Raw genomic sequence first — 57,671 nt, 5'->3', positions numbered from 1 at the left:
CTTCGAGCAATACGGGCCGATGGTCTACGGACTCGACTTCGAGAAGAGCATCCGTGACCCGATCGAGGCAGTCTTCAACGGTTATGCGCACATGGTGATGATGTACATCGTCGCCATTACGCGTGGCGCGATCTCGGTTGGTTGGTGGTTGTTCTCCTTCACTGACGTCAAGCCGCTGACAGAGGCGACATCAACCACCATTGGGGCATCAAGCACTCAATTGGTCGGTTGGCTGCTGCCATCAGCACTCGCGTTCGGAGCCGTCGCCGCCTACACCCAGCGGAAGACGAGCGGTAGCGCGATGGGTCAGCTGGTCTGGGTGTTCGTCGCAGGCGTGCTCAGCATCAGCTTCGCGCTGGCACCCGGAACCTGGCTGCGCGGTGTCGACGGCGCACGCCAACTGGGAGCCGACACCATCATGTCGACCTCCGCTGATGCCATGGGCCCGACCATGCAGAGTCCGCTGCCCTGGCCCGAACCTGGCTTTACGGGCAGCTCTCGGGACACGTTGCTGAGGAAGTCGGCAGATGCCAGTTGGCGTGGGTTCGCCGTTACTCCTTGGTGCATAGCTGAGTTCGGATCCCTTGAAGCGTGCGGACGGTACGGCAAGGGAATGCTGGACGCCGGAACAGATGCTGATGCGCGGTCGAAATATATTGACTCCGTTATCGCTCCCGCCGAGGGCGGTGACGATGCGCCGACGGTCAAGTGGGTCAAGGGCGACAATGCGTTCGGACGAATCGCAGTCGTCATGCTCGCGGCAATCGCGGCCACTCTGTTCGCGTTCCTGAACATCTCTTTGGCCTTCACGGCACTGATGGCGTTTGTTGGTTGTCTGCTGCTATTGGTCGTAGGGGTCTTCTTCGCGTGCCTCTGGATCATTCCGGGGAGGCCGCGACAGTGGGGGCTCAACTGGTTCGAGGCCTTGGTAGGCCTCGTCATCCAATCTTTTCTTGCGATGCTGGTGTTCGGAACCGCGCTTACTCTGGTCACAGCGGTCTTCAGCCTTACTGGCGTGCTGGGATGGCTTCCCGTATCGGGGCTGGCTATCGCAGTTCTGATCGCAGGCTTCAGGTTGCGTCGCTTGCTGGACAACCTCACCTCGATGATGCGTCCAGGTTCAGGAAGCATTCTGCTGGGTGGCCTTGCGCGGCGCGGTGCGATTGGCGCCTTCAAACGGATCGTCGGCTCGATGGCGAGTCGGAGTGCGGCGCCGGCCATGACGGACCGGAAGCGCGACCTTCTCCGCGCAGGAGACTCCGGAGCGCAGCGGGTCTCGTCGGTGCGTGTGTATCGACAGGCCCCTGTGGTTGGTTCTCTGGCGAGGGGTTCTGCGGGTAGCTCGCCGCATGAGCTCACCTCGGGCGCCGGCGGGCGTCGCATGGATGGTGCGGGAGGAAGTCCGAACGGGCAAGGTCCCGGCGGTCAGCATGCGGCAGCTGCTGGTGCTGCCGGGGGAGCAGCTGGTCGGCTCGCGGCTGCGGCCAGCCCGACGCGCTCGACCTCGGGTCTCAACCTCGCTCGCGCGCGTTCGCAATCGAGGGACGCCGACAAGCGCCCGACGATCACGGTCACAAGTGCGGGAGTCGCGTCGTCGAACAACTCCTCGTCGGGTGGAGCACGGCGCGCTAGTGGTGACGCGCAGAAGGCGCGGCATTCTCGGCGGCCCATTCCTGCGCCCTCCAACGACGTCCGTTACGAGCCGCGTGCCCACACGCACTCCGCGAGCCTGCGCGAGGGTCCGCCGAAGGGACAGCGGGTACGGCGGAAGGCCGCGAGCTCGCAGCCGCGGAGGTTCCGCGAGTACTCGACTGTCACCAAGGACGGCGTGACGGTGCACGTGCCGACGCGTAGGTGATGTCGGATGGCCCGGAAACCACGATCGCCCCACGACCGCCGGGAAGGCGCCAGTCAGTCCCGGCATCGTGCACCTGACCCCGACAGTTCGGATTCGGACCGTCGGGACGGTCGGCCGCGCCCGGATGCCCCTGAGGGCTGGCGCTCGCTGATGAGCAACGACTACGACTACCCGGAAGAGTTGGACGAGCTCAACGGCCGCGAGCGACGCCGCGCGAAGAAGAACTGGCGCCGTGACGATCATGCGCAGCGCATGGCCTGGCTGCGCAATCAACGCCAAGCCGAGCCGACGAGTCCCGCGGCAATTGTGGTCCTGGTCGTCATCCTCGCCGTGGTTATCCTCGGTGTCGGCGGTGGACTGCCGAGACTGCTCGGCGGTAAGGACAAGGACAAAGAGACACCGATCAGCTTGCTGACACCTGGCCGCTCGGTGGTCCTCCCGACCGCGCCGTCGACCGAGTCGAACCAACCCGTCGCCCCCACGAGCTCTGCACTCACGACTCCACCGCCCCAGACCCAGCGACCGGCAGCCGAGGCGACGGCAATGGCGAACGATGTCGTTGGTGCGTGGGCGCGAGCCTTCTACACGCGTGACCCGGCAACGGAGACGTATGCCGCCCTGGTGGCGAAATGCGCGAAGTACATGACCTCTGAGGTGGCATCGAGCTTCACCGCAGCAGGCGATCCGACGTACGAGGCGCTCAAGACCGATGGCGGTAAGTCGACGGTCCTTTCAGCTCCGGTCACCGCTCCACCCGCGAATGCGCAAGCCCCGGTCGACACTCCCAGCCGCATCACCCGGTTCGTCAAGGTCACCATCGACGTCACCGGCAAGCACGCCCAGCGATTCGACGTACCTCTGCTCATCACGCTGGCCAACGAGAACGGCCAGTGGGTCATCAGCGACGTGTCCGGCGGGACTGGACCGTGACGGCGGAGGACTGCGATGTTCGACGAGCGTGATCTCAGTCGCGGGCTCCTCTCGGTCGTCGGGCGCGGATGGTTCGCCAAAGGTGCGGCCGCGCTGGCGGTGATCGGAGTCGCAAGCCTGCTGATGCTCGCTCCGTTCGGTGGCGGTACGACGACCCAGGCCGCTTGCCCCGCTGGGATTCCCGGTCAGCCCGGTGACCCGAAAGCTAGCGGGCCGCTTCGCGGCACACAGGTCGCGTTCGCCAAACTGATCGACAGCGTTGCAGTGCAGCGAGGCCTACCGGGCAAGGCGACGCTGATCGCTTTGATGACTGCGTTGGTGGAGTCGGATCTCCAGAACCTCACCTACGGTGATGCCGACTCGGTCGGTCTGTTCCAGCAGCGACCCGCGGCCGGCTGGGGCTCGCGAAACCAGATCATGAATCCGCGGTACGCCGCCAACGCGTTCTTCGGCGGCTCCCAGGCACCAGATCCGCCCGGACTCGTGGACATCAACGGCTGGCCCTCGATGGCGCTCGGTGATGCTGCTCAGGCGGTCCAGGTATCCGCGTTTCCCGACAGGTACGCCGTACGTGAGCAAGAGGCCCGCGACATCGCCTCCGCGGCCGGCATCGATCTGACCAGAGCCGGGAACCCGTACGCCGGTCGCACCGGCGCTCCGGCCGGAGGGTCGGTCGTCGACGGATTGCAGGACGACGACAACTGCGGGCAATCGGGCGGATTGACCGCGGGCAAGCCTGTCAATGGCGTCTGGCCAGAGCAGAAGGCGACCGTCGCAGACCCGACCGGCACCGGAGGTCTGGTGACGCCGCGTACGGCGGCCTGGGTCGCGGCGGCACGCAAGAATCTCGGCAACCTGAGCATGAGCTGCTGGGACGCACACGCATGGAACCCGACCAGCGACCATCCACGCGGCCTGGCCTGTGACGTCATGGTCGGCACCGACTCCAGAAAGTCCGCGCCCGCTCGCGCCCGCGGCGACCAGATCGCAAACTGGGCCGTGACTACCGCCGGCCAGACCGGAGTCCACTACGTGATCTGGTACGGCAAGATCTGGTCCGCCCGCCGCGGCACCTGGATCCCCTACAACGGCGGCGGCGTCTACAACCCAACCGACGCCACCGGCGGCCACTTCGACCACGTCCACGTCTCCCTGTACTGATAATGGACGGACCGAACCGCCCGAACCCTGATGAGGAGAACCCCCGGATGGCAGGCCCTGGCGATCCCAACGACCCCAACAGTGCTTGGGGCCACGATGCGGGGCAGCCCCAGCCGCCTGCTGGTTATGGGAGCGCTGCACCATTACCGCCACCACAATCTTGGGCGGAGCTACCGGCGGGACCGTCGGGTTCCGGCGGTGCGCATCAGCCACGCCGGGTCGAGGTGTCGACTGCGTCGCTCTTGTTGTCAGCCGTGCCCTGGTTCTTCTGGAGTTTTGCCGTTGTTTCGTGGATCGTCGGCATCATCGGGTTTGGCTGGGGCTGGTTGCTTGTCCTGATCTGGTTCGCGTCGGGCGCAGTCGTCTTCATTCGACCAGTAGAGGACGCGCTCGCGCGGTATCTCTTCCGCTTGCGACAGCCGACACTGATCGAGGACCAGCGATTGCGCCCGATCTGGCATCAGCTAGCGGTCCGAGCTGGAATCCCGGAGAACCGATACGCGATCTGGATCCAGGAGTCGGACGATCCAAACGCGACCCCGACTCCGGGGCACATTATCGCCACTACTCGGTGGGCCTTGTACACATTGCCGCCTTCGCACCTTGAAGCGACACTGGCTCACGAACTCGGCCACCATCTGGGCGGCCGAGACTGGCTCAGTCTCTTGAGCTTCTGGTACTCGATACCTGCGCGCTGCGCCCTGATCGCTGTTCGTGCGCTGGGCCGCTTGATGCGTGCTGTGCCGGCGGTCGGCTGCGTTGTCATCGGATTCGTGCTGCTGGGATATCTGGGTGTGCTACTGGCGGTGCTGACGTTCGATGACAGCCTTACGCTCCCGCTGCTCTTCCTGACCCCACTCGTAGCACCACCGATCCTTGCTTGGCTGAGCCGGCGCGAGGTTCTCCAGGCCGATCGTCGGGCCGCAACGATGGGCTACGGGGCCACGCTGATCCAGGTTCTCTATGGGTGGCAGTTCCAACACCAGCAAGCTCTCGGGCGCGATGCGACCCGCCGCTCGCACTTTATGGCCAGTGCCCCCTCGCTCCCTGAGAGAGTCCGTGGCCTTGAGCAATTGCAGCAGCGCTCGTAACAAGCGAGACCAGCGCTGAGCGCCTGCTCTACTCCTCGATCCGCGTGATTTCGTGGGTGGCGTCTGGGTTGGTGAAGGTTAGGAGGTTGTGGGCTTCTGACTCGATTTCTTGCCAGGCGTTGTGGGGGAGGGTGGTGAAGGGGGCTATTTCGAGGGTTGCTTGGGATTTGCTGTTTTTGGTTAGTTTCCAGAGGGCTTTGGCTTGGCCGTTGTGGAGGATTGAGCCTTTGGTGAGGACCTCTTGGAGGGTTAGGCGTTGGCGGGTGGGGGTGTCGATCCAGCGGGTGCGGTCGGCGTGGGAGAGGAGGAGGTTGTCGTATTCGGGGAGGAAGCGGGTGGGGGGTTCGGTGTCTTCGGGTGGGAGGGGGATGTGGGGGAGGTCGTAGAGGGGGCGGTTGGAGTCGGGGGTGGTGTAGGTGCGGAGGTCCAGGCCGTCGAAGATTTCGGTGAGGTGGGTGAGGCCGGACCAGGTTTGGGCGTCGGCTACCGTCGCGGGGCCGTAGGCGGCCAGGTAGCGGAGGACGAGGGCCTCGGCGGACGGCGTGGTGGTGACGGGGGAGTTGAGCCAGAGGTCGGCGGTGGTCATGGTGGGGTTGCCGCCTTTGTTCCAGATGCCTCGGGGTGGGATCTGGATGGTGGGGAGGAGGCAGCGGACGGCGTGGGCCAGGGCGGCGGGGTCGCGGTCGGGCCACAGCGGGCCGAGGTACTCGCGGAGTTGGACGGCGGTGGCGGGGCTCTGGGTCATGCGGTCGATGCCGGCCTGGAGTACGGCGTCCATGTCGAGGCCCTCGAGGCGGTGCCGTCCGTAGGTGATGTTCTGATAGATCTCGCGGTCCAGCCGGGGCTGGATGAGCGGGCGGAACGCAAGGAAGTCGCGGCTCGAGACCAGGTGGATGGTTGCCCGCATCAACGAACCGCGGACGGCCTGGCGGTCCTCCAGGAGCTTGACGAGTTCGGCCGGCTGGAAGTTCTTCAGCCGTGTCCACAGGCCGACGTACGGCGCCAGCGGGGCCTGGGCCTGCATGCCGGCCAGGTGTTCGATCGCTTCCAGGGCGGTGGCGTCGTGGCGTTCGAGCAGCCATTGGCGGTCGAGCGTGGCACGGTTCAGTGCCTGCAGGCTCAGCTTCGTCATGACGGGATCCTCTCCTGAGTGTTGCTCCAACGCTAGGAGAGGTAGCGGTCAGAACTTGTCCGCTAATCCGAGTCCGGCGACGAATGCACGCAGGAGATGGCGGCCCTGGGTCCAGGAGCCGATATTGCTGTCGCTGTTGATGTGGCCGAGTTCGTCGAGCGCGATGAGTGGGGTCGCCCAGCCGTCGGCGAGGCGGGCAGCGGCGTTGATGCTGCAGTACGGGTCGTCGGTGCTGGCGACCAGCAGCGACGGGACGGAAAGTGCGACGGCGGGAAGCGAGGCCAAGGTCGGCAGCCGGTCGACGGGAAAGGTCGGCGCGAGCGGGTCCGGGGGCGCGACCAGGAACGCGCCACGCAAGCGGGCGTCGGCCCTCCCGATCAACCAATGCGCGAGCGCGTGGCAGCCGAGGCTGTGCGTGACGAAGACGATGTCGTCAGCCGTGCTCTCGACGGCCCGCGTGATCGCGAGGGACCAATCGTCCAGGTCGGGGGCGGACCAGGAGGACGGCTGGATCCGGCGTACGTCCGGCAGCCATTCGTCCGACCAGCGGGACTGCCAGTGGTGTTCGTCGGAGCCGTCGAGGCCGGGCATGATGACGAAGGTCATGAACTCTCCTTTGCGGGTCAACGCCTGCCATCATGGAGGAGTCATCGCCGTACGGCGCCGTGAACTGATGAAATGAAGGTCGATGAGCGAGGCAACGACTGGTTCATTGGACGCGATCGACCGGGAGATCCTGGCGATCCTGCAGACCGACGGCAGGCTGAGCGGGGCCGATATCGGCCGGAAGGTGAACCTGTCGCAACCCGCGGTGTCGGCGCGGATCCAGCGGCTGGAGCGGTCCGGCGTCATCACCGGGTACCGCGCGGTCGTCGATCCGGCCAAGGTCGGGCTCAACATCCACGCCGTCGTACGTGTCCGGACGACGCATGCCCGGATCCCCGAGTCGCTCGAGTTGTTCGCGACGTTGCGGGAGGTCGTCGCGACGTACCGGCTGACCGGTGAGGACTGCTTCCTGCTCGACGTTCACACCCCTGATGCGGCCCGGCTCGAGCAGGTGGTCGACGCGATCGGCCGGCTAGGACCGGTGAGCACCTCGCTGGTACTGCGTGAGTATCCGGCGAAGCCGCTCGCCCTCGGATAACAGGATTTCCCTTGCCGCCGTGAATTCCGCAGAATCGCGCGGAGTTCCGCTTCCCAGCGGGCGGTACGCCGAACTAGGGTTCGACGGATCGTAGTGGTTGCGTTACGCAACAGGAACGTGGGAGGGAAGCGTATGTCGAAAAGCCGCAAGGCACTTGTGGCCGCCACCGCAGGACTGGCTACTGTCGCGCTGGGATTGTCGTTCACCAGCGCCGCGGGGGCCGCGCCGGAGGCAGCGGCAGCCAATCCGAACGGGCTCAAGCTGATCAAGACGAAGACGTCACTGCTCGGCAAGCACTACTGGTACCAGCAGACCTTCAAGGGCCTGCCGGTCGTCAGCGGGTACTACGCCAAGCACGTCGACAAGAGCGGGTCCGTGCAGATCGCCGACGGGCGGGACGCCGTACCGGCGAACCTCGACGTCAGCGCGAAGGTCGCGCCCGCGTCCGCGACGCAGGCCGCGAACGCCACCGTCACCGCGCAGGCGAACCGCGCGCGGGTGGCCGGGCCGAACAAGAGCTTCGCCAAGCAGCCCGAGGCGACCAGCGGCGCCGCGCAGCTCGCCGTGGTCGGCGGGCCGGACGCCCGCCTGGTCTGGAACGTCACCAGCCGGTCGACCGAAGGCGTCAGCCAGTCGCTCGTCGACGCGAAGACCGGCAGTGTGGTCGCGTCGAAGGTGATCAGCGACAACGTCGACGGCCGTGGCTCGGTCTTCGATCCGAACCCGGTGGTCAGCCTGAAGAACGAGAAGCTGACCGACATGAACGACAAGAACCAGGACATCCTGTTCACCGCGCAGAAGAACGTGATCCTGCGCAACCTGGACGGTTCTGGCAAGCTCAACGGCGCCTTCGTCAACATCAAGGAAGGCAACGGCGGGGTCGCGCAGAACAAGAACAACACGTTCGTCTACCAGCGCGCGAACAACAAGTTCGAACAGGTGATGGTGTACTACCACATCAACCAGGCGCAGGAGTACATCCAGTCGCTCGGGTTCAAGGACGCCAACAACGAGTCCCAGGACTTCTCGGTCGACACGATCCGCGACGACAACTCGTTCTACGACCCGTCGACGGACATGATCACCACCGGCGACGGTGGCGTCGACGACGCCGAGGACGCCGAGGTGATCTGGCACGAGTACGGTCACGCGATCCAGGACGACATCGTCCCGGGGTTCGGCGAGTCCGAGCAGGGCGGCGCCATCGGTGAGGGCTTCGGCGACTACTGGGCCGTCACCATGTCGGTCCCGGTCAGCAAGGGCTTCAACCTGCCGTGCGTGATGGACTGGGACGCCACGTCGTACACGACCGACGAGCCGCACTGCCTGCGTCGTACCGACACCGGCAAGACCACCGACGACATCGACGGTGAGGTGCACGACGACGGTGAGATCTGGTCGAACGCGCTCTGGGACATCCACCAGGCGCTCGGCCGGACCAAGGCGAACAAGCTGATCCTCGAGGCGACGTACTTCTACGACCCCGACACCTCGTTCGCCGCCGCGGCCCAGGACACCGTCCAGGCTGCCCGGCTGCTGTACGGCAAGGCCGCCGCGCAAACGGTGACCGACGCCTTCAAGGCCCGCAAGATCCTGTAGTGACAATTCCAGCTCGTGCGCCCACGACTACTGTGGGCGCATGAGCTGGAGTACTGCGGACATCCCTGACCTGACCGGGAAACTGGCGCTCGTGACGGGCGCGACGAGTGGACTCGGGTACGAGACCGCGCTGGAGCTGCTGAGACACGGCGCGGACGTGCTGGTCGCGGCGCGCAATCCGGAGAAGGCGGCGCAGGCCGCGGAGACGTTGACGCAGCAGGCCGGGAGAGCTCCGACCGTGCTCGAGCTGGATCTCGCTGATCTTGCGAGTGTCGAGAAGGCGGCGGGCGAGGTCATCAGGTCGTACGACCGGCTGGATCTGTTGATCAACAACGCCGGTGTGATGGCGCCGCCGCATCGGGAGACCATCGACGGCTTCGAGCTCCAGATCGGGACCAATCATCTCGGTCATTTCGCGCTGACCGGTCGGCTGATGCCGGTGCTGGTCGGTGGCAGTCGCGTGGTGACGGTGAGCTCGTTCATGCACAAGACCGTGCGCGGCATCAGCGAGGCCGATCTTCGGCGGCCGGCGGGCAGCTACCGAAAGTGGGAGGCGTACGGGAAGTCGAAGCTCGCCAACCTGCTCTTCATGCTCGAGCTCGATCGCCGGGCGCGCGCGGCCGGGGCCGATCTGCTGAGTGTGGGCGCGCATCCCGGGTACGCGTCGACTCATCTGCAGGCCGCTGGGCCGGAGCTCGCGGGCAATCACCGCCAGGCGCGGCTCTGGGCCGCTGCGACCCGTCTCATCGCACAGTCGGCGGCTGCCGGTGCGTGGCCGAGCCTGTACGCCGCGACGTACCCCGGCCTGCGGCCTGGCTCGTTCGTCGGGCCGGGCTTCTTCGAGTACCGCGGTACTCCGAAGGTCGTGCTGCCGACCCGGACCGCACAGGATGCCGAACTGGCGCGCGAGCTGTGGGACTGGTCGGTCGAGGCGACCGGGGTCGATCCGGCACTCACCGTGCTGAGATAGTGACACAGCGGCAACTTTCTGGTTACCCTCCGGTAATTCCTACTGCCGGAGGTCACCAGTGCGCAGACTTGCAGCCGCCCTAGCTGTCGCTCTGACTCTGATCACAATCGGTCCGCGTGCTGCTGACGCCGGCCAGGCCGCGCCGGGTTTCAGTACGGCGTACCAGCGCATCCCCGGCGCCGGTGGGACCGAGATCGGCGCGGTCGTGCTTACGCCGACGGGGCAGGGCGACGGCCCGTTCCCGCTCGTGGTGATGCCGTCGAGTTGGGGTGTGCCGAACGTGGAGTACGTCGGCCAGGGGACGAAGCTGGCCACGGCCGGGTTCCAGGTCATTTCGTACTCGAGCCGCGGCTTCTGGGACTCTGGCGGCGGTATCGACATTGCCGGGCCGCCGACGGTCGCCGATGTCAGCAAGGTGATCGACTGGGCCGGTCAGCACACGCCGGCGGATACCAGCCGGGTGGCCGCGGTGGGGATCTCGTACGGCGCGGGTACGTCGCTGCTCGCGGCCGCGAAGGACTCGCGGATCAAGGCGGTCGGAGCGCTCAGCGGATGGGCCGATCTGATCCGGTCGCTGGATCCGAACGACACTGTCGCGCTGCAGTCCGTTGCGGGTCTGCTTGCCCTGGGCAACATCACGGGGCGGCCGGGGCCGGAGATGGCGTCGCTGCAGACGAAGTTCGTCACCGGCGACTTTGACGGCGCGATTGCGGAGGCGAGTCAGTTGTCGCCGGAGCGGTCTGCGGCGACGATGGTAGACCAAATCAATGCGAAGAAGCCGGCTGTGTTCCTGGCGAACGCGTTCGAGGATTCGATCTTTCCGCCGTCGCAGTACACGGACTTCTTCACGAGTCTGACCGGGCCGAAGCGGTTGTTGCTTGCGCATGGCGATCATGCGACGCCTGAGGTGACCGGGGCGGTTGGTCTACCAAACGAGACGTGGGATGAGCTCGTCGGCTGGTTGCGGCATTACCTGACGGGTGCGGACAACGGTGCGGATGCCGAGGCGCCGGTGCAGTTGAAGTCGCAGCGTGGGGTGTGGCGTGGGTATGCCGATTGGGCGGCGGTTGGGTCGTCGCGTACGTCGTACTTGACCAAGGGTGGGGCGCTTCAGGGTGGTGCGTCGACTGGGTGGAGTCGGTCGATCGGGGCTGGTATACCAACGGTCGCGGATAGCGGGGTGGCGCTGGTGTCCGGGGCGTTGCAGGGGTTGTTGTCGATTCCGGTCGGGGTGGCGACGTCTCTGGTGGACCGGTCGTTCGCTGGGGTTTGGTCGGGGCCGAGGTTGAGTTCTGCGACGGTCGTGAATGGTATGCCGAAGTTGCATCTGACCGTGAAGCCGTCGGCGGCTGATACGTCGCTGTTCGCTTATCTGTATGACGTTGATGCGTTGGGGGTTGGGTCGTTGATGTCGCACAAGCCGTACACGTTGCGCGGTGCTACGCCGGGGAAGGCGGTGTCGCTTGATGTGCGGTTGGAGGCGACGAGCTGGGAGGTGCCGGCCGGGCATCATCTCGTGCTGGTCGTGGACACCGTTGATCCGCGGTATCTCGGGCGGAGCGTGATCGGGTCGACGGTCACGTTCAGTTCGCCGGCTGGTGATCCGTCGTGGGTGAGCGTTCCGGTGGCGGCGTGACTGTCAGCCGCCGAGGATTCCTCGGCTTCACCGCCGCCGCGCTAGCTCCCATCCATCAAGCCGCAACCCGCGAAGCACCCGAACCCGGAGCACCCGAGCCTGGATCGCAGGCCGGCGCAACCCAGGCCGGCGCAACCCAGCCCGGCGAGGTACAGCCCGGCGAGGTGCAGCCGGGCGTGGGCGATCGCACGCTGTATCTCGGGACGTACGGGGACGGCATCGGCATCGCGACGTACGACGATGCCGGGAAGATCACCTCGACCGGCACGATCGCTGGTATACCAAACGCGTCCTTCGTGATCCGGTCCGGGAACTTCCTGTACGCCGTGAACGAGCAGGACGCCGGCGCCGTCACTGCGATCGACATCTCCGGCACCCCGCGAGTGCTGAATCGTCAACCCAACAAGGGATCCGGCCCCTGCCACCTCGCCAAGGTCGGCGACGATCTGCTCAGCGCGAACTACGGATCCGGCGACATCGCCGTCCACCCGATCGCCGCAGATGGGAGCCTCGGGCAACAAACAGATCTGGTCAAGCACGACGGCTCAGCGCCGCACGCCCACCAGGTCGTGCAGGCCGGCGAATACGTGCTCGCAGTCGATCTCGGCACCGACACGATCTACACCTACACACTCACGGACGGCAAGCTCGCGCAGCAGCACCAGGCAAAGGTCAAGACCGGCGCAGGCCCGCGACATTTGGTATTCCATCCGTCCGGCAACTACGCGTACGTCGCCGACGAACTCGACAGCACCGTCACGGTCTGCGGGTACGACGACGGCGTACTGACGGTGCTCGAGTCGATCCCGGTCGCCGACGGGGAAAACTACCCGGGCGAGGTGGTGATCTCCGCGGACGGACGCTTCGTCTACGTCACCAACCGCGGGCACAACAGCGTCGCGATCTTCAGCACCGACGGTCCGCACCTCGAGCTCGTTGGTATACCAAACTGCGGCGGCGACTGGCCGCGGCACTGCGCGTTCGACCCGACCGGCCGGCTGCTCTTCGTCGCCAACCAGAAGTCGAACAACATCACCACGTTCTTGGTAGACCAAGCGACCGGCGGCCTGACGCTGACGAGCGACTTCAGCACGCCGACCCCGGTCTGCGTGAATGTTTGATTGTGCGCGAGCTCTTGCGTTCGTGTGATGACAGCGCTGTCATGGGACTGCCTTTCTCCGCCCCGAAAGGAACGTTCCCATGTTCAAGCCGCTCGCGGCCGCCCTCGTCCTGCTGTCGACAACCCTCGTCCCAACAGCCCAAGCCACAGCCCCGGCCCAGCCCACAGCCCAACCGGCATGGCACCTGGGCACCCCGCCGCTCACCACCCCGTGGACCAACGACGTCTCGCCGACGAACGCGCTCCCGGAGTACCCGCGCCCCCAACTGACCCGCCCCGACTGGCGCAACCTCAACGGCCTCTGGGAATGGGCGCCGGCAGCCGTAGGTGAGCAGCCACCGATCGGCCGCACGCTCAACGAGCAGGTGCTCGTCCCCTACCCGATCGAGTCCGCGCTCTCCGGCCTCCAGAAGCACGAGGACCGGATGTGGTACCGCCGCACCTTCACCGTCCCGGACAACTGGAAGGGCAAGCGCCTCCTACTGCATTTCGGCGCGGTCGACTACGACGCCAAGGTCTGGGTCAACGGCCGCCAGGTAGCCACCCACCGCGGCGGGTACGACGGCTTCGACGTCGACGTCACCACTGCGCTGCACGCCAAAGGCCCGCAGGAGCTGATCGTCTGGGCCGAGGACCTGACCGACGAGACGTACCAGCCGATCGGCAAGCAGCGCGAGATCGGCGACCACGGCATCTTCTACCAGGGCAGCTCCGGCATCTGGCGGACCGTCTGGATGGAGCCGGTGAACGTCGCATCGATCGACCGTCTCCAACTCACACCCGACCTGCCGAACCAGACTCTCAAGGTCACTACCCAGACCTCCGGCCCCGCCGGCCTCGACGTCGAGGTCACCGCGTACGACGGCCGCAAAGCCGTCGGGCACGTGCGAGGCAAGGCCGACACCGAACTCCGGCTGCCGATCCGGAATCCCAAAACCTGGTCGCCGGACCACCCGTTCCTGTACGACCTCAAGGTCCGCCTGATCGACCGCGGCAAAATGGTAGACCAAGTCGGCTCGTACGCCGGGATGCGATCGGTCGGCCTGCAGAAAGGTGCCGACGGCAAGCTCCGGATGGCGCTGAACGGGAAGATCCTGTTCAACCTGTCGACCCTCGACCAGGGCTTCTGGCCGGACGGCCTCAACACCGCGCCGACCGATGCGGCGCTCCGGTTCGATCTCGAGCAGCACAAGCGGCTCGGGTTCAACACCGTCCGCAAGCACATCAAGGTCGAGCCCGATCGCTGGTACTACTGGGCCGACAAGCTCGGCCTGATGGTCTGGCAGGACATGCCCGCGACGAAGACCGACGCGATGCCCGACCCCTGGCGCGCGCAGTTCGAGTCCGAGCTGCACCAGCTGGTCGACCAGCACAAGAGTTTCACCTCGATCACCGTCTGGGTCCCGTTCAACGAAGGCTGGGGTGAATGGGACCAGGCGGCGACCGGCCGGATCGCGGACGACGTCAAGGCGCAGGACCCGTCCCGACTCGTCAACGCGCACAGCGGCGTGAACTGCTGCAACTCGCACGGCGACTCCGGTCGCGGCGATCTGATCGACAACCACGCGTACCTCGGCCCGGCGACAACAGCGCCGACGGAAACCCGAGCGGCCGTGGACGGCGAGCACGGCGGGTTCGGCCTGAAGGTGCCGGACCACATGTGGTTCGGCGACGGATCGGCGTACGAGATGGAGCCCGACTCGGCGACCCTCACCCGGCGGTACATCGAGAACCAGGCCGACGTGCTGAAATCCGCCAAGCAGTGCGGAATCAGCGGATCGGTCTACACCCAGATGACCGATGTCGAAGGCGAGCTGAACGGGTTCTACACCTACGACCGGCGGGTCCCGAAGATGGACTTCGCCCAGGTGCGCACGATCAACCAGCAGATCATCGCCGGCGCCGATGGGACGGGCGCTGGTATACCAAACCCCGGACCCGGCACACCCGGTGCCGACGGCATCCACTTCTACCCGCTCGACGGCACCGCAGAAGATGCCGTGGGCAACAACGACGCGACCCTCCAGGGCGGCGCAACCTTTGCCCCCGGCAAGAACGGCCAGGCGGTCGCGCTCAACGGCGACGGGCAGTACGTCGACACCGGCGCGGCCCTGCTCGACACCGCCAAGAACTACACCGCCAGCGCCTGGGTGAAGCTGAACAAGGCGGACGGCGCGTTCCAGACCTTCGTCAGCCAGGACGGCGATCGCGACAGCGCGTTCTTCCTGCAGTACTCCGGCCAGGACCAGCGCTTCGCGATGAGCTTCCCCGGCATCCGGGCGCTGTCGCCGACGAAGCCGAACCCGGGGCAGTGGTACCACGTCACCGGCGTACGCGATGTCGTGAAGGGTGAGCTCAAGCTCTATGTCGACGGCGAGCTCGTCGCCACGAAGAGCGCGTGCGCCCTGGACTCCAGCTCGACCGGCAACACGGTCATCGGCCGGGCGAAGTTCGGCGGCAACCAGGTCGACTTCCTCGACGGCACGATCGACCAGGTCCACCTGTACGACCGCGCTCTCACCGATGCGGAGGTGCGCACCCTCTACGAATCCGGCCGGTAGGCGTTCGGGATGCGAAGTCATCGCATACCCCCGATCCTGGTAGATACCGACCAGGGGAGGTGAGTGCGATGGCCGCACCCAGCCAGGTGCTCGCACCCCAATCGACGATCCGGTTCCGGCCTCCGCGGTTCGGGCTCGGCGGTTCGCATCTCGGCGAGCCGCCGGGCCCGGACGGCGACGCGACCGCGGTCGCCACCGTCGACGCGGCCTACCAGGCCGGCATCCGGTTCTTCGACACCTCACCCGCGTACGGCGACTCGGAACGACGACTCGGTACGGCGCTGCAGAAGCGCCCGCGTGGTGAGTTCCTGGTCTCGACGAAGGTGGTCGGCGACGATCCGAAGGCCTCGATCGACACGAGCCGCGAGCAACTAGGACTCGCGATCGACCTCGTCCTGGCCAAGGACGAATCGGTCTACCCGACGCTCGACCGGCTGCGGCGCGACGGAACGATCAAGGCCGTCGGAGCAGTGTCGGACCACTGGCAGGAGCTCGACCGCCTCGTGCGGGACGTCGAGCTCGACTGCGTGCTGCTGACAGCGCAGTACAGCCTGCTCGACCGCGACGCCGTACCGCTGCTGGATCGTTGCCTTGCGCGCGGAGTCTCCGTGATCGTGTCCGGCGTACTCACCCCGCAGGTCCTGCAGGCAGACACTGTCCAGGCGCGACGCATCTCAGCCGTCTGCGAGCGGTACGGCGTCTCGCTGCCGCAGGCCGCGCTCGCCTTTCCCAGCAGGCATTCCGCGGTCACGTCCGTCCTGATCGCGGCGTCGTCACCGGCCGAGATCCGCGCCGACGCCGCGCTGGTGCGCCAGCCCGTACCGGAGAAGCTCTGGCGGGATCCGGAATTGCTGCGCTTGCTATCCTGACAACAGGAGTTCGACGCAAGCGGGCTCCCCGGACGAGCGGCGCCGTACCCGGTCTGTCAAGACGACGCCTCACCCTTTGACGGAGGGGGTCGTCCTCATGCATGTACTCGACGTTCTCGAGATCGTTGGCGCGATCACCATTCTGATCGCGTTCGCCGCCGCGCAGGCTGGTCGCCTACGCCAGCGCACCATCACCTACCAGCTCCTGAACCTGCTCGGCTCCGGAGTCCTGGCCACGATCGCCGCGATCCAGCTCTCCTGGGGCTTCCTGCTCCTGGAGGGCACCTGGGCGGTCATCAGCCTGATCGGCCTGCTGGCCCTGAAACGACGGCAACAGACCGACTAGAACTTGTCGCCCGGATTCGTCGCCGTCGGGATGGACCCCGTCGGGAGAGTGGTGGGCAGACCGGTCGGAACCGGGCTCGGGCTCACCGTGATGGACGGCGAGGTCGAGCCGGTCCCCGGCGGGGGTGTCGTCGGGGTGATCGTCACCGTGGCGGTGTTGGTCGGCGTCGGGATCACAGGTTCAGGCTCGAGCGGCTGCGCGTGGCGGAATAGGAGCCACGCCAGGAACACAGCCAGTGCCATGATCAGCGCCATCGTCAGCAACGCGAACGCCAGCGCCCACCGCGACGCCGGGCGCAAAGCGTTCGGCCATGGCAGCGGCCAGATCCGGAACAGACCAGGACGCCGGCGGCTCTCCCAGTAGTGGCGGAACTCGGGCCCGCGCAGCTTGCCGATCTGCGGGATCCGGTCCATCAGTACTGCGGACAGGATCTCCTCGCCGCGACGCTCCGCGATCAACCGCTCATCGGAGGCCGCGCTCGACCCGTCGTCCTCCCGGATCGGCCCGACCGCGACCCAGAGCGCGAGGTCGTCGTCATCGGAGTCGTTGTGGCCTAGTACGGCATCCTCGGGCAGCTCGTCGACGGCGTACACGAACCGGTCGCGGGCGGCCGCGTCGTCGGCGGATCCCTCGGTCATCATCGCGACGACCACGTTCCGGCCGGCCTCGTCGCTGGCCGTGTAGAGGTAGCCGGCCGCGTTCGCGCCGAGTCGCCCGCGGAGCCAGAACTCGCCGACCCGCGGCGGGTCCTCCGGCTGCAACGGGAGCGCCTCCGGAATCTCCAGCGCAGGGCGCTCCTCCGGCGCGTCCGCCGGTTGCACCTCGGTCTGGGATTCGGTCGCAGTCATCACCCCAATCCCACCACATCCCTGGTAGCACTGTCGCCACGGCCGCTCGCCGCGTGCTGCCGGGCCAGGAGCCAGGCCCAAAGCTCGGCGCGCAGGATTTGGCCGGGAGGGGCAGGATGGTGGAGGACCCGGTGGGCCCTGCGCCCGCTGGCCCCGGCGATCTGATGGAATGGCCGGTGTTGCGAAGTGGGGAATGACGGTGTTTGACACGGTCCGCTCGCGGGCCCCGGAAGGACATGCATGACCGAGACGACGGTGCCCACGGGTTCGGTGGCCCAGCAGTCCAGGCTGATCGGCGAGGCCCTCGGTGAGGTCAAGCGGGTGATCGTCGGCCAGGAGCACATGGTCGAGACCCTGATGGTGTCACTGCTCGCGAAAGGTCACTGTCTGCTCGAGGGCGTGCCGGGTGTCGCGAAGACGCTGGCCGTCCGCACCTTCGCCAGCGTCGTCGGCGGCACGTTCGCCCGGATCCAGTTCACTCCGGACCTGGTCCCGTCCGACATCGTCGGCACCCGGATCTACCGCCAGACCCGCGAGACCTTCGACATCGAGCTCGGCCCGACGTTCGTGAACTTCGTGCTGGCCGACGAGGTCAACCGTGCACCGGCCAAGGTGCAGTCCGCGATGCTCGAGCTGATGGCCGAGCGGCAGGTGTCGATCGGCGGCCAGACCTTCCCGATGCCGAAGCCGTTCATCGTCATCGCCACCCAGAACCCGATCGAGTCCGAGGGCGTCTACCCGCTGCCCGAGGCGCAGCGCGACCGGTTCCTGGTCAAGATCGACGTACCGCACCCGCGTGGGCACGAGGAGTTCGAGATCCTCCGCCGGATGAGCGTCGACCCGCCGGAGCCTCGGCAGGTGCTGAAGCCGGAGACGATCCTCGAGCTGCAGCGCTCGGCGGAGCAGGTGTTCGTCCACAACCTGGTCGCGGAGTACGCCGTACGCCTGGTGATGGCGACCCGTACGCCGACCGACTTCCACCTGCCCGACCTGGAGCCGATCATCGAGCTCGGTGTCAGCCCGCGCGCGACGCTCGGCCTGATCGCGGCCGGCCGGGGCCTGGCGCTGATCCACGGCCGGGACTACCTGCTGCCGAGCGACATCCAGACCGTCGCGCTCGACGTGATGGGCCACCGTCTCGGTCTGACCTTCGACGCGGTCGCGGACAACATCGACCCGCGGGCCGTGATCGAGCGGATCCTGGCCACCGTCCCGCCGCCGCAGCCGGTCTGGCGCGACGGCGCCGACGGGACCGGCCGCCCGGAGTTCGTCTAGTGCCCAACCGCCGAGACCCACGAGTTGCGATGACGATCTCGCAGCTCGCTCCCGAGCGTGCGTTGCGGCGGCTGGAGCTGACCGTCGTACGCCGTCTCGAGGGGTACCTGCACGGCGAACACCTGGGGCTGCTCCCGGGGCCGGGCACCGAGCTGGCCGAGGCGCGTGAGTACCAGGTCGGCGACGACGTACGGCGGATGGACTGGGCCGTCACCGCGCGGACCACGATCCCGCACGTCCGCGACCTGATCGCCGACCGTGAGCTGGAGACCTGGGCGCTGGTCGACCTGTCCGGCTCGATGGACTTCGGTACGTCGACACTCGAGAAGCGCGAGCTTGCCGTGGCGGCTGTTGCGACCGTCGGGTTCCTGACCCACCGCCTCGGCGACCGCTTCGGCGGGCTGATGCTGCGTGACTCGGCGCTGCGGCGCTGGCCGGCGAGGTCGGGGCGGCTCGCGCTCTACGGTCTGCTGCGCGCGCTGCTGGCCGAGCAGTTCAGCGGTGACGAGGAGGCGCATCGCAGCGACCTGGCCGCCGCGCTGGAGTCGATGGCGCGGACACAGCGCAAACGTGGACTGCGGGTGATCGTGTCCGACTTCCTCACCCCGCAGGACGGCGAGGTCGCGAGCCAGATCGAGCCGTCCTGGGAGCGGGCGATGCGCAAGCTGACCGCCCAGCACCAGGTGCTCGCGGTCGAGATCGTCGACCCGCGCGAGCTCGAGCTGCCGAACATCGGCGTGGTCACGATCGGTGACCCGGAGACCGGCGAGGTACGCGAGATCGACACCCGGCGGCGCAAGGTCCGGGAGGCTTTCGGAGTAGCAGCTCTCGCTCAGCGGGAACGAACCAGAGCTGCCCTGCGTAGGGTAGGTGCGGGGCACCTTGTACTGCGGACCGATCGTGACTGGGTCGCCGACACCGTGCGGTTCGTGCTCGCCTACCGGCGAGTGGCGCCCCGCCTGCACCAACCGCCGAAGGGAGTGGCTCGCTGATGGAGTTCCTGTCTCCGGCCAGATTGTGGTTCCTGCTGCTGATCCCGGTGATCATCGCGGGGTACATCTTCCTCCAGCACCGGCGCTCGCAGTACGCGCTGCGCTTCACCAACATCGCGCTGCTGGACCGGGTCGCGCCGCGGCGGCCGCAGTGGCGGCGGCACCTGGCCGTCGGGCTCGCGCTGCTCGCCGCGCTGACCTGCATCCTGGCGTTCGCGCAGCCGAAGGACAAGGTCAAGGTGCCGCGCGAGCGGGCCACGATCGTGGTCGCGATCGACGTGTCGCTGTCGATGATGGCGACCGACATCGAGCCGAACCGGCTGGAAGCGGCGAAGGAGTCGGCGAAGGAGTTCGTCAACAACCTGCCGACCAAGTTCAACGTGGCGCTGGTCAACTTCGCCGGTACGGCGTCGATCATCGTGCCGCCGACCACGGACCGTGCCACCATCGACCGGTCGATCGACGGGCTCGAGCTGGCCGAGTCGACCGCGACCGGTGAGGGCATCTTCACCTCGCTGCAGGCGCTCACCCAGGTCCCGCCGGACCCCGCGCACCCGAACGACCCGGCCCCGGCCCGGATCGTGATGCTGTCGGACGGCAAGCGGACGGTCGGCCGGACCGCGCAGGAAGGCGCGCAGGCGGCCAAGGCGAAGAACACCCCGGTGTACACGATCTGCTTCGGCACCGACTCCGGCTTCATCGAGATGGACGGCATCCGCCAGCGGGTGCCACCGGACCGCACCGAGCTCCGCAGCATCGCCGAGACCACCGGCGGCGAGGCGTACACCGCGGAGTCCGCTGGCGAGCTCAAGGACGTCTACAAGGACATCGGCTCCTCGGTCGGGTACGACGAGGTCGACAAGGAGATCACCGCCCGGTACGCCGGTATCGCGATGCTCTTCACGCTGGCCGCCGCCGGCGCCTGCATCGCGCTCGCGACCCGCTTCCCGTAATCCGCCCGGCCCCGGAGCCTCGCCGCTCGTCGACCTGAATCGCGACACGATGGTGATGTAGTTGACACGGCGAGGTTACTGGTGTTGAAGGTGCTCGTGGTGCAAGATGTACGAGTCTGCCAGGACTGACAGGTGTGTTTCGAGAACGCTGGGGAAGGCGCCCCTCGAGCACAGGAGGTCCCGGTGGCGACAACTCGTGGCGTTCTGTACGTCCACACGGTGCCGTCAGCGTTGTGCCCTCATGTCGAGTGGGCAGCGGGCGGCATCCTAGGCGTGCCCGTGAAACTGGATTGGACACCGCAGCCTGCGGCCCAGGGCACGTACCGGGCCGAGCTGTCCTGGCAGGCCGAGGCCGGTACCGCGGCCAAGCTGGCATCCGCTCTGCGCGGCTGGCAGAAGCTGCGGTTCGAGGTCACCGAGGAGCCGAGCAACGGCGTCGAGGGCGAGCGGTACTCGTTCACGCCCGAGCTCGGAGTCTTCCACGCGACCACCGGCGTACACGGCGACATCATGGTGCCGGAGGAGCGGCTGAAGGCGGCCATGCTGAAGGCGGCGGCCGGTGAGGCCGACCTGACCGAGGAGGTCGAGCGTTTGCTCGGTCGCCCCTGGGACGACGAGCTGGAGCCGTTCCGCTACGCCGGCGACGGCGCACCCGTGCGCTGGCTGCATCAGGTCGTCTAGGCGGTTCCTGAGAACTTCAGAAGAAAGCGGTGAACGGCAGAGCTTTCCGCGAACTTTTCGATGAGACTGAGCATCAGACGTTCTACGAGGGTGGGAGGGGCCGTGGCCGCTGGGCCACCGGGTGTCGGGACACCCCCGGTGGTTGTTAACAACAGCGGCCGCACCACGTGAGGGGCACGGATCCATTGGATCCGTGCCCCTCGAGCCGTTTCTAGAGCGGGATGTTTCCGTGGTTCCCGCGGATCGGTCCGCCGACCTCGGCCTTCGCGAGGGCAGTTGCCAGAGCCGTCCGGGTGCGGGTCGGTTCGACGACCTCGTCCACCACGCCGATCTCGCGGGCGCGGTCGATGCCGCCGGCAATCTTCTCGTGTTCGACGGCCAGCTCCGCCTCGACCTGCGGACGCAGTTCAGGGTCGACCTCGGCCAGCTTCCGCCGGTGCAGCACTCGGACCGCCGCGACCGCACCCATCACAGCGACCTCGGCCCGCGGCCACGCGAACACCCGCGTCGCCCCGAGCGATCGCGCATTCATCGCGATGTACGCCCCGCCGTACGTCTTCCGCGTCACCAACGTCACCCGCGGTACGACGGCCTCCGCGAACGCATGCAGCAGTTTCGCGCCCCGTCGTACGACGCCGTCCCACTCCTGCCCGACGCCCGGCAGATAACCCGGTACGTCGACCAGCACGACCAGCGGTACGCCGAACGCGTCGCACATCCGGACGAACCGCGACGCCTTCTCCGCCGACAGCGCGTCGAGGCAACCACCCAGCCGGAGCGGATTGTTGGCGATGACACCGACGGTGCGCCCGCCGAGCCGGCCCAGCGTGGTGACGATGTTCGGCGCCCACCGTTGGTGGAGCTCAACTGCAGACGACGAGTCGAGCACCCCTCCGACCAGCGGATGGACGTCGTACGCGCGCTTGGCCGACTCCGGCAGGAACCCGGACAGATCGGTGTCCGGGATGTCCGTGGACATCGAGCCCTGGTTCGCGAGCAGGTCCGTCAACCGGCGCGCGTGCTCGATCGCCGCGTCCTCGGAGTCCGTGGTGATGTGGACGACGCCGGACCGGCGGCCGTGCGGCTCGGGGCCGCCGAGCCGGAGCATGTCGACGTCCTCGCCGGTGACTGAGCGGACCACGTCCGGCCCGGTGACGAAGATCCGTCCCTCAGGACCGAGGATGACGATGTCGGTCAGCGCCGGACCGTACGCCGCGCCGCCCGCCGCCGGGCCGAGCACCACCGAGATCTGCGGGATCTTCCCGGACGCCTGCGTCATCGCGTAGAAGATCTTGCCGACCGCGTGCAGGCTCAGCACGCCCTCGGCCAGACGCGCGCCGCCCGAGTGCCACAGGCCGATGATCGGCACCTGCTCCTCGCGGGCGACCTCGTACGCCTTGACCACGACGTCGCAGCCCTCGTCGCCCATCGCGCCGCCCATCACGGTCGCGTCGGAGCAGAACGCGACGACCTTCGCCCCGGCAATCCGCCCGCGGGCCGCGATCATCCCCGACAGGTTGTCGGGGGTGATCAACTCCAGGCTGCCCGGGTCCAGCAGGTTCGTCAGCCGGGTGAGCGGGTTCCGCGGGTCCAGCTCACGGGGGAGTTTGGCGGGTCTTGCCGGGGCAACGGTCATGGGTGTCCTCCGGGGGTTACAGCGTTTTGAATGCGATGGCGGCGTTGTGGCCGCCGAAGCCGAACGAGTTGTTCAGCGCCGCGATGTCCCCGTCGGGCAGCTTGCGCTGCTCGGTCGCGACGTCCAGGTCGATCTGGTCGTCGAGCTTGTCCACGTTGATGGTCGGTGGCGAGACCCGGTTGTGCAGGGCGAGCACGGTCGCGACCGACTCCACCGCACCGGCACCGCCGAGCAGGTGACCGATCATCGACTTCGGCGCGGTGGCGACCGCGTGGTCGGCCTCCTTGCCGAGCGCCTGCCGGATCGCGATCGACTCGGCGATGTCGCCCTGCGGAGTCGACGTGGCGTGTGCGTTGATGTGGAAGATGTCGGCCGGGGTCAAATCGCCCTCGGACAGCGCCCGCTCCATCGCCCGCCGCGCACCCGAACCGGTCGGGTCGGGCTGCGCGATGTCGTGGCCGTCGGCCGAGATGCCCGCACCGGCGAGCTCGGCGTAGATCTTCGCCCCGCGCGCCTTCGCGTGCTCGTACGACTCGAGGATCAGTACGCCGGCACCCTCGCCGAGCAGGAAGCCGTCGCGGTCCACGTCCCACGGCCGCGAGGCGCGTTCCGGCTCGTCGTTCCGCTTGCTCAGCGCCTGCATCATCCCGAACGCGGCCAGCGGCAGCGCCATGATCGCGCCCTCGGCGCCACCGGCGATCACCACGTCCGCGCGGCCGAGCCGGATCTGGTCCAGACCCAGCCAGATCGCCTCGTTGCCGGACGCGCAGGCCGAGACCGGGGTGTGGACGCCGGCCTTGGCGCCGAACTCCAGGCTCACGTACGCCGCGGACGAGTTCGGCATCAGCATCGGGATCGCCAGCGGTGACACGCGCCGCGGGTTCTTCAGCAGCGCGTCGTAGTTCGACAGCGTGGTGTGCAGGCCGCCGATACCGGACGCGACCGCGACGCCGAGCCGCTCCTTGTCCAGGCCGGAGTCCTCCAGGCCGGAGTCGGCCCACGCCTCACGGGCGGCGACGACGGCGAGCTGCGCCGTCCGGTCCAGGCGGCGGGCCTTGACCCGCTCGATCACCTCGGTCGGGTCGACCGCGGCCGGTGCGGCGATCTGCACCGCCAGGTTCTGCACCCACTCGTCGGTCAGCCGCCGCGCGCCGGAGCGTCCGGCCAGCAGCCCTTCCCAGGTGCTGGACACGTCGCCCCCGAGCGGGGTCGTGGCTCCGAGCCCAGTGATGACGACTCGGGTCTTCGACATGGTTACCTCATCCTTCACATCAGGGATCTGCGGTTGGGAGCGAGGGGTGTGTACTGCGTGGTGCTCATCGAGGCAGCCCGATGAGCACCCCGGGCCAGCACGGTGACGGCGTAGGTCAGCCGTTCTGGGCGCGCTCGATGAACGCGACCGCGTCGCCGACGGTCTTCAGGTTCTTGACCTCGTCGTCGGGGATCTTCACGTCGAACTTCTCCTCGGCGGCCACCACGACCTCCACCATGGAGAGCGAGTCGACGTCGAGGTCGTCGGTGAAGGACTTGTCCAGCTGGACGTCCTCCACCGGGATGCCGGCGATCTCGTTCACGATCTCGGCGAGGTTGGAACGGATCTCTTCGGTGCTGGCCATGTTCTCTGGTTCCCTTTCGGATTTCTGCTGGCTGTACAGCTTTGGTACAGCCGGGTGCGGCCACCTGAGCCGCCCCCGGACAACTATGGACTACGGCAAGCGGATGACCTGGGCGGCGTACACCAGCCCGGCGCCGAAGCCGATGATCAGTGCGAGGTCGCCGCTCTTGGCTTCGCCGGCCTCGCGCATCGCGGTGATCGCGAGCGGGATCGACGCCGCCGAGGTGTTGCCCTGGCGCTCGATGTCGCGCGCGACCTTGACGTGCTCGGGCAGCTTCAGCGCCCGCCGCATCGCGTCGGTGATCCGCATGTTCGCCTGGTGCGGCACGAACAGGTCGAGCTGCTCGGCCTTCACGCCGGCCACGTCCAGCGCCTGCTGCGCGGTCTTCGCCATCTCGAACGACGCCCAGCGGAACACCGGGTTGCCGTCCATCGTGAGGTGCGGCCAGTTGTGGTTGCCGTGCACCTCCTGCCAGGACTCCTTCTGGCTGATCACCTGGTGCTGCGTACCGTCCGAGCCCCAGACGACCGGGCCGATGCCCGGTTCGTCGGTCGGGCCCACGATCGCGGCACCGGCGCCGTCGGCGAAGATGAACGCCGTACTGCGGTCGGTCCGGTCGGTGATGTCACTGAGCCGCTCGACGCCGATCGCCAGCACGTACTTCGCACTGCCGCCGCGAACCAGGTCGTTGGCCATCGCGATGCCGTAGCAGAAGCCCGCGCAGGCAGCGGAGATGTCGAACGCCGCGGCGGTCGGGGCGCCGACCGCGACCGCGATCTGGGTCGCGATCGCCGGGGTCTGGTACAGGTGGGTGACGGTCGAGACGATCACGCAGCCGATGTCGGCCGGGTCGATGCCGGAGTCGGCCAGTGCTTCCTTGGCCGCGTTCACCGACATCATCAGCACGGTCTCGTCATCGCTCGCCCAGCGCCGCTCCTTGATCCCGGAACGGGTCTGGATCCACTCGTCGCTGGAGTCGATCTGCTCGAGGATCTCGGAGTTCGGCACGACGCGCCGCGGCCGGTACGAGCCGATGCCGAGCACTCCGGCGTACGTCGAACCTGACGATGCCGTGATCATGCGGGGCTCCCGGCGGGGTGCAGACGGACCAGCGGCTGCCCCGGGGCGACCGGGTCGCCTTCCTCGGCGAGCCACTCCACCACGATGCCGCCGTGCGGCGCGCTCACCTCGACCTCGTCGCGCAGGCTCGCCACCTTCGCCACGACCTCACCGGCCGCAACGGTGTCGCCCGACTCCCGGCGTACGTCGACCTCACGGGTGAAGGTGCCCTTGATCGGGGCGACCAGCAGCCGCCATGTCGGCGAGGCGTCGATCTCGGACGGGCTGCCGTGCTTCTCCACGAACGCGCGAGCGTCGTCGAGTTGGTCCGGAGTCTTGAGCGCGAACGTCTCGACACCCTTCAGCGCGCGGCGCGCGATACCGGTCAGCGTGCCCGCCGGCGGCAGCTCGAGGATGCCGGTCACGTCGAGGTCGGACATGGTCTGCATGCACAGGTCCCAACGGACCGGCGCGTTCACCTGGTTGACGAGCCGCTGCAGTACGTCGCGGCCGTCGTGGACGACGTGGCCGTCGCGGTTCGAGATCAGTCGGGTCCGCGGGTCGTGGGTGCTGATCGCGGTGGCGTACTTCGCCAGCGTCTGCACGGCCGGCTCCATGTGCTTGGTGTGGAACGCGCCCGCGACCGACAGCGGGATCAGCCGGGTCTTGGCGGGCGGGTCGGCGGCGAGCGCGGCCAGCTCCTCAACGGTGCCTGCGGCAACGATCTGGCCGGGGCCGTTGTCGTTCGCCGCGGTCAGGCCGTGCTCGGCGAGCTTGGCCAGGATCTCGTCGCGGTCACCGCCGAGGACAGCGGTCATCGAGGTCGCGGTCTGCGCGGCCGCGGCGGCCATCGCCTTGCCGCGCTCGCGGACCAGGACCATCGCCTGCTCGGCGGTCAGTACGCCGGTGCCGGCCGCGGCGGCGAGCTCACCGACGCTGTGGCCGGCGACCGCGCCGACCTTGGTGAAGGCGTCGGCCGGGTGCGGGAACACGGCCAGCGCCGCCAGCATGCTGGACGCGACCAGCAGCGGCTGCGCGATCGCGGTGTCGCGGATCGTGTCCGCGTCCGCCTGGGTGCCGTAGTGGGCGAGGTCGAGACCGGCCACCGCGGAGAGCCAGTTCAGCCGGCTCTCGAACACGGGATCCGCCAGCCACGGCTCGAGGAATCCTGGGGTCTGGGCACCCTGACCGGGTGCGACGATGACGAGCACGTGCCAACTCTCCCTCAACAGGGCCCGTCGAGAGCCGCAGGGCGAGCACGAATTCTCGGAGGCCGGTTTGTGGAGATCCTACAAAACGGCGGTTCCGGGCTCCGGATTGAGCAGGCGACCCAAGGTCAGTGCGACACGCAATGTGAAAGCGTCGCGGGGATCGAGCGGGTTGTACGCCGTGATGTCCGCCACACGCTTCAACCGGTACCGGACGGTATTGGCGTGGATGAACATCGCCCGGGCCGTCGCCTCGATCGATCCGCCGGAGTCCAGGTACGCCGAAACCGTGTCGAGCAGCACGCCATCGCCGATCGTGAGCGGGCCGTAGACCTCGTTGGCGAGCTGGCGGCGGGCATGGCCGTCTCCGGAGAGTGACCGTTCGGGGAGCAGCTCGTCGGCCTGGACCGGCCGCGGCGCGTTGGGCCAGGCGACCGCGGCGCGAAGGCCGGCGACGGCGGCGCGGGCCGAGGTGACGGCCGACATCAGGTCCTTCACGACCGGGCCGACGACGATCGGGCCGGGTCCAAACCATTGGGCCAGATTTTGTACGATCTCCACAGGTTTGCTCGTACCCCCGAGTACCACGACCAGGCGGTCGCCCTGGATCGCGCACAGGGCGTCGGCGCCGGCCTCACGGGCGGCCTGGCGAACCATGTCGGCCACGTTCGAGGTGGTCTCGGTGTCCGCGGCCCGTCCGACCACAACAGCGACCTCGGCGGATCCCGTCGTACCGGCGGCTCCGGTCCAGCCGAGGGCGGAGGCGCGGGACCGGACCGATTCGTCGGCCTCGCCGCGGATCACGGAGTCGACGAGGAGAGCTTCGAGCCGGGCGTCCCAGGCGCCGCGCATCTCGGCCGCCTGCGCGTAGACGGTGGCGGCGGCGAAGGCGACCTCGCGGGCGTAGCGCTGGATGGCCTCGTGGACGATCGGTACGTCGTCGGGCGGGAGCAGCGTGCCGATGGTCGTCTCGATGGTCTCGATCGTCGTCCGGACCAGGTCGACCGTTTGATGCAGCGAGATGACCCGGGTGAACTCGCGCGGCGCCGACCCGAAGATCCGGGTCGGCATCGAGGAGTGCGCGTCCGGGTCGCGGAACCATTCGACGAACGCCGAGATCCCGGACTGCGCGACCAGCCCGATCCAGGACCGGTCCTGCGCCGAGAGCTTCGCGAACCAGGGCAGCTTCTCCTCCATCGCCGCCATCGCAGCGGTGGCGAGCGCCCCGGTCGCGCCCTGCAACCGCTCCGCCCGCGCCAGATGCGCACCCTTAGCCACGGACCGACCATAGACCTCCCTGTCGGCCCCCGCTGCCATGATGGAGACATGACGGACAAGGCAGGCGTCGAGGACGCGATCGCGGCACTGCGCGCCATCGGGTATTACCTCGAGCGGGACCGGCAGCCGACGCACCGGGTGAAGGCGTACCGGCGGGCCGCCGACACCATCGCCGCGCTACCGGCCGCCGAGGTGCGCGCCCGCCGCCGTGCCGGGACGCTGACCGAGATCGCCGGTATCGGCCCGAAGACCGAGGCCGTCATCGTCGAGGCGATGGACGGCGCGACCCCGTCGTACCTGGTCAAGCTGGAGGAGGCGGCGGGTGAGCTGACCACCGCGGGCAAGCAGATGCGCGCGGACCTCAAGGCCGACCTGCATCTGCACTCCGAATGGTCCGACGGCGGCAGCCCGATCGAGGAGATGGCGCGTACGGCGCATCGCCTCGGTCACTCGTACGTCGCGCTGACCGACCACTCGCCCCGGCTCACCGTCGCGAACGGGCTGTCCCGCGAACGCCGGCTCCAGCAGCTCGAGGTCGTTGCCGAGCTCAACAAGAAGCTGGCCGACGAGCTGGACGGCTTCCAGATCCTGAACGGGATCGAGGTCGACATCAACGAGGACGGCACGCTCGACTGCGACACCGAGATCCTGGCCCGGCTGGACGTGGTCGTCGCCAGCGTGCACTCGAAGCTGCGGATGGCGTCCGAGCCGATGACCGAGCGGATGGTCCGCGCGATCGCGAATCCGCACGTCGACATCCTCGGCCACTGCACCGGCCGGCTGATCACCGGCGGCCGCGGTACGCGTCCCGAGTCGGAGTTCGACCCTGAGGTGGTGTTCGAGGCCTGCCGTCAGTTCGGTACGGCGGTCGAGATCAACTCCCGGCCCGAACGCCTCGACCCGCCCAAACGCCTGCTGTCGATGGCGGTCGAGATGGACTGCATGTTCTCGATCGACACCGACGCGCACGCACCCGGTCAGCTCGACTGGCAGGTCTACGGCTGTGAACGCGCCGAGGACTGCGGTGTCACTCCTGACCGCGTCATCAACACCTGGGACCAGCAGCGACTCCTGGAATGGACGGCATCATGAGCGATCTCGAGAAGGATCCGGCCGAAACCATCGGCACCGGTGACTGCGAAGGGCCTGCACTGGAGTTGCTCGAGGCGCGGGAGGTCGTGCTCGGCCGGACGACGAAGGTGCGGCGGCTGCTGCCCAACAAGAACCGTCGCATGGTCGGCGCCTGGTGCTTCGTCGACCACTACGGGCCGGATGACCTGACGCAACGCGTCGACTCGTACGACGTACCGGGGGAGCGCGGCATGCAGGTGCCGCCGCATCCGCACACGAGTCTGCAGACGGTCAGCTGGTTGTTCGAGGGCGAGATCGAGCACCGCGACAGCGTCGGCTCGCACGCGTTCGTCCGGCCGGGCGAGCTCAATATCATGACCGCCGGCAACGGCATCGCCCACTCCGAGATCTCGACCCTGACCGCCCCGCCGATGCTGCACGGCGCGCAACTGTGGGTCGCGCTTCCCGACTCGGTGCGTACGACGACGCCGCCGGCCTTCAACGCGTACGCCGACCTCCCGGAGCTCGAACTCGACGGCGCCCGCGCGACCGTCATGATCGGCACGGTCGCTGGTGTCACTTCACCAGCGCCCGCCTACACCCCGCTCGTCGGCGCCGACATCACCGTCGAGCCCGGTCGCACGCTGGCGCTCCCGCTCACCCCGTCCAACGAGTACGCCGTACTCGTCGTCGACGGCTCGCTCTCCGTCGGAGACCTGCATCCCGGCTTCGGCGAGATGGTCTACCTCGGCGCGAACCGCGAGTCGATAAATCTAGTTGCCTCCGACAACGGTGTCCGCTTCCTGCTGCTCGGCGGCGAACCGTTCGAGGAGCAGCTGGTGATGTGGTGGAACTTCATTGGCCGCTCCCACGAAGAGATCGTCGCCGCCCGCGAGTCCTGGCAGGCTGCCATCGCGGCGCGCGGCAACGACCGCTTCCCGATGGTCCCCGGCTACGACGGCGACCCGCTCCCCGCCCCGCCGCTACCGGTCACCACTCTCAAACCGCGACCGCGGTCACGCTGACGCGGCGCTGGTAGTACGCCCAGGTCAGGACCAGCAGCGCCGGGCCCCACAGGTACAACGGCAGGTAGCAGGCCAGCATCAGGGTTTTCCACGCCGTGCTGGAGAACGGGATGAAGTGGTCCGTCCACACATCGCGGAAGCCGTAGGTCCAGATCGCGATCAGGCACAGGGCACCCAGCGTGGCGGGGATGATCGCGGCGTACGGCGCGACCCGGCGGCCGCCGATGAACGGGATCCAGCCGGGGGCGACCTCGCCCCAGCGCTGCACCAGGCCGAGTGCCGTGAGCGCGACCAGCTCGGAGAAGATCGTCAGGCTGACGACGTACACCTTGCCGCCGAGACCTTCGAGGTAGGTCGGGTTGCCGTTGGCGTCGATCATGCCCATCGACGAGCCGAAGACCAGGCCCAGTCGCCACAGGCCGGACGGCAGGGTCAGGAACGGGACGATGTGGGCAAGGCGGTAGGCCCAGCGGGGGACAGGGCGTTCGGTCGTGTTCACCATTCGAGCATCCGGCGAACCGGCCCGGTGCCACCTCACCCGCCAGAGGGAACGCGCTCCCTCCGGAGGACCTTTCAGAGCAGGTCGTGGTCGCGGGCGTACGCCACGGCCGCCGTCCGTGAAGGTACGTCGAGCTTCGCGAAGATGTTGGTGAGATGCCGCGCCACCGTCTTGTCGCTCAGCACCAGCAGCCCGGCGATCTCGGCATTACTGTTGCCCACTGCAACCAACCGCAGCACGTCCAGCTCCCTCCCGGTAAGTCCGCTGGTACTGCGGCCGATCAGCTTCTCCGCCTCCTGACGCGCCGCGACGGTCCCGAGCTCGGCGAACGTTCGGCACGCTGCGGTCAGCTCGGCAGCCGCCGAGTCGTCGTCGCCGAGCAGCCGGACCGCCCGCCCGACCAGCACCTTCGCCCGCGCGGCCTCGTACGGCGCCCGCAGCTCACCCCACAACTGTGCCGCCGTCCGCGCCTGCGGCAGCGCCCGATCAGCATCCTCGGCCGCCAACGCCACGAGAGCCGAGCAGTACGCCGCCGAGGCACGCAATCCCGCACACCCGAACTCCTCGGCGATCGTCGACAACTGCCGCGCCGCCTCCTCGGCCTCGGCCGGCTCATCGCCCGCGATCAGTACCTCAACTGCCCCCGCCAGCAGCCGCGATCGATGCACCGGATCACCCGTCTCCGCAAGCAGACGTCGTACGGCGGCAACCGCGCCCGACACCCGCCCGCGCGCGACCATCAGCAGCGCCCGCCCCGGCTGCGCCTCGTACCCGTAGCTGGCGGCCTGGTCGTACGACGACTCCGCGAGAGCGTAATCACCACGGATCCGCAGTACGTCGCCGCGTTCGCTCATCGCCAGCCCCGCGGCCACGTCGTACCCCAACGCCGCATAGCGCTGGCAAGCGTCCTCGAACTCCTCCAACGCTTCCGGGTACGCCGCGTGCAGGCGCAGGATCTGTCCTCGATGGACGGCGCACTGGCCGGTGAACGGCACCAGATCCGGCTGCGAGTCGCACCAGCGGGTGAGTGCCGTCGTCCACGCCGACGCACGCCCGAAGTCGAGCACCTCCTGGCACGCGTCGATCATCGCGCAGTAGACCGTGCCGGCGAAGATCGGTGAGAGCTCGCCGGCGGCGACGCCGACCATCGCCTCGTCCAGGATGGCAAGGCCCTCCGGCACGTGACCGGCGTACATCATCATCCGGCCCTTGCACACCAGCCCTTGCGCGAGCAGATCAGGATCACCGTGCCGGCGCGCGACGCTGACGATCTCGTCGCCTACAGCCACCGCGCCGGCGAGGTCGCCGCGATCCACGCAGCGGAAGAAGTCGTGGATCAGCAGGTACCCCCGCTCGACCACATCGTCGGGCTGGTCGGCCAGCAACCGTTCGGCCCGCGCGGCCCACCCGCTGCCGACCGCCCCCTCGCCGCGGCCGTTGTGCACGCGGGCGAGCCAGAACGCGAACCGCACCGCGCCCGGCACCTCGCCGTTGTCGATCCGCAGCCGGTATCCGCGCTGCAGTGCCCGGATGCAGTCGTCGATATCGCCGAGCAGGAACGCGGACATCGCCAGGGTCATCAGATCGTCCGCGCCGAGACCGGCCGACGACGGTTCGCCGTCGGCCGCGGCCAGCCGGTCATACGCAGCGGCCCAGTCGCGTCGCTCGAACGCGATCCGGGCCCGCTGCAGATCGTCGACAATCCCCATCAGCTGTCCCCCACTGGCGAGCATGCCCTGTCGGCTCACGCGACGGCAAGACTCCGCTCGGTGCGGACCCGCGCCGCGATCCGCTTGGCGACGTACGCCGCGTCCCGGCCGACCCCCGGTAGCACCATCGAACTGAAGGAGTACTGGAACGACAGCCCGCAGAAGAACAGCCCGGGTGCGTTCTCGGCCACCCCGCGGTACTCGCGCGGCCAGCCGTCGGCGCCGACGAGCGGCATCTTGATCCAGTCGAACACCTGCCGGAACCCGGTCGCCCAGACCACGTTCGCGACGTCCAGCACCCGGCCGTCGGCCAGCATCGGCCGACCGTCCTGCGTCCCCGTGACCCGGGCGGGGACCCGCTCGACCCCGCGCTCGAGCAGATCTGCCCGTTTGACCCGGATCATCGGCCCGCCGTGGTGCCGGATGTGGCCCATCTCCTTCCGGCCCATCGGCGTCCGGCGGGTGAGCACATGCCGCCACGCGAACAGCATGAGCGGCCAGAAGAAGGCCTGGTTCGGCTTGCCCGGTGTGAACGGCACTTGTCCGGGATCGCGACCGCACAGGATCGTCTGGTGTGTCTGCGCGACCTCGTACGCGATGTCGGTACCGGAGTGCGAGCCGCCGACGACGAGAACCGGTCCGTCCTTGAGCTGCTCCGGACGTTGGTATTCGGACGAATGCAGCTGCCGGATCGCCGGGTCCAGGTCGACCGCGAAGTCCGGGAGGTACGGCGTACGCCCGAAGGTGCCGGTGGCGACGACGACGTTGTCGGCGGTGAGCTGCTCGCGGCCGATCGTGACGATCCACTGGTCGTCGAGCCGCTCGAGCTTGTCGACGCGGGTGTTCGGCCGGATCGGCAGGTCGAAGCGCTCGGCGTACGACGCGAGGTAGTCGGCGACCTCGTCCTTGCCCGGGTAGTGCCACGGCTCGGCCGGGAACGGGAAGCCGGGCAGTCCGTCGTACTTCGCCGGCGAGTAGAGCTTGAGGCTGTCCCAGTGCGACCGCCACTGGTCTCCTACGCGGGCGTTGCCGTCGAGGATCGTGAACGGCTCACCGAGCCGCTGTAGGTGGTAACCGGTGGCGAGTCCGGCCTGTCCTGCGCCGATGATGATCGTGTTCATGCCCTCGACGGTAGGAATTCCGGGGCACCCACCGCGTCGGACGGAATGCGCATCTTCCGCCCGGCCGCGACTACGAGGTTTGTCGTAGGTCGATCCAGTAGCGGCGGGTGAGGCCGAGCCAGGTGTCGCGGACGTCCTCGAGGACGCCGCCGTTGCGCTCGATCGTCCGGGCCGACGCCGCGTTGTCGTCGTCGCAGCTGACCATCACCCGGTCCAGGCCGCGGGCACGCGCCTTGCCGAGCACCTGGCCCAGCGCCCAGGACGCCAGACCACGGCGACGAGCCGACGGGCGTACGCCGTACCCGATGTGGCCGCCACCCTCGAGCAGCTTGTCGTTGAGCGTGTGCCGGAGCGTGATCGCGCCCAGATAGGTGCCGTCCTCAACGATCCACCAGTACGACGCGTGCACCCGGTCGGCCGGGATCTGCAGGCTGTCGTCGCTCTGCTCGCGGAGGCGCTCGATCCAGTCGGCGAAACCCTCGGCTGTGCTGAGATCCGTCGCCTCCCACAGGCCTGCGCCGTCCTGGTGCTCGTCACCCCACTCGCGGGACGACTCCAGGAAGGAGTCGCGCAGCTCGGCGGTCGGTTCGATCAGCTCAGGCATGGTCAGAAGGGTATGGCCGGTCCGCGCGGCATTCCCACCGAATATGCAAGCGGGCCGCTCACCCCGGTGTGGGATGAGCGGCCCGTGATGCTTCGGCGTCAGGCGCCGGCGCCCTCTTGCTTCACGCCGGCGACCGCGGTCGGGTCGTCGATGCGGAACTTGCGGGCAGCCTCGGCGGCGACCTCCGGCTTGACGTCACCGCGCTTGGCCAGGATCTCCAGCGTCGCGACGACGATCGACTCCGCGTCGACCTGGAAGTGCCGACGGGCCGCGGCCCGGGTGTCGGCCAGACCGAAGCCGTCGGTCCCGAGCGAGGTGTAGTCGTTCGGCACCCAGCGGGAGATCTGGTCCTGCACCGCGCGCATGAAGTCGCTGACGGCAACGACCGGGCCCTTGGTGTCCTTCAGCTGCTCGGTCACGAACGGCACCTGCTCCGGCTCCTCCGGGTGCAGCAGGTTGTGCTGCTCGGCGGCGACCGCGTCACGGCGCAGTTCGTTCCACGAGGTCACGGACCAGATGTCCGCGGCAACGGAGTACTCCTCGGCGAGGATCTGCTGGGCCTTCTGCACCCATGGCAGCGCGACACCGGACCCGAGCAGCTGCACCCGGGGTACGTCGTCGCCCTCGGCGGTCTGGTACTCGTTGAAGCGGTACATGCCCTTGAGCAGCCCGTTGACGTCGAGGCCTTCCGGCTCGACAGGCTGGGCCACCGGCTCGTTGTAGACCGTGAGGTAGTAGAAGACGTCCTCGCCGACCGGCTTGTCCGCGTCCAGGCCGTAGCCGTACATCCGGCGCAGGCCGTCCTTCACGATGTACGCGATCTCGTACGCGAAGGCCGGGTCGTAGTGCACGACGGCCGGGTTGGTCGAGGCGAGCAGCGGCGAGTGTCCGTCCGCGTGCTGCAGTCCCTCACCGGTCAGCGTCGTCCGGCCGGCGGTGGCGCCGATCAGGAAGCCGCGGCCGAGCTGGTCGCCGAACGCCCACATGAAGTCGCCGGTCCGCTGGAACCCGAACATCGAGTAGAAGATGTAGAACGGGATCATCGGCTCGCCGTGCGTGGCGTACGCCGTACCCGCCGCGATCACCGAGCCCATCGCGCCGGCCTCGCTGATGCCTTCGTGCAGCAGCTGGCCCGCCGAGGACTCCTTCCACGACAGCAGCAGGTTGCGGTCGACGGCCTCGTAGTTCTGCCCGTGCGGCGAGTAGATCTTCGCCGTCGGGAACATCGAGTCCATACCGAACGTGCGGTACTCGTCCGGGGCGATCGGGACGATCCGGTGCCCGATCTCCGGGTCCTTCATCAGATCCCGGAACAGCCGGACCAGCGCCATCGTGGTGGCGATCGGCGCGTGGCTGCCCTTGGACAGCGGCTTGTACACGTCGTCGCCCGGAAGCTTCAGCGTCTTCGGTGCGACCTTGCGCTGCGGCAGCGAACCGCCGAGCTGCTTGCGCCGGTCCATCATGTACTGGTACTCCGGCGAGTCGGTGCCGGGGTGGAAGTACGGCGGGTTGTACGCGTCCTCGAGGTCCTTGTCCTCGATCGGCAGGTAGAGCCGGTCGCGGAAGGCCTTCAGGTCGTCCGAGGTCAGCTTCTTCATCTGGTGGGTCGCGTTGCGGCCCTCCAGCGCCTCGATCGTCCAGCCCTTGATCGTCTGGGCCAGGATCACGGTCGGCTGGCCGACGTGCTCGGTCGCGCTCTTGAACGCGGCGTACACCTTGCGGTAGTCGTGACCGCCGCGGGGCAGCTTGCGCAGGTCCTCGTCGGACAGGTTGCTGACCATCTGCTGCAGCCGCTGGTCGCCGCCGAAGAAGTTGTTCCGGATGTACTCACCGGACTCGACGGAGTACGTCTGGAACTGGCCGTCGGGCGTGGTGTTCATCTTGTTCACCAGCGCGCCGTCGTGGTCCTGGGCCAGCAGGTTGTCCCACTCGCGGCCCCAGATCACCTTGATCACGTTCCAGCCGGCGCCGCGGAAGAACGCCTCCAGCTCCTGGATGACCTTGCCGTTGCCGCGGACCGGTCCGTCCAGCTGCTGCAGATTGCAGTTGATCACGAAGGTGAGGTTGTCGAGCTCCTCGCGCGCGGCCAGGCCGATCGCGCCGAGCGACTCCGGCTCACCCATCTCGCCGTCACCGAGGAACGCCCAGACGTGCTGCTGGCTGGTGTCCTTGATGCCGCGGTTGTGCAGGTACCGGTTGAAGCGCGCCTGGTAGATCGAGTTCAGCGCGGCCAGTCCCATCGAGACGGTCGGGAACTCCCAGAAGTCCGGCATCAGCCGGGGGTGCGGGTACGACGACAGGCCCTGGTGCGGGCCGCGGGAGACCTCCTGGCGGAACCCGTCCAGGTCGTCCGCGGACAGCCGGCCCTCGAGGAAGGCGCGCGCGTACATACCGGGGGAGGCGTGACCCTGGATGAAGATCTGGTCGCCGCCGCCGGGGTGCTCCTTACCGCGGAAGAAGTGGTTGAAGCCGACCTCGTACAGGCTGGCCGCGGACTGGTAGGTGGCGATGTGGCCGCCGACCTCCAGGCCCTTGCGGTTGGCCTTGCTCACCATCACCGCGGCGTTCCACCGGATGAAGGCCCGGATCCGGCGCTCGATGTGCTCGTCGCCGGGGAACCAGGGCTCCCGCTCGGGCGGGATCGAGTTGATGTAGTCGGTGCTCCGCAGTGCGGGCACGCCGACCTGTCGCTCCCGGGCTCGCTCGATCAGTTTGAGCATCAGGTAGCGCGCTCGCGCCTTGCCCCGTTCGTCCAGGACGGCGTCGAGCGATTCGACCCATTCACGCGTCTCGTCGGGGTCGATGTCGGGGAGCTGGGTGGGCATCCCCTCGGTGATGATGGCTGGTGGTTCGTGTCCGGAAGCCACGGTGTCCTGCCGTTCTCTCTGGTTGCTCTTCACCGCAATCCTGTCACCTGTTCGGAATGCGTTCTACTTCGCCTTCCCTTCCGGCCCGATTCCGGCTGGCCGGACCTGATCCCAGCGGACACGCCCGGTACCCGCCACGCGGATACCGGACACGTCACGGATCCCTGGTGCATACTTGCGCGACGCGGTACGTCACGATGGACTATCGCTAGCTGAGTGGTAACTGACACCTACCCCCGGGCAAGCGGGGACCACGGAGGAGGACACGTGAGCGCGACCGCGGACCACGCGGACGGCAAGGGCGGAGTGCCGAACATGGCCTCCCGGCTCGGCCTGGAGGCCGGCTGGGTCGTCCAGGAGATCGGGTACGACGATGACTGCGACGACGAGTTCCGCGATGCGATCCGGGAGATCACCGGCGAGGCCTTCGTCGACGAGGACACCGACGAGGTCGTCGACGTCGTCCTGCTCTGGTTCCGCGAGGACGACGGTGACCTGGTCGACGCCTTCTTCGACATCCTGACCGACCTGAAGGCCGGCGGGGTCGTCTGGCTGCTGACGCCGAAGGTCGGTCGCGACGGGTACGTCGAGACCAGCGACATCACCGAGGCCGCCCCGGTGGCGGGTCTGGCCACAACCAGCACGCTGAGCGTCACCGACGACTGGTCCGCGACCAAGCTGGTGGTTCCGAAGTCCGGCCGCCGCGGGTGACGATCCCGGCTGCCGGCAGCCGGGCCCCCGATTTCAGCACTCGGAACCAGTACGGCGAACAGGTCCGGCTGAGCGACTTCACCGGCAGGCGGGACGTCGTACTGGTCTTCTATCCGTATGCCTTCAGCCAGGTCTGCACCAGCGAACTGGCCGCCCTCCGGGACCGGCCTTCGTTGCTGGCGGCAGCCGAGTTCCTGGCGATCTCGTGCGACCCGATGTTCACGCTGCGCGCGTACGCGGACAACCAGGACCTCGGCTTCAGCCTGTTGACCGACTTCTGGCCCCACGGCGAGATCGCGACGTCGTACGGCGTCTTCGACGCGGAGCGTGGTTGCGCCCTGCGCGGCACGTTCGTGGTCGACCGTACGGGCGTGATCCGCTGGTCCGTCGTCAACGCGATCCCGGAGGCGCGCAACCCCGACGACTACGCGGAGGCACTGGCAGCCCTGAACCTCAGGTAGACTCCTCCGGTCGTTTGATCCGGGCGGATAGCTCAGCGGTAGAGCGCTTCCCTTACAAGGAAGATGTCGGGGGTTCGATCCCCTCTTCGCCCACCAGTTCGGTTCAGAAGACCGCCTTCACCAGGCGGTCGAGCGCCGGCGGGAAGACCTGCAGCAGGTCCACCTCGGCGTCTCCCATCGTGATCAGGGCGGTCAGCGTCCGGGTGCCGTCCGCGCTGCTGAACATCAGGGCGCCGTACCCGCCCGGTGCGCTGCCGTTGTGGTGGTAGATGGTCTCCGAGCCGGTGTCCTGCGCGAACAGGCCCAGGCCGTAGTTGAGCGGACCGCTCTTCGGCTCCGGCGTCCGCATCTCGGCCAGCTGGTCGGCGGGCAGGAGCTTCCCGCTCTGCAGCGCGGACATGAACACCTGCAGATCCCGGGTGGTCGAGAGCATGCTCCCGGCGGCGAACAGGAGCGAGGGGTTCTGCTCCGTGACGTCGACCAGCTTCCAGTCGTCACCGTCCTGGTAGCGGAAGTACCCGTGCGAGTGGGCTCCGGGAAGGTCCGTCCGGTCACCCGGCTCCAGGGTGCCGCTCAGCTCGAGCGGCTTGAGGATCCGCGTCTCCAGCTCTGCGGCGAACGGGCGGCCGGTGACGGCCTCGATCAGCAGCGCGGCGACTGTGTAGTTGGTGTTGGCGTAGCTCCACTCGGCGCCCGGCTCGAACCGCGCCGGCTTGGCCAGGGCGAACTCGACGAGCTCGTCCGGCGTGTAGCCCTGCAGGCGGTGTTCGGCCCAGTCCTTGCCGGTCGCCGGGAGGCCCGGTACGACGGTGCCGTCGGGGAAGTACTCGCCCGTGTAGTTGAACAGCCCGCTGGTGTGGTTGAGCAGCATCCGCACGGTGATCCGCGGGTCCAGCTCGAACCTGGTGAGCTGCGGCGCGACCGGGCCGTCCAACTCGAGCTTGCCCTCGGCCACCAGTTGCAGCACGACGGTCGAGACGAAGGTCTTCGTGACGCTGCCGACCCGGCCCTGCCCGTCCAGCGGCGGCTTCTCCGCGCTGCCGAGCTCACGGATTCCGGCGGTACCGACCCACTCTCCGTGCTTGTCGTGCACACGCAGTTCGAGCCCGCCGAAGCCGGCGTCGACGAACTCCTGTGCCGCCTTCTGCAGCTCCGGGCGGTCCTGGTGGTTGGTGGGGGTTTGCGTCGACATATTCGTGCTCCTCGGTCTGTTCGTTGCTGTCGAGAACCACGGTGCGGACGCGCCCTGACACCGGACCGCCATCGCGCTGACACGTCTAGAGCGGGGCGAACGAATGCCCGGCCCACAGACGCCGCGACACCTCCTCGGGGTACGGCGTGATGGTCAGCTCGGTGGTGAATAGGGCGACCTGTCGGTGTGTGGCGTCGTACCGCGGCCAGCCGGGGTCGCCGGTGTGGGCGAACGCGGTCCACGCCGTCCGGAACAGCTGCGAGACCTGCTCGGCGTACGGGAGTTGCTCGGGGTCGAGCAGGAAGCCGAGCAGGGGTGTGGTGCCGAAGACGAGAGGTACGTCGAGGCCGTGGCAGGCGCCCAACCCGGTGTCGGGCCAGGCGAGTTCGTAGGCGTACGCACGTCCTCCGCCCGCGATCTGAGCCTCGGCCAGGCGGTGGCTCGGCATGCGGAACAGCCAGTCGGAGTGGACGAGCTCGTAGATCCGCTCGGCGGTCGCGTCCGGGTAGGCCTCGCGGTAGCCGGCCGGTGCGAGGATCTCGAGGGCAGTTGCGGCGTCGTTCTCGGTCAGGTTGCCGAGGCGGCCGTCGGCGGCGAGGAGCAGGCGGTATTCGTCCCGCGTGTGGCCGGCGATCAGCTCGATATGGCGGGCGGCTCCGTCAGCCAGCGCCTCGAACGGCGTACGCGGGAGGACGTCACCGTCGACGACAGGCGCGAACGGGATGCCCAGGTACGCCGGCGCGCCCCACCGGCTGATCTCCGGCTGCATCGCCGTGGCCAACGTGTCCGAGGCAGCTACGAGGTCGTCCGTCGGGATGCGGCGCAGATCGTCGACCGTCGGCGCGACGTCCAGCAGGGCAGCGATCTCGGTCATGATGTCGGAGGCCAGCGGCGGTGCGAAGAACGTCCCGGGCGCACTCTGCGTGATCGCCCGGCGGAACAGACCGGCCGCTCGGGGCATGGCGAGAAGCGAGGCAACCGAGCCCGCCCCGGCCGACTCTCCGAACACAGTGACCCGATCCGGGTCGCCGCCGAACGCAGCGATGTTCGCGCGCACCCACTCCAGAGCGGCGACCTGATCGAGCAGACCACGATTCGCCGGTGCGCCGTCCAGTTGCCCGAACCCGTCGACCCCGAGCCGGTGGTTGAACGTCACCACGACGACATCACCTTCGCCGGCCAGCCGGGTCCCGTCGTACGACGGATCGCCGGACTGCCCGATCGCGTATGCGCCGCCGTAGATCCACACCATCACCGGAAGGGCTGCAGCGAGCCGCGGCGACCAGACGTTGATCGTCAGCCAGTCGTCGCCGGTCGCCGGGTTCGACGGCGGCCCGAAGACGAGCGATTGCGGCGGCGGTGGCCCGAACGAGAACGCGTCGCGTACGCCGTCCCACGGATCGGCCGGCTGCGGCGCCGCGAAGCGCAGTTCACCCACCGGCGGCCGGGCGAACGGGATGCCGCGGAACACCGACAATCCGTCCTCGCTGCGGCCCCGAACGAGTCCGGTAGTCGTGCGGACCTGGGGGCCCGTCTCACTCATCGGCCCATGTTCCCGCCGTACGTGCGACCTGTCGCCAGGTTTGTCACGACGGGCCGTATCGGAACGCGCTGACACTCGTTGTGATCGGTGTCGTGAGTCGCACAATTCTTAACCATCGGCTGGTGAGAACGGACTCCTCCAGGGCGGGTCGCGGCTGGTAGGGTTCACGGCTGTCGGTCGGCGCGATGACATACCGGGTGCGCCCGGTCACGGCATCGTCCGGTCGGCGGAAATACGGGGCTGCTTTCGGTGTGAAGTGAGGCGGGTCTGCCCTGAACCCGCTCCGTCCAGTTCGGGAGGCGCGTGTCCGTGGGTCGCCAACTGGTCGGCGTCTCTACGCTCGTAGCCGGCGTGTGCACGCGTCCCGTCGTACCCGCACCTGACCCCGAGCTGCCGCTGGTGGTGGCATCGGCGTGAGAAGTGGTGCAGACCGGCCGGCGATCTCCACCGGGCCGGCATTGATGATTCCCGCGGGCTACCCACGCGACCTGCCGAGCGCATTGCTCCGGGCCGCGCGTGACTTCAGCGGTGCCGGAGTGGTCGAGATCGGCCCGGACGGCCGCGAGACCAAGCTGGACTTCCCGACGCTGCTCGAGCTGGCCGCCCGGATACTGGCCGGCCTGCGCGCGAACGGCGTACGTGCCGGCGATCCCGCGGTCGTGCACTGCACCGAGCCGGTCGGGTTCTTCGCCGCGTTCTGGGCCTGCACGCTCGGCGGCATCCGTCCGCTGCTCGTCGCGCCGAACCCCGGCGGCGACCGCACCGAGGAAGGCCGCGAGCGGCTCCGCAAGATCACCGACCTGCTCGGCTGGACGGTTCTGATCGGCCGCCCGTCCGACCTCCCGAACGACCTCGGCCTACCGGTCCTCGACCCCGACGCGATGGCCGGCCACGAGCCGACCTCGGACTTCCACCGGCCCGCCGCGGACGATGTCGCCGTACTGATGCTGTCGTCGGGATCGACCGGTACGCCGAAGATCGTGCAGCTGACGCATCGCGGGCTTGTCGAGTTTGCCGCTGGTACGCCGGCGATGCTGCCGGTGCGGCCGGGGCAGACGACGCTGAACTGGCTGCCGCTCGATCGCAGCGGCGCGTTCCTGCTGTACCACCTGCTGCCGGTGTTCACGGGGTGCACGAACATCCACGTGAACACGGACTGGGTGCTCGCCAACCCGCTGCGCTGGCTCGACCTGATGGACCAGCACCGGGTCAACCATTCGTGGTCGCCGAACTTCGGGTACCGGCTCGCGACTGCGGCGGTGGCGGGGGAGCCGGATCGGCATTGGGACCTGTCCGCGCTGCGCAGCCTGGTCAGCGGCGGCGAGCAGATCACCGTGCCGGTGATGTCGGAGTTCTTGCGCGTGACGAACCGGTTCGGCGTCGTACCGGAGACCTTCGTCGCGGCGTGGGGCATGACGGAGACGGTCACCGGGATCACCTTTGCGCGGCCCGGTCTGACGCCGAACGTGCATCGTGTTCGCATCCCACCGACCGGCGTGGTCGAGTGGGTGGACCAGCGGCCGTCGTCCGGCAAGGTCGCCGTCGCGCGGCCGGGCAAGCCGCGGACCGAGATGCCGGGTGTGTTGTCGCTGGTGTCCGTCGGGGCACCGGCGCCTGGTACGACGGTGCGCATCGTGGCACCGAACGGCGCCGTGCTGCCTGAGGGCCGGATCGGTCAGTTGCAGGTCGCGTCGGCTCGGGTGACGCCTGGGTACCTCGGCAACCTCGAGGCCGATCGCACCGCGTTCCCGGTGGGGAACTGGCCGGCGCGTAAGTGGCTGGCGACCGGCGATCAGGGCTTTATCACCGGCGGGCAGGTCGTCATCACCGGCCGGGACAGCGAACGCATCATCATGTTCGGCAAGCTCCACTACGCCCACGACATCGAGTCCGTCGCGACCACGGTGGTCGGTGCCGAACACGGACTGGTCGCGGCGTGCGGCGTCGCGGACGAGGAGTCCGGGACCGACCGCCTGGTCGTGTTCTACGCGCTGACGCCCGAGTCGGTCCCCGGCATGGACCAGGCAATCCGCAGCCTGATCCAAACCCGCCTCGGCCTCCCCGCACAGGTCATCGGCGTACCGCGTCGCGACTTCCCCACGACACCCGGCGGCAAGATCCTCCGCCCCCTGCTGAAGCAACGCTGGATCGACGGCACCCTCCTCCAACCCCCCGCCGCCCCCCACGTAGAACCAGCCGGCGCCACCCCCAACTCCGGCCCCACCGGCCAAGGCCCGTCCGCGACCCCCGAGACCACGCCATACGCCGACGAGGACCCCTCAGAACGCACCACCGAACTCCCGGTAGTCCGCCTAGCCTGGAAACGCGAACTCCAAAACTCCATCCCCACACCCCCCTCCCGCCCCACCCTCGGCACCCCAACACCACCCCCCGAGCCCACCGCCCCCGCGACACCCAACGCCGCCCCGGCCGACTTTGACGCGGAGCCCTCTGCGGCACCAACCGCCGCCCCGGCCGACCACGCTCCGACCGCTCCCGCGCCGACCGCCCTCGCCCCAACGGTGGATTCACCGGAGTCCGCGACCCCGGCAACCAACCCCGCGGCCTCCTCCGAGCAGCCGGTCGCCGATCCTGCCGCGCGCGACTCCGTCGCCACCGACATCACGCCGACCGATCACGCCCCGACCGGCCCCGCGCCAACCGCGCCTGCCTCGGAGTCGGCCGCGTCCGCGTCCGCGACAACTGAACCCGCGGCGTACGACGATGCGTCGGCCGGCGAGCCCGCATCCTCCGACCCAACTGCGGACCAGCCAACCACCGACGAGCGAACCGGCAACGAGCTGACTGCGGACCAGCCAACCGCGGACGAGGCGACGGACGCGCCAACCGCGGACGAGGCGACGGACGCGCCAACCGCGGACGAGGCGACGGACGCGCCAACCGCGGACGAGGCAACGGACGCGCCAACCGCGGACGAGGCGACGGACGCGCCAACCGCGGACGAGGGAACGGACGCGCCAACCGCGGACGAGGCAACCGGGGATGACCCGATCGCGGACGAGCCGGCCGCGCAGAAGTCTGGTGCGCCTGCTGAGCCAGTGCCTGGCGGTCAGGCGTCCGACCCGTCGGCGTCTGCCCCCTCAGGCCCTGAGCTGTCTGTTCCCGAGCCGTCCGACGCCGAGCCGCCGACGGCCGTACTCACCCGTATCGACCCGACCGCAACGAAGGCCCCCGCGTCGCCGTCGGCAGCCTCAGTCGTCGACGCCGCCTCACCACAAACCGCCCAGCCCGACCCGGCACCGACCTCCGCCGCCGACGCCAGCCCGTCGGACCAGCCCGCCGGCGACGCAACCGAAGTACCCGCAACCGAGGCCGACTCGGCCGACGCCGCGTCGTCGTCCCAGGCACCGACCGCCGCCGCAGAACCGCCCGCGCTCAGCGAATTCATGTCGCCCACCGCCGGTCCCGAGACGGCACCATCAACTGCGGCCGAGCCGACCACTGCCGCTGACGCCGATCCGGCCACCAGCGCTGACGCCGATCCGGCCACCGCCGCTGACGCCGATCCGGCCACTAGCGCTGACGCCGAGCTGACCACCGCCGCTGACGCCGTACCCGATGCAGACCGCGAGCCGACTGCGGAGACCGCGGAGCCGGTGGAGCCCTCTGCACCTGAAGCACGCGAAGCCACCGCGGAGTCTGCCGGTGAGCACGAGTCGAACCCGACCCAGTCCGAGCAGGCGACGGCAGCATCCGCACCGGAAGCCGTCGCCGTACCTACGACCGAGCCTGAGATACGCCGGGACGAGCCCGAGCCCGAGCCCGCGACTCAACACGTCGGATCCGAGGCCGCGCCGTCTTCGTCCGGCGCAACCGCAGCATCTGAGCCGAGCCAGGAGCAGTCCGCTTCGAAGGCTTCACCCGCAGCGGAGAGCAGTGGCGCCGCAGCAGCCGTAGTACCTGGAGCTGGCGCCAACGCGGACTCGGAGCAGACAGGACCGGCGGCAGGAGCCGGACCCGACTCCGAGGCGACTGCAACACCCGCGGCTGAGAATGAGGCGACTAACAAGGCTGCCGGGTCCGAGACGGTCGCAGAGGCTGCGTCAGATCAGGACGTTGTGGCTGACGAGGCTGCCGGGTCCGAGGCGGACACGGGGGCTGTGTCTGATCGCGAGGCCGTGGCCGAGCAGACCTCGTCCGACGTCGGCGCAGCCGCTGTGGACGCTCCGTCTGCGGCGGATGACGACGTCCAGGAACCAGGCAGCGACGAGTCCACCGTCGCACGGGTCGTTTCGGACGACTCGGACGACGAGCAATCTCCGGAGGAGCAGACGGCATCGGCCTCGGTCGAGGCGCAGGCTGCTGACCAAGAGGACAGCGAGACTGAGCCGGCCGCCCCGTCGACGAACGCCGACGACCCGGAGCAGGCTGACCGCGCGCAGGCGGAGCAGGACCATGAGTACGTCGCCACGCAGGCGGATGCTCCTGAGGACAACCGCGAGGACGAGGCGCCTTCGGATGAGCGGACCGCGTCCGACTCGGATGATGTCGAGTCGGACGGCGTACCCGCGGACGCGGATGTAGCGGACGCGGATGTAGCCGACGCGGATGTAGCCGAGGCGGATGAGGGTACGTCGGGCGGGACGTCAGAGGTTTCGGATGGTGTGGCGGCGGAGGCTGCGGCGGTTGTGGACGAGGCTTCCGACGGTCGGCAGGATGCGGCTGTTGTAGAGGCCGTGAGGTCCAGCACCGGGGAATCCGAGGAAGCTGCTTCCGACCAGGCCGTGGTAGCTGCGTCCGCTGAGGCGGAGGTGACCGCCCCGGGAGAGGCTGGGCCGACCGCGACCGGTGATCTTGAGGCTGCGGAGCCGGAGCCGGAGCCGGAGCCGGAGTCGGCTGAGGGTGCGGAGGTCGAGGAAGCCGGTGACGGTGACGCCGAGGTAGCTGCGGTTGCGTCCGCGGCGACTACCGCGCCCGCCGGTGCCACGGAGGCTCCTGCCGAGGCGAGTGCTGCGGAGCCTGCCACCGAAGCTGATGCCCGCGAGGCTGGTGGGGCGCGGGTTGAGGTCGGTGTGGTGGAGCCGGTGGCTGTGGTGGGGGTGGCCGGGCGGTTCCCGGGGGCTGAGGGGGTTGAGCATTTCTGGGAGAACCTCGTCGGGGGTGTGGAGAGTGTTCGGCGGTTCTCGCCGGAGGAGGTTGGGCAGGCGGACGGGGCGGTCGCGGTCAGCGGCGTGTTGGAGCATGTCGAGTCGTTTGACGCGAAGTTCTTCGGGTTGAGTGATCGCGAAGCCGAGTTGATGGATCCGGCTCAGCGGTTGTTCCTCGAGGTTTGTCATCAGGCGTTGGAGCACGGCGGGTACGCCGGTACGTCCGGCCGCGTCGGCGTGTTCGCGGGTTCGGGCATGAACCTCTACCACCGCCAGCACCAGTCACGCGACTCCCTCGCCACCCGCGTCGCATACCGCCTCGGTCTGACCGGCCCCGCGATCGGCGTGCAGTCGGCCTGGTCTTCCTCGCTGGTCGCGGTACACCTGGCCTGCCAGGCCTTGCGTTCGGGCGACGCGGATCTCGCGCTCGCCGGCGCCGCCGCCGTACAGGTGCCTCAGGCAACGAGCTATCACCCGACGCCCGAGTCGATCCTCTCGCCGAGCGGGCATGTGCGCGCGTTCGCCGCGGACGCCGACGGCACGGTTGGCGGCAACGGTGTCGCCGCCGTACTGCTGAAGCGTCTCGACCAGGCCCTCGCCGACGGCGACACGGTGTACGCCGTGATCCGCGGTACTGCGGTCAGCAACGCCGACGCCCCGTCGGGGAACCAGGTCGAGCTGATCGAGCGCGCGCTCGAGCGGGCCGGGTTCGACGCCGACTCGCTGAGCTATATCGAGGCGAACGGGATCGGCAGCCCGACCGCCGACGCGGCCGAGATGCGTTCGCTGACCACCGCGCTCCGACGGCACACCGACAAGGTCGGGTTCTGCACGATCGGCTCGGTGAAGCCGAACATCGGCCACCTCGACAGCGCCGCGGGTATGGCCGGCCTGATCAAGACGATCCTGATGCTGCAGCACCGGATGCTCGTCCCGACGATCAACTACACGAAGCCGAACCCGGCGCTCGCCCTCGACGGCAGCCCGTTCGTGATCGGCACCGAGGCGCGCGATTGGACCGCCGACGGTACGACGCTGCGCGCCGGCGTCAGCGCGATCGATGCCGGCGGCACCAATGCGCTCGTGATCCTCGAGGAGGCGCCGCGGCAGATCCGCCGCGGCGACGACGGCCCCGTCGTACTCCCGCTCTCCGCGCCCGACCCGGACGCGCTCGCCGATCTCGTCGAGCTGTACCGCACGGACCTCGACCACGGCACGGGCCACCGACTCATCGACCTTGCCGGTACGGCGGCACTCGGGCGCCCGGCACACCGGCACCGGATCGCGGTCGCGGGCGGTACGGAGGCCGAGCTTGTCGAGGCGCTCGGATCCGCGCAGGCAACCGAAGTACCGCGTGGTGGACCTGGCCCGCTGGGCTATGCGTTCACCGGACAGGGAGCCGCGCGTCGCGGGATGGCGGCCGGGCTCGCCGCGCGCTTCCCGGTGTTCCGGTCGGTGCTCGACGAGTGCGATCGCGTATACCACGAGGAAACCGGCGGCAGTCTGCTCGAGCTCCTGCTGACCCCGGCGGCCGGTACTGCGGAAGGCGTGTGGCCGACCGAGACCGCGCAGCCGGCGCTGTTCGCGTTCGAGCTCGCACTTGCCCGGCTTTGGCAGTCGTTCGGTGTGCAGCCCGCGCTCGTCGTCGGCCACAGCGTGGGGGAGTACGCCGCTCTGTGCGTCGCGGGCGCGTTGTCGCTGCAGGACGGCGTACGGCTGACCGCGAAGCGCGGCGAGCTGATGCAGCGCGGGACCGTTCCCGGTGCGATGGTGTCGGTTCGCGCGGATGCCGATCGGGTTCGCGAGATTGCGCGCACCGCCGGCGTGGAGGTTGCTGCAGGCAACGGTCCGCAGTCGTTTGTGCTGACCGGGTCCGAGGTGATCGTCGGGCAGCTCGCGGCGCAACTGGATCGGCTGGAGGTCGCCTGGCAGCGGCTGGATGTCGACCGGGCGTTCCACAGTTCGTTGGTCGACCCAATCCTGTCGGACTTTGCCGAGATCGTCGGCGAGATCACGCTGAAGCCGTTGCGGACGCCGATGGTGTCGAGCTGGTCCGGTGATCTGCTCGAGTCCGGGACTGTGCTCGACGGTGACTATCTCGTCGGGCAGTTGCGGCAGCCGGTGCTGTTCGGGGATGCGGTCGAGGCGGTCACGGCCGCTGGATGCCGGCGGTTCCTGGAGCTCGGGCCGGACGCCGTGCTGAGTCCTGCCGGTCGCCGGATCGCGCCGAACAGCACGTGGATCCCGGCGCAGCGTCTCGGCCAGGACCCGGTGCTAGCGACGATGAACGGGCTGGCCGAGCTGTACGAGCAGGGCACCGAGATCGCCTGGGCGAAGGTCTACCCGGACGGCGGGCGCGTGCCGTTGCCGACGTACCCGTTCCGTCGCGTGTACCACCCGGTCGATCCGTCGGTGACGGTTGTGGTCGGTCCTGGTACGGCGGTTGCCGGGGACAACAATGCGGTCGCGGCGCGGCAGCCGAACGCGTTCGAACGGGCCGCGCGGGCGCAGTCGCCGGTGTTCGAGCCGCCGTCGAACGCTGCGGTGAAGCGGATCCCGCTGGACCCGCCGACGCAGCCGGTCGAGCCCGAGCCGGCAGTGGTCGAGGAGAGCGAGCGGTCGCCGTTCGCACTGCCGGCCGAGACGCATGCGATCGACGCGGATTATCTGACGCAGGCTGGGGCGCTGTCGGGGAGCGAGGCCGAGCGGTATCGCGAGTCGCTGAACGTCGTACTGGATCTGACGTGTGAGCAGCTGAACCTCGATCCGTACGACCTGACGGTGGACCACACGTTCGCGGAGTTGGGTGCGACGCCGGCGTCGATGGCGCCGGTCATCGACGAGATCACCAGGCGCTTCGAGGCGGAGCTGACGCCGGATGATCTGTTCCTGACGTACACGACACCGCACAAGCTCGCGACTGCAGTAGCCGTCCAAACCGCCGAGCCGGAGGCCGACGAGGAGCCGGCGGAGGACGCTGAGTCGGCCGAGACCGCTGGGTTGTCGGCTGACGCCGGGCCGGTGCGCGGTTCCGGTACGGCTGGGGCGGCGAAGGATGTTGAACCGGCTGAGCGTGCTGGATCGGTGGACGCGGTCGGTGGTGCGGAAGGTGCCGAGTCTGCCGAGTCTGTGGAGGGTGCGGCCGCGGGTGATGTTGCGGTCGAGGAGTCCGCTGAGCGGGTGGGTGGGCTGGTGGTTGCGCGGGATCCGCGGGCGGCGTTGGCTGTGCTCGGGTCGGGGCTGGCTGAGCTCGCGGCCAAGGTGGATGAGGCCGCGGCGGCTACCAGCGAGGCCGAGCTGCCGGGGAGCGGTATGGCTGCGCTGATGTCGCAGCAGCTCCGCGTCGCAGGCCAATTGGTCGACGGCGTCACCCAGCTCATGCGCGAACAACTGGCCCTCCTCGGCGACCAGTCCGAGGAGACTGACGACGACGCGGAGCAGGCGGACCGCGCCGAGCAGACGGCGCAAGCAGACGCCGCCACGCCGGCTGCAGCTGACTCGACAGCGCAGGTCGAGCGCGACGCAAGCGAGCCGCAAGGCAAGCAGGTCGCGCAAGGTAAGCAGGCTGACGAGCCGGAAGGCGCGCAGGCTGTAGCCGAGGCGTCGGTCGAGGCCGTCGCCGCAGCGGACCAGTCGGATGGTTCCTGGGTTGATGGTGATCTGGAGATTGCGGCGCAGCGGCAAGCAAATGCCGACCAGCGCCGTGCCGACCTCGCCTACTGGAATCAGCTGCTGGCCGGGGCCGAGCCGTTGGTGCTGCCGGCCGACCACGTCCGCCCGGCCGGTGACGACACCGTTGCCTCGGTCAAGCAAGAGTTGGAAGAAGACCTCGGTGACGCAGTCTTCGCCTTCAGCCGCGAGCGCAAACTCAGCCCGGTGATGACGATGCTCGCCGCAGTCTCCACCGTCCTCGGCCGGTTCGCGGCGCAGGAAGACGTGACCATCGGCTCCGCGCTGACCCGCCCCAAGGGCGACACCTCGACCGCACCCCGCCGCGCCCTCCCACTCCGCATCGACCTCTCCGGCGAGCCCGACCTGGGCGAGCTCGCCCAGCGCGTCCGCGACATCACCGCCGGCGCCTTCGACCACGCCGGCACCGACCTCGCCGTACTCGAGCGCGAGCCGCTCTTCCAGATCCTCGTCGACTTCGAGGACGGCGACGACGACCTGCCCGCGACGGTCGACGTCCGGTTCCGGCTGACCCACCACGGCGCCGGCATCACCTGTACGGCGGACTACCGCCCCGGACTGTTCGAGCAGGCAACGATCGAGCGCCTGCTCGACTACCTCGCCGAAGTGTTGCGTAGGGCAACGACCCGGCCGAACCTCCGCATCCCCCAACTCGTCATCCCGATCGAGGCAGACCTCAGGGCGCTGCGCGAACTCGAGGGCGATGTCGACCCGACCGGTCCGATCGGCCGGGCACGCCGCGATGCGGTCGTCGCCGGCGAACTCAGCGGTCTGCACACGCTGTTCGAGCAGCAGGTGGCCCGTACTCCGGACGCAATCGCTCTGGTGCAAGGCGATCGCGAGCTCACGTACGCCGAACTCGACCGCCGCTCGAACGCCGTCGCCTGGCAACTGGTCGACCTCGGTGTCAAGCCCGGCCAGCTCGTCGCCGTACGCGTTGCCCGAGGCACCGAAATGGTCGTCGCGGTCCTCGCCGTACTCAAATCCGGCGCCGCATACCTGCCGCTGGATCCCGGCGTACCGGAGTCCCGCTGGGCGTTCATGGTCCAGGACGCTGCAGCCGTCGCTCTGGTCGGTGACGACGCAGCGCTGGCCGACCGGCTCGGCCTCCGGCTGGTCCCGGTAGCCGCAGCGGACGGCGACCCAAGAGCTCGCCAGGCCCCGCCGGTCCGCGCCGCCGCGGACGATGTTGCCTACTGCATCTACACCTCCGGCTCGACCGGGAACCCGAAGGGCGTGATCGTCCCGCACCGCGGCCCGGTCAACCTGGTCCGGCACTACCTGCGGACCAGGAGATCGCTGCGGACGTTGCAGTGGACATCCTTCGGCTTCGACGTACACGTGCAGGAGATGTTCACAACCCTGGCCTCAGGTGCGGCACTCGTGCTGATCGGCGAGGACGACCGGTACGACCCGGACGCGGTCGTCGCGGCGCTGCGCGATCACCAGGTCGAGCGATTGTTCATGGCCTTCAGCCCGCTGACCGCGTTGCTGGCGACCATGCGCCGCCTGCCCGAGCTGCCCGCCCTGCGCGAGATCGTCGCCGGCGGCGAGGCGATGGTGCTCACGCACAAGGTGCGAGACTTCCTCGACGCGCATCCGGACTGCCGGCTGTTCAACGAGTACGGCCCGGCCGAGGCGTCGATCGTGACCACGATCCACGAGGTCGACCCGGCCGAGGACCGTCCGTCGATCGGTCGCCCGATCGAGGGTGTCGTCGTACGCCTGCTGGACGCGGCCCTTCGGCCCGTGCCGGTCGGCGCCGTCGGCGAGATCCACCTCGGCGGCGCGGCGGTGGCCCAGGGCTACATCGGCCGGCCGGAGGAGACCGAGCTGGCTTTCGTACCAGATCCGGGCCATCCGGGCGCGCGCCTGTACCGCAGCCGCGACCTCGGCCGCTGGCGCGCCGACGGCATGCTCGAGTACCTCGGCCGCGCCGACGACCAGGTGAAGATCCGCGGCCACCGGGTCGAGCCCGGTGAGACCGAACATGTGCTGGCCGATCAGCCCGGTGTGGTCGACGCGGTCGTGGTCGCCCAGGCGAATCCGGGCGGCGATATCTGCCTGATCGGGTACGTCGTCCTCGAGGACAGCGACCCCGCCGTACTCGCGCGGCTGATGCTTGACCTGGGCAAGGAACTGCCGATCTACCTGGTCCCGGCGGACCTGATCCCGATCGAGGAACTCCCGCTGGACGACAACGGCCGCCTCGACCGCACCCGCCTGCCCGAGCCGGAGTGGCTCAAGCCCTGAGTAGGTCGGTTCTGCACCGTGGGCGGGGGGTCAGGTTCAGTAGCAGCCCTCCCGCAGCCACCGACCGCCGTCCGCGATGCAGAACCCGCGTTCGATCTCGTCCCTCCACCAGATCGATCACTCTCCAAGTCGGTCGGACGCCTCCTGAAGCTCGGTGGTTCCCGACCTGCGGGTCACACGGTTGCGGCGGGAGAGTCTCCTCGCCCGCCGCTCACGTGTCCGGTTGATCCAAGGCCCCCCTCGATCAACCGCTCCAGCCGGTCCCAGGCCCCCCTTGAACCGTCTGCGGATGACGGTGCCCCCACCCCATCCATCCCTTGAATCGGGTTGAGTAGGGCAGGCGTTACACAGATCGCCGATATTCGTAAAAATTGCGCAAAGATGCGCGAGATAAGCCTTACCGAGCGGACCGAGGTGTGCGGTTCAGGCGACAGAGGCCCAGGCGAGGTGCGCCGCGCCGAGCAGGCCGGCGTTGTCCAGCTGAGCCGGCTCCACAGTCAGCTCCGCGACGAACGGCAGCTGCGCCAGTCGCTTCACCCACGCCTGCACCGGGTCGAACAGCACCGGCCCGGCCTTCGCGACCCCGCCGCCGATCACGACCGTGGTCAGGTCGACGGTGACCGCGGTCGCCACGATCCCCGCGGCCAGCGCCTGCGCGCCGTCGTCGAAGATCGCCAGCGCGAGCTCGTCACCGGCCGCAGCGTCAGCGGCCAGTACGGCGGCATCCACGTCCTCGTCCGTCCGCCATCCACGCCGCTTCGCCCGGGCAACCATCCGCGGGCCGCTCGCGTACGCCTCGACGCAGCCGTACGACCCGCAGGCGCACGACTCGCCGTCCTGGTCGACCACCACATGGCCGATATGCGCCGCGTTGCCGGACTGCCCGATCCACGGCTTGCCGTCGACGACCAGACCGCCGCCGACGCCGGTCGACACGACGATCCCGAGCAGCGTCTCCGCGTCCCGGCCGGCGCCGCTCCAGAACTCGCCGAGCGCGAAGCAGTGCCCGTCCAGCCCGAGAGCCACGGGTACGTCGCCGGTCAGCGCCCGGACCCGGTCGACCAAGGGGAAGTTGCGCCACCCGGTGATGTTCACGGGGGAGACCAGGCCGTGCTGCTGGTCGAGCGGACCGGCAGAGCCGATGCCGACAGCCAGGGGAGTGACGTCGCCGCGGACGCGCTTGATCAGCTCACCGAGAGCGGCGAACACCTCATCGGCGTCGCCGGGCGGGGTGAGGATCCGGTCGCCGGTGAGAATCGTGCCGTCCGCGGACACCAAAGCGGCGGCCATCTTCGTGCCGCCGATGTCGATTCCCAGCACGGTCTCCCGCGCTATCGCTTCGTCGTCGCTCATCGTCCCCCCGGTCAGGGCGGTCAGGTCGAGAGACAACGTTATCCGTAGTCGGCTCGAACAGACAGAGGTGAATGCAAGTAATCACGGTAAACCCGCAGGAAGACGGCAGTTAACTGCCATGACAGGTCCTGACAACGATGCCCCTCCAGGCCTCGAAAGGCGGCTAATTATTAGCCGTCGGTGACAGCTGGCGCGCGAACCCCGCGGCAGGAGAGGGTTGGGGGATGAGTGATCAACTGGATCGGGATGCCGCCGGCTCGCTGGTTGTCGGCTTCAGTGGGACGACTGCCACCGACGAGCTCCGGCGGGCCGTCGCCGGTGGGCTCGGGGCGGTCATCCTGTTCACCCGCAACGTCGCGGACGCCGAGCAGGTCGCCGCGCTGACGGCCTCGCTGCGGGCGGAGCGCCCGGATCTGATCGTGGCGATCGACCACGAGGGCGGCGAGTTCAGCCACCTCGCCCCGGCGAACCCGTGGCCGCTCGCCTCACCGCGCCTGCTCGGCGACCTGGACGACGTCGACCTGACCCGTGCCTCGGCCCGCGACGCCGCGGCGACGCTCGCCACTCTCGGCATCGACCTGATGCTCGCGCCGTCGGTCGACGTGAACAGCAACCCCGCGAACCCGATCATCTCCACCCGCTCGTTCGGCCGTACTGCGGACGTCGTCTCGCGGCACGGCGTCGCGTTCGTCGAGGGCGTCCACGAGGCGGGGATCGCGGCCTGCCCCAAGCACTTCCCGGGCCACGGTGACGTCGCGGTCGACTCGCACTCGGACCTGCCACGCGTCGACCGCTCGATCGAGGAGGTCCAGGCGGTCGAGCTCGCCCCGTTCCGGGCGACGATTGCCGCGGGGGCCGACGTCGTGATGAGCGCACACATCGTGTTCTCGGCGTACGACGACCAGCCGGCCACTCTCTCGCACCGGGTACTGACCGGACTGCTGCGCGAGGAGCTCGGCTTCACCGGGGTCATCACCACCGACGCGCTCGAGATGCAGGCGATCACCAAGAACCGGTCGATCGAGGACGCCGCGGTCGCGTCGATCGCCGCCGGCGCCGACCTGGCGATGATCGCGGTCGGTGCTGCGGACCCGGACGCCCTGATCGCCCGCGTCGCCGATGCCGTTCGCACCGGCACGCTGAAGGCCGAGCGCGTCGCCGACGCGGCTGCCCGGGTCCGCGCCCTGGCCGCTTCGCTCGGTCAGCGCACCCGGCAGCCGGGTCTCGACGGCGCCCCGATCCGCGAGGTCGCCGCCCGCGTGGTCGCCAACCAGTCGTTCCCCGCGCTCGGCCCGGCGCCGTACGTCGTCGACCTCACTCAAGGCTTGCACCCGGCCTGGAACCCGTACTTCTCGGGTCTCCCGGAGATCTTCACCCGCATCGCTCCCGGCGCGGACGGCGTCGTACTGCGTGGGCAGCACCGCGAGACGGACGCGGCCGAGCCCGAGAACGACGCGATCGCGAAGGCAGCCCAAGCCGCCGAGGGTCGTCCGCTCGTGATCGCGATCCAGGACGCAGGCCGTACGCCGTGGATGCGTGAAGCCCTCACCCATCTCCTGCAGAAGCACCCCGACGACGTGTTCGTCCTGTGCACCGGCATCCCGGAGGACCAGGCTCTGATCCCCGAAGGAACGCCGTCCGCGACCACGTCGGGCCGCAACCTGGTCGTTCTGGAGGCCGTCGCCCGGCAGCTGACCCGCTAGTCAGGCCGGCAGCCCAGCTCCAGATCGAGGGCGTGCTGCTCGACGTAGTTGAGGGCGTGGCGGACCGCGCCGACGGACACGATCGCGTCGCCGAGGGACGAGACGGCGATGCGCGGCGGCGTACTGGTGTAGCCGGCCAGGTGCTTCTCGAGGTCGGGCAGCAGCGCGGCGGCGGCCTCCGCGACCGCGCCGCCGAGGACGACGAGCTCCGGGTTGAACAGGATGCCGACGGTGGCGATCACCCGGGCGGTCCGGGCGGCGATTTCCTGAAGGATGCCTAGAGCAACTTCATCGCCCCCGGCCGCCGCGCTGAACACCTGCTCGGCGGTCACCTCGCCGCCGTCGGCCAGCGTGCGCAGCGACGTCTCGACGGACGGGTCGGCGACGGCCGCCGTACCGTTCTCGCGCGCGATCCGGGCGATGCCGTGGGTGTCACCGACGCCCTCGATCAGCTTGAGGAACACCATCTCGCCGGCGCCGCCGCGGCTACCGTGCAGCAGCCGCCCGGAGTCCATCAGCCCGGATCCGAACCGCTCGCCGGCCAGCAGTACGACGAGGTCGTCGATGTTGCGCGCCTCGCCCCGCCAGTGCTCGCCGAGGGTGGCGAGGTTCGCGTCGTTCTCCAGCAGGACCGGCCAGCCGTGCAGCTCCGTCAGCCGCTTCGCCAGGTCTCCGTCGAAGCGCCGCCAGAACTCGTCGTCGACCAGGATGTTTCCCTCCCGGTCGACCGGTGCCGCGACGCCGACGCCTGCCACCAGCACCTGCTCGTTCGACACCTCTGCGGACGCGAGCGCCTCGATCACCGTCTCGTGCACGATCTCGGTCCGCTCGACCGGCGTCTTCACTCCGGCCGCGGACCGCCCGGCCTTGGCCACCGTCTCGCCGCGCAGGTCCGAGACCAGCACGGTCGTCTTCGAGGCGCCGATGTCGATGCCGAGCACATACCCCGCGTTGTTGTTGTACTCGAACCGCCGCGAGGGGCGGCCGACCGACGTACGGCCCGGGTCGAGCTCGACCACCCAGCCCATCGAGATCAGGTCGTTGCAGACCGCGTGCACGGTCGCGCGGGTGAGGCCGGTCGCCTCGATCAGGCCGGTACCAGTCATCACCCGCGCGCGGGTGAGCACGCCCAGTACCTTGCCCGCGTTCACCCGGCGCAACATCGTCGGTGTGGCCGTCGGCGGGGTAGCCGGTGGTTTTGCCATGAAAGCCCCTTGACCTGTCGTCGTACCGACCGCAGAATACATGCAGATTCTAAATTTAGAGCCTATATATAAACCCTGGGTTACCAACAGATTCCGAGTGAGGCGATCGTGACGAGTCCGCAGAGGACCCAAACTGCGCAAAAGACTCAGCCCGACTGGTGGCGGCAGGCTGTCGTCTACCAGATCTACCCGCGCAGCTTCGCCGACGCCAACGGTGACGGCGTCGGGGACCTGCCGGGCATCATCAGTCGAGTCCCGTACCTGGTGGCGCTGGGGATCGACGCGGTCTGGCTGAGCCCGTTCTACCCGTCCGCGCTGGCCGACGGCGGGTACGACGTGGACGACTACCGCAACGTCGACCCGCGGCTCGGCACGCTGGACGACTTCGACGAGCTGATCGAGGCGCTGCACGCCGAGGGCATCAAGCTCATCGTCGACATCGTCCCGAACCACACCTCCGACCGGCACGAGTGGTTCGTCGAGGCGCTCGAGGCGGCCAAGGGCGAGCCGGCCAGGGAGCGGTACATCTTCCGCGACAGCCCGGACGGCGCCCCCGACGAGCCGCCGTCGGACTGGGACTCGGTGTTCGGCGGTTCCGCCTGGGCCAAGACCGACGACGGCCAGTGGTACCTGCACATGTTCGCCGCCGAGCAGCCGGACCTGAACTGGCAGCACCCGGAGGTCCGCGCGGACTTCCTGGAGACGCTGAAGTTCTGGTCGGACCGCGGGGTCGACGGCTTCCGCGTCGATGTCGCACACGCGCTGGTGAAGGACCTGTCCGAGCCGTTCCCGTCGAAGGCCACGCTGCCGCGGCAGTCGGAGTCGAACGGCAAGCACCCGCTGTGGGACCAGGACGGCGTCCACGAGATCTACCGCGACTGGCGCAACCTGCTGAACACGTACGACCCGCCGAAGTCCGCGGTGGCCGAGGCGTTCGTACCGGCTGCCCGCCGGGCCCGGTACGCGAGTGCCGACGGGCTCGGGCAGGCGTTCAACTTCGACCTGCTGCAGGCCGACTTCGAGTACGAGAAGTTCCGCAAGGTGATCGAGGCGAACCTCGCGCTCGCCGAGGAGAACGGCTCGTCATCGACCTGGGTGTTCTCGAACCACGACGTCGTCCGGCACGCCACCCGCTACGGCCTGCCGAAGAACCCGAAGGGCGGCTGGCAGGACGGCAAGGACTGGCTGCTGAGCAACGGCACCGAGCCGACGGTCGACGTCGCGCTCGGCCTGCGCCGGGCCCGCGCAGCGACGCTGCTGATGCTCGCGCTGCCGGGATCGGCGTACCTGTACCAGGGCGAGGAGCTCGGTTTGCAGGAGGTCGGCGAGCTGCCGGCCGCGAACCTGCAGGACCCGGCGTACTTCCGCTCGAAGGGCGCCGAGAAGGGCCGCGACGGCTGCCGGGTGCCGATCCCGTGGACCGTCGACGGGCTGTCGTTCGGCTTCGGTCCGGGCGGGTCCCACCTGCTGCAGCCGAAGTGGTTCGGGGCGTACTCCGTCCAGGCGCAGGAGGGCGACCACGAGTCGACGCTCAGCATGTACCGCAAGGCTCTCGCCGTACGGCGTGGTCTGCGCACCGGCAACTCGCTGACC

At 68.8% G+C, this 57,671-nt stretch carries 41 protein-coding genes, 1 tRNA gene and 1 riboswitch (2 of these 43 running past the window's edge); of the genes, 24 read left to right on the top strand and 18 right to left on the bottom strand.

Going from position 1 to position 57,671, the window contains the following annotated elements:
* The 4 genes from ACFWUU_RS02710 to ACFWUU_RS02695 form a co-directional block, all read left to right on the top strand.
* Window positions 1–1,858, top strand: the 3' portion of a protein-coding gene (locus ACFWUU_RS02710) for a hypothetical protein (RefSeq protein WP_380172108.1). It extends 170 nt beyond the left edge of the window; the window shows 1,858 of its 2,028 coding nt (coding positions 171–2,028); its start codon lies off the left edge, out of view; the stop codon is at window positions 1,856–1,858.
* A gap of 150 nt (window positions 1,859–2,008) precedes the next feature.
* Window positions 2,009–2,788, top strand: a complete 780-nt coding sequence (locus tag ACFWUU_RS02705; protein ID WP_380172106.1) for a hypothetical protein — start codon at window positions 2,009–2,011, stop codon at window positions 2,786–2,788.
* Between the two features lie 15 nt (window positions 2,789–2,803).
* A complete protein-coding gene (locus tag ACFWUU_RS02700; RefSeq protein ID WP_380172104.1) occupies window positions 2,804–3,949 on the top strand; it encodes a hypothetical protein in 1,146 nt (381 codons plus the stop codon).
* Between the two features lie 254 nt (window positions 3,950–4,203).
* Window positions 4,204–5,040 (top strand): M48 family metalloprotease, encoded by an 837-nt coding sequence (locus ACFWUU_RS02695; RefSeq protein ID WP_380172102.1) that lies wholly within the window; start codon window positions 4,204–4,206, stop codon window positions 5,038–5,040.
* Window positions 5,041–5,068: 28 nt separating this feature from the next.
* Here ACFWUU_RS02695 and ACFWUU_RS02690 read toward each other — a convergent pair whose 3' ends face one another.
* Both ACFWUU_RS02690 and ACFWUU_RS02685 read right to left on the bottom strand, forming a co-directional pair.
* Complete coding sequence (locus ACFWUU_RS02690) at window positions 5,069–6,172, bottom strand: winged helix DNA-binding domain-containing protein (RefSeq protein WP_380172100.1); 1,104 nt, start codon at window positions 6,170–6,172, stop codon at window positions 5,069–5,071.
* A 48-nt stretch (window positions 6,173–6,220) separates the two neighbouring features.
* A complete protein-coding gene (locus ACFWUU_RS02685; RefSeq protein WP_380172098.1) occupies window positions 6,221–6,778 on the bottom strand; it encodes an RBBP9/YdeN family alpha/beta hydrolase in 558 nt (185 codons plus the stop codon).
* Window positions 6,779–6,860: 82 nt separating this feature from the next.
* Between ACFWUU_RS02685 and ACFWUU_RS02680 the strand changes: the two genes are divergently transcribed.
* The 8 genes from ACFWUU_RS02680 to ACFWUU_RS02645 all read left to right on the top strand — a co-directional run bounded on the left by ACFWUU_RS02680 (window position 6,861) and on the right by ACFWUU_RS02645 (window position 16,417).
* Window positions 6,861–7,316 (top strand): Lrp/AsnC family transcriptional regulator, encoded by a 456-nt coding sequence (locus tag ACFWUU_RS02680; protein ID WP_380172096.1) that lies wholly within the window; start codon window positions 6,861–6,863, stop codon window positions 7,314–7,316.
* A gap of 132 nt (window positions 7,317–7,448) precedes the next feature.
* Window positions 7,449–8,915, top strand: a complete 1,467-nt coding sequence (locus tag ACFWUU_RS02675; RefSeq protein WP_380172094.1) for a M4 family metallopeptidase — start codon at window positions 7,449–7,451, stop codon at window positions 8,913–8,915.
* Window positions 8,916–8,955: 40 nt separating this feature from the next.
* A complete protein-coding gene (locus ACFWUU_RS02670) occupies window positions 8,956–9,885 on the top strand; it encodes an oxidoreductase (protein WP_380172092.1) in 930 nt (309 codons plus the stop codon).
* Window positions 9,886–9,943: 58 nt separating this feature from the next.
* Window positions 9,944–11,521: an alpha/beta fold hydrolase gene (locus ACFWUU_RS02665; RefSeq protein WP_380172089.1), complete on the top strand. Its 1,578-nt coding sequence runs from the start codon at window positions 9,944–9,946 to the stop codon at window positions 11,519–11,521.
* Window positions 11,494–12,642 carry a lactonase family protein gene (locus ACFWUU_RS02660; RefSeq protein ID WP_380172087.1) on the top strand — a complete coding sequence of 383 codons (1,149 nt, stop codon included), beginning with the start codon at window positions 11,494–11,496 and terminating at the stop codon, window positions 12,640–12,642. The genes ACFWUU_RS02665 and ACFWUU_RS02660 overlap by 28 nt, the downstream gene beginning before the upstream one ends.
* A gap of 79 nt (window positions 12,643–12,721) precedes the next feature.
* Window positions 12,722–15,202 carry a LamG-like jellyroll fold domain-containing protein gene (locus ACFWUU_RS02655; RefSeq protein ID WP_380172086.1) on the top strand — a complete coding sequence of 827 codons (2,481 nt, stop codon included), beginning with the start codon at window positions 12,722–12,724 and terminating at the stop codon, window positions 15,200–15,202.
* A 68-nt stretch (window positions 15,203–15,270) separates the two neighbouring features.
* Complete coding sequence (locus ACFWUU_RS02650; RefSeq protein WP_380172084.1) at window positions 15,271–16,071, top strand: aldo/keto reductase; 801 nt, start codon at window positions 15,271–15,273, stop codon at window positions 16,069–16,071.
* 3 nt (window positions 16,072–16,074) lie between these two features.
* Window positions 16,075–16,142: riboswitch (guanidine-III (ykkC-III) riboswitch) on the top strand.
* Window positions 16,143–16,168: 26 nt separating this feature from the next.
* Window positions 16,169–16,417 carry a hypothetical protein gene (locus ACFWUU_RS02645; protein ID WP_380172082.1) on the top strand — a complete coding sequence of 83 codons (249 nt, stop codon included), beginning with the start codon at window positions 16,169–16,171 and terminating at the stop codon, window positions 16,415–16,417.
* Here the strand turns inward: ACFWUU_RS02645 and ACFWUU_RS02640 are convergent.
* Window positions 16,414–17,265 carry a hypothetical protein gene (locus ACFWUU_RS02640; RefSeq protein ID WP_380172080.1) on the bottom strand — a complete coding sequence of 284 codons (852 nt, stop codon included), beginning with the start codon at window positions 17,263–17,265 and terminating at the stop codon, window positions 16,414–16,416. The two genes, ACFWUU_RS02645 and ACFWUU_RS02640, sit on opposite strands and share 4 nt — an antisense overlap.
* 240 nt (window positions 17,266–17,505) lie before the next feature.
* On the opposite strand from ACFWUU_RS02640, the gene ACFWUU_RS02635 reads away from it, so the two are divergent.
* From ACFWUU_RS02635 to ACFWUU_RS02620, 4 genes are all read left to right on the top strand, one after another.
* Window positions 17,506–18,540 (top strand): MoxR family ATPase, encoded by a 1,035-nt coding sequence (locus ACFWUU_RS02635; protein WP_137254010.1) that lies wholly within the window; start codon window positions 17,506–17,508, stop codon window positions 18,538–18,540.
* A gap of 29 nt (window positions 18,541–18,569) precedes the next feature.
* Window positions 18,570–19,532 carry a DUF58 domain-containing protein gene (locus tag ACFWUU_RS02630; protein ID WP_137254011.1) on the top strand — a complete coding sequence of 321 codons (963 nt, stop codon included), beginning with the start codon at window positions 18,570–18,572 and terminating at the stop codon, window positions 19,530–19,532.
* Window positions 19,532–20,485, top strand: a complete 954-nt coding sequence (locus ACFWUU_RS02625) for a VWA domain-containing protein (RefSeq protein ID WP_137254012.1) — start codon at window positions 19,532–19,534, stop codon at window positions 20,483–20,485. Before ACFWUU_RS02630 ends, ACFWUU_RS02625 begins: the two co-directional genes overlap by 1 nt.
* A 183-nt stretch (window positions 20,486–20,668) precedes the next feature.
* Window positions 20,669–21,166, top strand: coding sequence for a DUF3145 domain-containing protein (locus ACFWUU_RS02620; protein ID WP_350850966.1), 498 nt, complete (start codon window positions 20,669–20,671; stop codon window positions 21,164–21,166).
* 211 nt (window positions 21,167–21,377) lie between these two features.
* Here ACFWUU_RS02620 and ACFWUU_RS02615 read toward each other — a convergent pair whose 3' ends face one another.
* From ACFWUU_RS02615 to ACFWUU_RS02590, 6 genes are all read right to left on the bottom strand, one after another.
* Window positions 21,378–22,802: a carboxyl transferase domain-containing protein gene (locus tag ACFWUU_RS02615; protein ID WP_380172077.1), complete on the bottom strand. Its 1,425-nt coding sequence runs from the start codon at window positions 22,800–22,802 to the stop codon at window positions 21,378–21,380.
* 16 nt (window positions 22,803–22,818) lie between these two features.
* Window positions 22,819–24,054 carry a beta-ketoacyl-ACP synthase II gene (gene fabF, locus ACFWUU_RS02610; RefSeq protein ID WP_137254014.1) on the bottom strand — a complete coding sequence of 412 codons (1,236 nt, stop codon included), beginning with the start codon at window positions 24,052–24,054 and terminating at the stop codon, window positions 22,819–22,821.
* A gap of 115 nt (window positions 24,055–24,169) precedes the next feature.
* Complete coding sequence (locus ACFWUU_RS02605; protein WP_130446978.1) at window positions 24,170–24,418, bottom strand: acyl carrier protein; 249 nt, start codon at window positions 24,416–24,418, stop codon at window positions 24,170–24,172.
* Window positions 24,419–24,508: 90 nt separating this feature from the next.
* Window positions 24,509–25,498 (bottom strand): beta-ketoacyl-ACP synthase III, encoded by a 990-nt coding sequence (locus ACFWUU_RS02600; protein WP_380172075.1) that lies wholly within the window; start codon window positions 25,496–25,498, stop codon window positions 24,509–24,511.
* Window positions 25,495–26,688, bottom strand: a complete 1,194-nt coding sequence (locus ACFWUU_RS02595; protein WP_380172073.1) for an acyltransferase domain-containing protein — start codon at window positions 26,686–26,688, stop codon at window positions 25,495–25,497. The genes ACFWUU_RS02600 and ACFWUU_RS02595 overlap by 4 nt, the downstream gene beginning before the upstream one ends.
* A 78-nt stretch (window positions 26,689–26,766) precedes the next feature.
* On the bottom strand, window positions 26,767–27,963 hold the full coding sequence (locus tag ACFWUU_RS02590) for a PucR family transcriptional regulator (RefSeq protein WP_380172071.1): 1,197 nt from the start codon (window positions 27,961–27,963) through the stop codon (window positions 26,767–26,769).
* 48 nt (window positions 27,964–28,011) lie between these two features.
* On the opposite strand from ACFWUU_RS02590, the gene ACFWUU_RS02585 reads away from it, so the two are divergent.
* On the top strand, window positions 28,012–29,055 hold the full coding sequence (locus ACFWUU_RS02585; RefSeq protein WP_380172070.1) for a PHP domain-containing protein: 1,044 nt from the start codon (window positions 28,012–28,014) through the stop codon (window positions 29,053–29,055).
* Window positions 29,052–30,059 carry a pirin family protein gene (locus tag ACFWUU_RS02580; protein ID WP_380172068.1) on the top strand — a complete coding sequence of 336 codons (1,008 nt, stop codon included), beginning with the start codon at window positions 29,052–29,054 and terminating at the stop codon, window positions 30,057–30,059. The genes ACFWUU_RS02585 and ACFWUU_RS02580 overlap by 4 nt, the downstream gene beginning before the upstream one ends.
* Here ACFWUU_RS02580 and ACFWUU_RS02575 read toward each other — a convergent pair.
* From ACFWUU_RS02575 to aceE, 5 genes are all read right to left on the bottom strand, one after another.
* Window positions 30,034–30,558, bottom strand: coding sequence for a hypothetical protein (locus tag ACFWUU_RS02575; RefSeq protein WP_380172067.1), 525 nt, complete (start codon window positions 30,556–30,558; stop codon window positions 30,034–30,036). The two genes, ACFWUU_RS02580 and ACFWUU_RS02575, sit on opposite strands and share 26 nt — an antisense overlap.
* A gap of 74 nt (window positions 30,559–30,632) precedes the next feature.
* Window positions 30,633–32,267 carry a LuxR C-terminal-related transcriptional regulator gene (locus ACFWUU_RS02570; protein ID WP_380172065.1) on the bottom strand — a complete coding sequence of 545 codons (1,635 nt, stop codon included), beginning with the start codon at window positions 32,265–32,267 and terminating at the stop codon, window positions 30,633–30,635.
* A 35-nt stretch (window positions 32,268–32,302) separates the two neighbouring features.
* Complete coding sequence (locus tag ACFWUU_RS02565) at window positions 32,303–33,388, bottom strand: flavin-containing monooxygenase (RefSeq protein ID WP_380172063.1); 1,086 nt, start codon at window positions 33,386–33,388, stop codon at window positions 32,303–32,305.
* Window positions 33,389–33,458: 70 nt separating this feature from the next.
* Window positions 33,459–33,992, bottom strand: a complete 534-nt coding sequence (locus ACFWUU_RS02560) for a GNAT family N-acetyltransferase (protein ID WP_380172061.1) — start codon at window positions 33,990–33,992, stop codon at window positions 33,459–33,461.
* Between the two features lie 98 nt (window positions 33,993–34,090).
* Window positions 34,091–36,817: a pyruvate dehydrogenase (acetyl-transferring), homodimeric type gene (aceE, locus tag ACFWUU_RS02555; protein ID WP_202877664.1), complete on the bottom strand. Its 2,727-nt coding sequence runs from the start codon at window positions 36,815–36,817 to the stop codon at window positions 34,091–34,093.
* Between the two features lie 309 nt (window positions 36,818–37,126).
* Here aceE and ACFWUU_RS02550 point away from each other — a divergent pair, with 309 nt between their 5' ends.
* From ACFWUU_RS02550 to ACFWUU_RS02540, 3 genes are all read left to right on the top strand, one after another.
* A complete protein-coding gene (locus ACFWUU_RS02550) occupies window positions 37,127–37,570 on the top strand; it encodes a DUF3052 domain-containing protein (RefSeq protein WP_137254024.1) in 444 nt (147 codons plus the stop codon).
* Window positions 37,567–38,031 carry a peroxiredoxin gene (locus ACFWUU_RS02545; RefSeq protein WP_380172059.1) on the top strand — a complete coding sequence of 155 codons (465 nt, stop codon included), beginning with the start codon at window positions 37,567–37,569 and terminating at the stop codon, window positions 38,029–38,031. The genes ACFWUU_RS02550 and ACFWUU_RS02545 overlap by 4 nt, the downstream gene beginning before the upstream one ends.
* Before the next feature lie 21 nt (window positions 38,032–38,052).
* Window positions 38,053–38,127: transfer RNA gene (locus ACFWUU_RS02540), tRNA-Val, on the top strand.
* Between the two features lie 7 nt (window positions 38,128–38,134).
* On the opposite strand, the gene ACFWUU_RS02535 is transcribed toward ACFWUU_RS02540, so the two are convergent.
* Window positions 38,135–39,223, bottom strand: coding sequence for a serine hydrolase domain-containing protein (locus tag ACFWUU_RS02535; RefSeq protein WP_380172057.1), 1,089 nt, complete (start codon window positions 39,221–39,223; stop codon window positions 38,135–38,137).
* An 85-nt stretch (window positions 39,224–39,308) separates the two neighbouring features.
* On the bottom strand, window positions 39,309–40,766 hold the full coding sequence (locus tag ACFWUU_RS02530) for a carboxylesterase/lipase family protein (protein ID WP_380172055.1): 1,458 nt from the start codon (window positions 40,764–40,766) through the stop codon (window positions 39,309–39,311).
* Window positions 40,767–41,179: 413 nt separating this feature from the next.
* Between ACFWUU_RS02530 and ACFWUU_RS02525 the strand changes: the two genes are divergently transcribed.
* Window positions 41,180–51,817, top strand: a complete 10,638-nt coding sequence (locus tag ACFWUU_RS02525; protein WP_380172053.1) for an amino acid adenylation domain-containing protein — start codon at window positions 41,180–41,182, stop codon at window positions 51,815–51,817.
* Window positions 51,818–52,240: 423 nt separating this feature from the next.
* On the opposite strand, the gene ACFWUU_RS02520 is transcribed toward ACFWUU_RS02525, so the two are convergent.
* The gene (locus ACFWUU_RS02520) at window positions 52,241–53,170 is read right to left on the bottom strand and encodes an ROK family protein (RefSeq protein WP_380172051.1); all 930 of its coding nucleotides are present in this window, start codon (window positions 53,168–53,170) and stop codon (window positions 52,241–52,243) included.
* Between the two features lie 224 nt (window positions 53,171–53,394).
* Between ACFWUU_RS02520 and nagZ the strand changes: the two genes are divergently transcribed.
* Window positions 53,395–54,873, top strand: coding sequence for a beta-N-acetylhexosaminidase (gene nagZ, locus ACFWUU_RS02515; protein ID WP_380172050.1), 1,479 nt, complete (start codon window positions 53,395–53,397; stop codon window positions 54,871–54,873).
* On the opposite strand, the gene ACFWUU_RS02510 is transcribed toward nagZ, so the two are convergent.
* Entirely contained in the window at window positions 54,870–56,078 is a 1,209-nt protein-coding gene (locus tag ACFWUU_RS02510) for an ROK family transcriptional regulator (protein ID WP_380172048.1), read from the bottom strand. The genes nagZ and ACFWUU_RS02510 overlap by 4 nt on opposite strands.
* 108 nt (window positions 56,079–56,186) lie before the next feature.
* Here ACFWUU_RS02510 and ACFWUU_RS02505 point away from each other — a divergent pair, with 108 nt between their 5' ends.
* A protein-coding gene (locus ACFWUU_RS02505; protein ID WP_380172046.1) for an alpha-amylase family glycosyl hydrolase crosses the window boundary here: on the top strand, window positions 56,187–57,671 show its 5' portion. It continues 171 nt past the right edge of the window; the window shows 1,485 of its 1,656 coding nt (coding positions 1–1,485); its start codon is at window positions 56,187–56,189; its stop codon lies off the right edge, out of view.

Source organism: Kribbella sp. NPDC058693, assembly GCF_042715335.1.
Lineage (GTDB): Bacteria > Actinomycetota > Actinomycetes > Propionibacteriales > Kribbellaceae > Kribbella > Kribbella jiaozuonensis.
Note: the sequence above shows the minus strand (reverse complement) of the source record. Positions and strands in the feature narration are given on the sequence as shown.

What these genes read in the sequence shown, in the direction of transcription:
- ACFWUU_RS02705 (WP_380172106.1), top strand. Translation starts at nt 2,009, where the DNA reads ATGAGCAACGACTACGACTACCCGGAAGAGTTGGACGAGCTCAACGGC.
- ACFWUU_RS02700 (WP_380172104.1), top strand. Translation starts at nt 2,804, where the DNA reads ATGTTCGACGAGCGTGATCTCAGTCGCGGGCTCCTCTCGGTCGTCGGG.
- ACFWUU_RS02690 (WP_380172100.1), bottom strand. Translation starts at nt 6,172, where the DNA reads ATGACGAAGCTGAGCCTGCAGGCACTGAACCGTGCCACGCTCGACCGC.
- ACFWUU_RS02685 (WP_380172098.1), bottom strand. Translation starts at nt 6,778, where the DNA reads ATGACCTTCGTCATCATGCCCGGCCTCGACGGCTCCGACGAACACCAC.
- ACFWUU_RS02680 (WP_380172096.1), top strand. Translation starts at nt 6,861, where the DNA reads ATGAGCGAGGCAACGACTGGTTCATTGGACGCGATCGACCGGGAGATC.
- ACFWUU_RS02675 (WP_380172094.1), top strand. Translation starts at nt 7,449, where the DNA reads ATGTCGAAAAGCCGCAAGGCACTTGTGGCCGCCACCGCAGGACTGGCT.
- ACFWUU_RS02670 (WP_380172092.1), top strand. Translation starts at nt 8,956, where the DNA reads ATGAGCTGGAGTACTGCGGACATCCCTGACCTGACCGGGAAACTGGCG.
- ACFWUU_RS02655 (WP_380172086.1), top strand. Translation starts at nt 12,722, where the DNA reads ATGTTCAAGCCGCTCGCGGCCGCCCTCGTCCTGCTGTCGACAACCCTC.
- ACFWUU_RS02650 (WP_380172084.1), top strand. Translation starts at nt 15,271, where the DNA reads ATGGCCGCACCCAGCCAGGTGCTCGCACCCCAATCGACGATCCGGTTC.
- ACFWUU_RS02645 (WP_380172082.1), top strand. Translation starts at nt 16,169, where the DNA reads ATGCATGTACTCGACGTTCTCGAGATCGTTGGCGCGATCACCATTCTG.
- ACFWUU_RS02640 (WP_380172080.1), bottom strand. Translation starts at nt 17,265, where the DNA reads ATGACTGCGACCGAATCCCAGACCGAGGTGCAACCGGCGGACGCGCCG.
- ACFWUU_RS02635 (WP_137254010.1), top strand. Translation starts at nt 17,506, where the DNA reads ATGACCGAGACGACGGTGCCCACGGGTTCGGTGGCCCAGCAGTCCAGG.
- ACFWUU_RS02630 (WP_137254011.1), top strand. Translation starts at nt 18,570, where the DNA reads ATGACGATCTCGCAGCTCGCTCCCGAGCGTGCGTTGCGGCGGCTGGAG.
- ACFWUU_RS02625 (WP_137254012.1), top strand. Translation starts at nt 19,532, where the DNA reads ATGGAGTTCCTGTCTCCGGCCAGATTGTGGTTCCTGCTGCTGATCCCG.
- ACFWUU_RS02615 (WP_380172077.1), bottom strand. Translation starts at nt 22,802, where the DNA reads ATGACCGTTGCCCCGGCAAGACCCGCCAAACTCCCCCGTGAGCTGGAC.
- fabF (WP_137254014.1), bottom strand. Translation starts at nt 24,054, where the DNA reads ATGTCGAAGACCCGAGTCGTCATCACTGGGCTCGGAGCCACGACCCCG.
- ACFWUU_RS02605 (WP_130446978.1), bottom strand. Translation starts at nt 24,418, where the DNA reads ATGGCCAGCACCGAAGAGATCCGTTCCAACCTCGCCGAGATCGTGAAC.
- ACFWUU_RS02600 (WP_380172075.1), bottom strand. Translation starts at nt 25,498, where the DNA reads ATGATCACGGCATCGTCAGGTTCGACGTACGCCGGAGTGCTCGGCATC.
- ACFWUU_RS02585 (WP_380172070.1), top strand. Translation starts at nt 28,012, where the DNA reads ATGACGGACAAGGCAGGCGTCGAGGACGCGATCGCGGCACTGCGCGCC.
- ACFWUU_RS02580 (WP_380172068.1), top strand. Translation starts at nt 29,052, where the DNA reads ATGAGCGATCTCGAGAAGGATCCGGCCGAAACCATCGGCACCGGTGAC.
- ACFWUU_RS02570 (WP_380172065.1), bottom strand. Translation starts at nt 32,267, where the DNA reads ATGGGGATTGTCGACGATCTGCAGCGGGCCCGGATCGCGTTCGAGCGA.
- ACFWUU_RS02565 (WP_380172063.1), bottom strand. Translation starts at nt 33,388, where the DNA reads ATGAACACGATCATCATCGGCGCAGGACAGGCCGGACTCGCCACCGGT.
- ACFWUU_RS02560 (WP_380172061.1), bottom strand. Translation starts at nt 33,992, where the DNA reads ATGCCTGAGCTGATCGAACCGACCGCCGAGCTGCGCGACTCCTTCCTG.
- aceE (WP_202877664.1), bottom strand. Translation starts at nt 36,817, where the DNA reads ATGCCCACCCAGCTCCCCGACATCGACCCCGACGAGACGCGTGAATGG.
- ACFWUU_RS02535 (WP_380172057.1), bottom strand. Translation starts at nt 39,223, where the DNA reads ATGTCGACGCAAACCCCCACCAACCACCAGGACCGCCCGGAGCTGCAG.
- ACFWUU_RS02530 (WP_380172055.1), bottom strand. Translation starts at nt 40,766, where the DNA reads ATGAGTGAGACGGGCCCCCAGGTCCGCACGACTACCGGACTCGTTCGG.
- ACFWUU_RS02520 (WP_380172051.1), bottom strand. Translation starts at nt 53,170, where the DNA reads ATGAGCGACGACGAAGCGATAGCGCGGGAGACCGTGCTGGGAATCGAC.
- nagZ (WP_380172050.1), top strand. Translation starts at nt 53,395, where the DNA reads ATGAGTGATCAACTGGATCGGGATGCCGCCGGCTCGCTGGTTGTCGGC.
- ACFWUU_RS02510 (WP_380172048.1), bottom strand. Translation starts at nt 56,078, where the DNA reads ATGGCAAAACCACCGGCTACCCCGCCGACGGCCACACCGACGATGTTG.